58 protein-coding genes (2 of these 58 only partly in view) are annotated in these 56873 nt (G+C 65.5%); 54 read left to right on the forward strand and 4 right to left on the reverse strand.

All coding sequences use genetic code 11. The features are described from left to right. The 35 genes from E5198_RS00795 to E5198_RS00965 all read left to right on the forward strand — a co-directional run. Window positions 1-236: the 3' portion of a hypothetical protein gene (locus E5198_RS00795; protein WP_136488109.1), read on the forward strand. It extends 118 nt beyond the left edge of the window; only the last 236 of its 354 coding nucleotides appear in the window; its start codon lies off the left edge, out of view; it ends in the stop codon at window positions 234-236. A 19-nt stretch (window positions 237-255) separates the two neighbouring features. Next, window positions 256-453, forward strand: a complete 198-nt coding sequence (locus E5198_RS00800) for a hypothetical protein (RefSeq protein WP_136488110.1) — start codon at window positions 256-258, stop codon at window positions 451-453. Window positions 454-523: 70 nt separating this feature from the next. After that, the gene (locus tag E5198_RS00805; RefSeq protein WP_136488111.1) at window positions 524-1354 is read left to right on the forward strand and encodes a DnaT-like ssDNA-binding domain-containing protein; all 831 of its coding nucleotides are present in this window, start codon (window positions 524-526) and stop codon (window positions 1352-1354) included. Continuing rightward, complete coding sequence (locus E5198_RS00810) at window positions 1281-2006, forward strand: replication protein P (protein WP_168772452.1); 726 nt, start codon at window positions 1281-1283, stop codon at window positions 2004-2006. The genes E5198_RS00805 and E5198_RS00810 overlap by 74 nt, the downstream gene beginning before the upstream one ends. After that, complete coding sequence (locus E5198_RS00815; RefSeq protein WP_136488112.1) at window positions 1999-2439, forward strand: RusA family crossover junction endodeoxyribonuclease; 441 nt, start codon at window positions 1999-2001, stop codon at window positions 2437-2439. The genes E5198_RS00810 and E5198_RS00815 overlap by 8 nt, the downstream gene beginning before the upstream one ends. A gap of 102 nt (window positions 2440-2541) precedes the next feature. After that, window positions 2542-2844 (forward strand): hypothetical protein, encoded by a 303-nt coding sequence (locus E5198_RS00820; RefSeq protein WP_136488113.1) that lies wholly within the window; start codon window positions 2542-2544, stop codon window positions 2842-2844. A gap of 59 nt (window positions 2845-2903) precedes the next feature. Next, a complete protein-coding gene (locus tag E5198_RS00825; RefSeq protein WP_136488114.1) occupies window positions 2904-3161 on the forward strand; it encodes a holin in 258 nt (85 codons plus the stop codon). Then, complete coding sequence (locus E5198_RS00830) at window positions 3158-3679, forward strand: lysozyme (RefSeq protein WP_136488115.1); 522 nt, start codon at window positions 3158-3160, stop codon at window positions 3677-3679. Before E5198_RS00825 ends, E5198_RS00830 begins: the two co-directional genes overlap by 4 nt. Further along, the gene (locus E5198_RS00835) at window positions 3676-4185 is read left to right on the forward strand and encodes a lysis system i-spanin subunit Rz (RefSeq protein WP_136488116.1); all 510 of its coding nucleotides are present in this window, start codon (window positions 3676-3678) and stop codon (window positions 4183-4185) included. Before E5198_RS00830 ends, E5198_RS00835 begins: the two co-directional genes overlap by 4 nt. A 97-nt stretch (window positions 4186-4282) precedes the next feature. After that, window positions 4283-4540, forward strand: coding sequence for a hypothetical protein (locus E5198_RS00840; RefSeq protein WP_136488117.1), 258 nt, complete (start codon window positions 4283-4285; stop codon window positions 4538-4540). A 31-nt stretch (window positions 4541-4571) separates the two neighbouring features. Continuing rightward, entirely contained in the window at window positions 4572-5198 is a 627-nt protein-coding gene (locus tag E5198_RS00845; RefSeq protein WP_136488118.1) for a hypothetical protein, read from the forward strand. Between the two features lie 61 nt (window positions 5199-5259). Next, a complete protein-coding gene (locus E5198_RS00850; RefSeq protein WP_256658926.1) occupies window positions 5260-5844 on the forward strand; it encodes a Gp49 family protein in 585 nt (194 codons plus the stop codon). Then, window positions 5844-6269, forward strand: a complete 426-nt coding sequence (locus E5198_RS21750) for a hypothetical protein (RefSeq protein ID WP_178084029.1) — start codon at window positions 5844-5846, stop codon at window positions 6267-6269. The genes E5198_RS00850 and E5198_RS21750 overlap by 1 nt, the downstream gene beginning before the upstream one ends. A gap of 125 nt (window positions 6270-6394) precedes the next feature. Then, window positions 6395-7936 (forward strand): hypothetical protein, encoded by a 1542-nt coding sequence (locus E5198_RS00860; RefSeq protein WP_136488119.1) that lies wholly within the window; start codon window positions 6395-6397, stop codon window positions 7934-7936. 4 nt (window positions 7937-7940) lie between these two features. Beyond that, a complete protein-coding gene (locus E5198_RS00865; protein ID WP_136488120.1) occupies window positions 7941-10040 on the forward strand; it encodes a genomic island protein in 2100 nt (699 codons plus the stop codon). Window positions 10041-10056: 16 nt separating this feature from the next. Further along, on the forward strand, window positions 10057-10959 hold the full coding sequence (locus tag E5198_RS00870; RefSeq protein ID WP_136488121.1) for a hypothetical protein: 903 nt from the start codon (window positions 10057-10059) through the stop codon (window positions 10957-10959). A 230-nt stretch (window positions 10960-11189) separates the two neighbouring features. Beyond that, window positions 11190-12293 carry a N4-gp56 family major capsid protein gene (locus E5198_RS00875; protein WP_136488122.1) on the forward strand — a complete coding sequence of 368 codons (1104 nt, stop codon included), beginning with the start codon at window positions 11190-11192 and terminating at the stop codon, window positions 12291-12293. Between the two features lie 12 nt (window positions 12294-12305). Next, window positions 12306-12704 carry a hypothetical protein gene (locus E5198_RS00880; RefSeq protein WP_136488123.1) on the forward strand — a complete coding sequence of 133 codons (399 nt, stop codon included), beginning with the start codon at window positions 12306-12308 and terminating at the stop codon, window positions 12702-12704. A gap of 56 nt (window positions 12705-12760) precedes the next feature. Further along, window positions 12761-13153, forward strand: coding sequence for a hypothetical protein (locus tag E5198_RS00885; protein WP_136488124.1), 393 nt, complete (start codon window positions 12761-12763; stop codon window positions 13151-13153). Between the two features lie 2 nt (window positions 13154-13155). Next, window positions 13156-13812, forward strand: a complete 657-nt coding sequence (locus E5198_RS00890; RefSeq protein WP_136488125.1) for a DUF6682 family protein — start codon at window positions 13156-13158, stop codon at window positions 13810-13812. Between the two features lie 9 nt (window positions 13813-13821). Beyond that, entirely contained in the window at window positions 13822-14046 is a 225-nt protein-coding gene (locus tag E5198_RS00895; protein ID WP_136488126.1) for a hypothetical protein, read from the forward strand. Further along, entirely contained in the window at window positions 14003-14410 is a 408-nt protein-coding gene (locus E5198_RS00900; protein WP_136488127.1) for a hypothetical protein, read from the forward strand. The genes E5198_RS00895 and E5198_RS00900 overlap by 44 nt, the downstream gene beginning before the upstream one ends. Window positions 14411-14601: 191 nt before the next feature. Then, a complete protein-coding gene (locus tag E5198_RS21795) occupies window positions 14602-15144 on the forward strand; it encodes an HNH endonuclease (protein WP_218569023.1) in 543 nt (180 codons plus the stop codon). Further along, complete coding sequence (locus E5198_RS00910; RefSeq protein WP_136488128.1) at window positions 15141-15440, forward strand: hypothetical protein; 300 nt, start codon at window positions 15141-15143, stop codon at window positions 15438-15440. Before E5198_RS21795 ends, E5198_RS00910 begins: the two co-directional genes overlap by 4 nt. Then, on the forward strand, window positions 15433-16353 hold the full coding sequence (locus E5198_RS00915) for a hypothetical protein (RefSeq protein ID WP_136488129.1): 921 nt from the start codon (window positions 15433-15435) through the stop codon (window positions 16351-16353). The genes E5198_RS00910 and E5198_RS00915 overlap by 8 nt, the downstream gene beginning before the upstream one ends. Continuing rightward, window positions 16344-16700: a hypothetical protein gene (locus tag E5198_RS00920; protein ID WP_136488130.1), complete on the forward strand. Its 357-nt coding sequence runs from the start codon at window positions 16344-16346 to the stop codon at window positions 16698-16700. Before E5198_RS00915 ends, E5198_RS00920 begins: the two co-directional genes overlap by 10 nt. Then, on the forward strand, window positions 16697-19486 hold the full coding sequence (locus E5198_RS00925; RefSeq protein WP_136488131.1) for a hypothetical protein: 2790 nt from the start codon (window positions 16697-16699) through the stop codon (window positions 19484-19486). The genes E5198_RS00920 and E5198_RS00925 overlap by 4 nt, the downstream gene beginning before the upstream one ends. After that, window positions 19486-20673, forward strand: coding sequence for a hypothetical protein (locus E5198_RS00930; protein WP_136488132.1), 1188 nt, complete (start codon window positions 19486-19488; stop codon window positions 20671-20673). Before E5198_RS00925 ends, E5198_RS00930 begins: the two co-directional genes overlap by 1 nt. Before the next feature lie 66 nt (window positions 20674-20739). After that, window positions 20740-21324, forward strand: a complete 585-nt coding sequence (locus E5198_RS00935) for a hypothetical protein (protein WP_136488133.1) — start codon at window positions 20740-20742, stop codon at window positions 21322-21324. A 3-nt stretch (window positions 21325-21327) separates the two neighbouring features. Continuing rightward, complete coding sequence (locus tag E5198_RS00940; RefSeq protein ID WP_136488134.1) at window positions 21328-23979, forward strand: hypothetical protein; 2652 nt, start codon at window positions 21328-21330, stop codon at window positions 23977-23979. Further along, the gene (locus E5198_RS00945) at window positions 23972-25129 is read left to right on the forward strand and encodes a hypothetical protein (RefSeq protein WP_136488135.1); all 1158 of its coding nucleotides are present in this window, start codon (window positions 23972-23974) and stop codon (window positions 25127-25129) included. The genes E5198_RS00940 and E5198_RS00945 overlap by 8 nt, the downstream gene beginning before the upstream one ends. A gap of 2 nt (window positions 25130-25131) precedes the next feature. Continuing rightward, window positions 25132-27039, forward strand: coding sequence for a hypothetical protein (locus E5198_RS00950; RefSeq protein ID WP_136488136.1), 1908 nt, complete (start codon window positions 25132-25134; stop codon window positions 27037-27039). 49 nt (window positions 27040-27088) lie between these two features. Then, window positions 27089-27793, forward strand: coding sequence for a DUF4124 domain-containing protein (locus E5198_RS00955; protein WP_168772453.1), 705 nt, complete (start codon window positions 27089-27091; stop codon window positions 27791-27793). Window positions 27794-27864: 71 nt separating this feature from the next. Further along, on the forward strand, window positions 27865-29364 hold the full coding sequence (locus tag E5198_RS00960) for a hypothetical protein (RefSeq protein WP_136488138.1): 1500 nt from the start codon (window positions 27865-27867) through the stop codon (window positions 29362-29364). 3 nt (window positions 29365-29367) lie between these two features. Then, window positions 29368-38988 (forward strand): LPD38 domain-containing protein, encoded by a 9621-nt coding sequence (locus tag E5198_RS00965; protein WP_136488139.1) that lies wholly within the window; start codon window positions 29368-29370, stop codon window positions 38986-38988. On the opposite strand, the gene E5198_RS00970 is transcribed toward E5198_RS00965, so the two are convergent. The 4 genes from E5198_RS00970 to E5198_RS00985 all read right to left on the reverse strand — a co-directional run bounded on the left by E5198_RS00970 (window position 38985) and on the right by E5198_RS00985 (window position 41078). After that, window positions 38985-39203, reverse strand: a complete 219-nt coding sequence (locus E5198_RS00970; RefSeq protein WP_136488140.1) for a hypothetical protein — start codon at window positions 39201-39203, stop codon at window positions 38985-38987. The genes E5198_RS00965 and E5198_RS00970 overlap by 4 nt on opposite strands. 163 nt (window positions 39204-39366) lie before the next feature. Continuing rightward, a complete protein-coding gene (locus E5198_RS00975) occupies window positions 39367-39651 on the reverse strand; it encodes a type II toxin-antitoxin system RelE/ParE family toxin (RefSeq protein WP_092428144.1) in 285 nt (94 codons plus the stop codon). Window positions 39652-39662: 11 nt separating this feature from the next. Next, entirely contained in the window at window positions 39663-39896 is a 234-nt protein-coding gene (locus E5198_RS00980; RefSeq protein WP_136488166.1) for a type II toxin-antitoxin system Phd/YefM family antitoxin, read from the reverse strand. Window positions 39897-40217: 321 nt separating this feature from the next. Continuing rightward, complete coding sequence (locus E5198_RS00985) at window positions 40218-41078, reverse strand: Bro-N domain-containing protein (RefSeq protein ID WP_136488141.1); 861 nt, start codon at window positions 41076-41078, stop codon at window positions 40218-40220. A 492-nt stretch (window positions 41079-41570) separates the two neighbouring features. On the opposite strand from E5198_RS00985, the gene E5198_RS00990 reads away from it, so the two are divergent. From E5198_RS00990 to E5198_RS01075, 19 genes are all read left to right on the forward strand, one after another. Continuing rightward, window positions 41571-42470 (forward strand): hypothetical protein, encoded by a 900-nt coding sequence (locus tag E5198_RS00990; RefSeq protein WP_218569024.1) that lies wholly within the window; start codon window positions 41571-41573, stop codon window positions 42468-42470. Between the two features lie 85 nt (window positions 42471-42555). Next, window positions 42556-42951 (forward strand): hypothetical protein, encoded by a 396-nt coding sequence (locus E5198_RS00995; protein WP_136488142.1) that lies wholly within the window; start codon window positions 42556-42558, stop codon window positions 42949-42951. A gap of 334 nt (window positions 42952-43285) precedes the next feature. Beyond that, a complete protein-coding gene (locus tag E5198_RS01000; protein ID WP_136488143.1) occupies window positions 43286-43972 on the forward strand; it encodes an SLATT domain-containing protein in 687 nt (228 codons plus the stop codon). Between the two features lie 66 nt (window positions 43973-44038). Next, window positions 44039-44467 carry an alpha/beta fold hydrolase gene (locus tag E5198_RS21755; protein ID WP_256658927.1) on the forward strand — a complete coding sequence of 143 codons (429 nt, stop codon included), beginning with the start codon at window positions 44039-44041 and terminating at the stop codon, window positions 44465-44467. 539 nt (window positions 44468-45006) lie between these two features. Beyond that, a complete protein-coding gene (gene hsdR / locus E5198_RS01010; RefSeq protein WP_136488144.1) occupies window positions 45007-47382 on the forward strand; it encodes an EcoAI/FtnUII family type I restriction enzme subunit R in 2376 nt (791 codons plus the stop codon). After that, a complete protein-coding gene (locus E5198_RS01015) occupies window positions 47379-48800 on the forward strand; it encodes a radical SAM protein (protein ID WP_136488145.1) in 1422 nt (473 codons plus the stop codon). The genes hsdR and E5198_RS01015 overlap by 4 nt, the downstream gene beginning before the upstream one ends. Before the next feature lie 3 nt (window positions 48801-48803). Then, window positions 48804-50288: a class I SAM-dependent DNA methyltransferase gene (locus E5198_RS01020; protein WP_136488146.1), complete on the forward strand. Its 1485-nt coding sequence runs from the start codon at window positions 48804-48806 to the stop codon at window positions 50286-50288. Next, the gene (locus E5198_RS01025) at window positions 50285-52006 is read left to right on the forward strand and encodes a restriction endonuclease subunit S (RefSeq protein ID WP_136488147.1); all 1722 of its coding nucleotides are present in this window, start codon (window positions 50285-50287) and stop codon (window positions 52004-52006) included. The genes E5198_RS01020 and E5198_RS01025 overlap by 4 nt, the downstream gene beginning before the upstream one ends. 29 nt (window positions 52007-52035) lie before the next feature. Next, window positions 52036-52593 carry a hypothetical protein gene (locus tag E5198_RS01030; protein WP_136488148.1) on the forward strand — a complete coding sequence of 186 codons (558 nt, stop codon included), beginning with the start codon at window positions 52036-52038 and terminating at the stop codon, window positions 52591-52593. Continuing rightward, window positions 52590-52931 carry a hypothetical protein gene (locus tag E5198_RS01035; protein ID WP_218569025.1) on the forward strand — a complete coding sequence of 114 codons (342 nt, stop codon included), beginning with the start codon at window positions 52590-52592 and terminating at the stop codon, window positions 52929-52931. The genes E5198_RS01030 and E5198_RS01035 overlap by 4 nt, the downstream gene beginning before the upstream one ends. Further along, window positions 52921-53613, forward strand: coding sequence for a hypothetical protein (locus E5198_RS01040; protein WP_136488149.1), 693 nt, complete (start codon window positions 52921-52923; stop codon window positions 53611-53613). The genes E5198_RS01035 and E5198_RS01040 overlap by 11 nt, the downstream gene beginning before the upstream one ends. 61 nt (window positions 53614-53674) lie before the next feature. Next, on the forward strand, window positions 53675-53956 hold the full coding sequence (locus E5198_RS01045) for a hypothetical protein (RefSeq protein WP_136488150.1): 282 nt from the start codon (window positions 53675-53677) through the stop codon (window positions 53954-53956). Between the two features lie 27 nt (window positions 53957-53983). After that, window positions 53984-54490: a glycine-rich domain-containing protein-like gene (locus E5198_RS01050; RefSeq protein WP_136488151.1), complete on the forward strand. Its 507-nt coding sequence runs from the start codon at window positions 53984-53986 to the stop codon at window positions 54488-54490. A gap of 51 nt (window positions 54491-54541) precedes the next feature. Further along, window positions 54542-54673, forward strand: a complete 132-nt coding sequence (locus tag E5198_RS21870; RefSeq protein WP_256658928.1) for a hypothetical protein — start codon at window positions 54542-54544, stop codon at window positions 54671-54673. A gap of 86 nt (window positions 54674-54759) precedes the next feature. After that, a complete protein-coding gene (locus E5198_RS01055) occupies window positions 54760-55158 on the forward strand; it encodes a hypothetical protein (protein ID WP_136488152.1) in 399 nt (132 codons plus the stop codon). Between the two features lie 42 nt (window positions 55159-55200). Then, a complete protein-coding gene (locus E5198_RS01060; RefSeq protein WP_136488153.1) occupies window positions 55201-55509 on the forward strand; it encodes a PepSY domain-containing protein in 309 nt (102 codons plus the stop codon). Then, window positions 55509-55814 carry a PepSY domain-containing protein gene (locus tag E5198_RS01065; RefSeq protein ID WP_136488154.1) on the forward strand — a complete coding sequence of 102 codons (306 nt, stop codon included), beginning with the start codon at window positions 55509-55511 and terminating at the stop codon, window positions 55812-55814. The genes E5198_RS01060 and E5198_RS01065 overlap by 1 nt, the downstream gene beginning before the upstream one ends. After that, complete coding sequence (locus E5198_RS01070; RefSeq protein WP_136488155.1) at window positions 55814-56491, forward strand: response regulator transcription factor; 678 nt, start codon at window positions 55814-55816, stop codon at window positions 56489-56491. The genes E5198_RS01065 and E5198_RS01070 overlap by 1 nt, the downstream gene beginning before the upstream one ends. Then, window positions 56488-56873: the 5' end (the start) of a sensor histidine kinase gene (locus E5198_RS01075; RefSeq protein ID WP_136488156.1), read on the forward strand. Its footprint extends 943 nt past the window's final position; 386 of the gene's 1329 nt are visible here — the first part of the coding sequence; it begins with the start codon at window positions 56488-56490; its stop codon lies off the right edge, out of view. The genes E5198_RS01070 and E5198_RS01075 overlap by 4 nt, the downstream gene beginning before the upstream one ends.

A 56873-nucleotide genomic window follows, 5' to 3' on the forward strand; every position in this document is an offset into this window, starting at 1 on the left:
GCCATGCCGAGAACCTGACTGGCTACGCCCGGGACTGCCTGTTCATCGGTCACCGCCTGCAGCAGGGCAGCCAGCGCGAGCAGATCCTGGCGGCGCTGGTGATGCAGCAGAAGGCCCATACCCTGGCGGCGCTGTTCCGCGGCGAGCAGCTGGATCCGGAGCGCCTGAGCGAGCTGCTGGCGGAGCTGGTGAAGCAGGCCGGCGAGGCCAGTGTGCGGAAACGGAAAAGCGCCTGACAGGGCCTAGGAGGATTCGATGTTCGCAAAGGACGTATGTGATGCGGCACTGGCGCGGCTGAGCCACGCCGAGCGGCAAGAACTCGACCGGGAGGCGGCCCGCCGCGGTTGCAAACCCAGCGAGGCCCTGGTGGCCGTGGCGTTGGAAAACCTGCAGCAGCAGCTCTACGCGCTGACCGCCTCGCATGGCCAGCGCCTGGTGCTGGTCAAGGGATAGGCCGGGAGGCCTCGCGAGAGCGGGGCTTTCCGACATGGGAGGCCCTACCAGGGCGCAATGGGATTGCCGAATGCCAAGTTTCCAGATCAACGACGATGAGCGCGAGGCCCTGCGAGGGCTGCCGATGCTGGCGCGCGAGATCTACGTGTTCGGCCTGCGGCCGTTCATGGACTTCTCGACCGGCATCGTCGGCATCAAGCGCGGCGTCTCGTGGAAGTCCATCGCCGAGGAGCTGTACGTCGAGCCACACCAAGGCATCAAGGGCGGCGAGGCATCCGAGAAGGAGCTGCGCCGGGCCCTGGTCTGGCTGCAGAAGGCGGGTTTGCTCAGCCAGAACCAGGCCGAGAGGCGCCTTGTTTTCGAGCTGCTGCTGGCGACACGGGATCAGTCCGCCCGAAATAAAGTGGGCAGTAAGTGGGCAGATGAAGTGGGCAGTGATGTGGGAGGGCCGCAGCCCAGTAACGACGCGGCTTCCACGGAAGAAGAGGGCAGAGAAGTGGGAGGGGGTGAATTGCCGAAAGTGGGCACACCTCCGGTATCCGGTAAAAGCAATCCTACAGCACACAACGCGTGCGAGGCGTTCGACGCCCGTGACCGTTTCCCCATGCACGATGGCTGGGAGCCAGGCCGCAATACCTTCGCGGCGGTGCTCACGCGCAACGGCATGGCCAACGTGCGGTTCCACCCTGATCAACTCCTGGAGTTCCGCAGCTACTGGATCGCCAGGCCAGACAAGCACCAGACGCAAGCTCAGTGGGAGCACCAGCTCGCCCAGCAGCTCAAGCGCACCACCCGAATCCAACAATCCAGACCCGAGGACATGGCCCATGAAGCCCGTGGACGAACTCCTGCGCGGCGCACGCGCAGTGCTGTCGACATCCTGCACGACGACAACTGGTGATTCCGTGGAGAGCAATGTGCACGACCTAGAGGCCAGGGCGCGTACCGCCGTCAAGCGCGTGTTCGCCACGCTCAAGAGCAGCTACCCGGCCTGGTACGAGCGGCATTACGGCGACGTGCGGGCCGAGAGCCTTGCCAAGCGGATCTGGATGACGGGCATCAAATCCCTGACCGATGTGCAGGTCGATCGTGGTCTGCAGCGGATGGTGCTGGACGCCGATTACCCGCCCAGCCTCAAGGAGTTCGTGAAGCTGTGCCTGCGCATCGATGGGGTCCCTGATGCCGGTACCGCTTGGTATCAGGCCCTGCGCAAGCACTACGGCCACGAGGCCGTGAGGGTGGCCGCCAAGCTGACGGGAACCTACGACCTGCAGCGCTCCGGCTACGGCGACGTGGTGCTGCGTGCTGAGTTCGAGCGCAACTACGCCATCGTGGTGCGCCGCTTGGAGAACGGCGAGCCGCTCGATGGAGCGATCCTGAAGGGCATTTGCCACGACAGCCAGAAGTCGGTTCTTGAGCTGGCCGACGAGCACGCCGAGCAGCAGTTTCAGGAGCGCCTCAAGCAGCAGGGAGTCCCGCAGGCCGGCCAGGCGGCACGCTTGGCGCTGCTGGCCAAGCTGGGCATCCAGCGCGGAGAGCAGGCCCATGGCTGACTTCCGCCCCATCGTGTTCACAGTCCCAGGCGAGCCCCAGGGCAAGGGGCGTCCGCGGATCGGCCGGGTCGGCCAGCATGCCCGCATGTTCACGCCGGCGAAGACCGTGGCCTACGAGGGCCTGGTAGCGCTCGCCGCCCAGGAGGCGATGCAGGGCCGCGACATGATCACCGGGCCGGTGCTGATCGAGCTGCACATCCTGCATGGGGTTCCGCAATCCATGTCGAAAAAACGGAAGGCCATGGCGCTCGCCGGCGAGCTGCTGCCGATGAAGAAGCCCGACACGGACAACGTGCTCAAGGCCATCTGCGATGGCTGCAACGGCGTGGTCTGGAAAGACGACGTGCAGGCTACCGACGGAGTGTTCCGGCGCCGGTACAGCGAGACACCCGGCGTGAGGGTGCGGATCGTGCCGCTGATGGAGGGGGAGTAATGCGCGCTTCCGCAGCCGCCCGCGCATAAAAAAAGCGACCCACCCGAAAGTGCAGCCGCCCGTGACAAGGCCAATGGTAGCACCTTCGGGGGAGGGGATCGCATGCGGTGGAGATCGCGGCATTACGACTGCGAGCAGCAGCTCACGCTGGACCTGACGGTTGTCGAGGTCGCGCGAGTATCGACCACCTGCGCATCTGGAACGCCGATCACCATCAACGGCGTGACCAGGAGCGCTGGCGAGTGGGCCGAGCTGCGCGGGCTGAAGTGGCAGACGGTGAAGATGCGCAGGATGAGGGGCGACAACTGGCGGGACGCGCTGGATCCGGAGCGTCCACGAGGTCTGTGGATGCAGGGGTGGATCCTCAGCAGCAAGCCTGGGCAGGAGGTCAGGGCAGGGCGTTGACCGGCTGGGCCAGTCACATAGCGTCGCCGGCACCTCATCACTGGACAGGTGCACGAAGAATGGCGGCCCAGCACACGCACACGGAACTCGCGGCGGAAGTGGTCGGAGCCTCGCTTGGTCAGAAGGCGACGATGGCCGGCGCGGCCACCGGCCTGGTCGGCTGGCTGGCGCAGGTGAACTGGATCGGAATTGCTGGCGTGGTGATTGCCGCACTGGGCCTGGCGGCGAACATCTACTTCCAGATTCGGCGAGATCGCCGTGAATCCGCCGAGAGCACGGCGCGCATCGAGGCGCTCAAGGAGCGGTGCGAGCCATGAGCCGGACACGTCAGGCTGTTGCGGTGCTCACACTGAGCGCGGCTGGCTTCCTTGGCTGGGTGGCTGGCGAGGGCCTGGTGCTGACGCCGCACATACCGACCCAGGGCGACGTGCCGACCATCGGCGCCGGCAGCACCCGCTACGAGGACGGCACGCCGGTGCGGCTGACGGACCCGCCGATCACCCGCGAGCGCGCCCTGCAGCTGGCGCGCAATCTTCACAGCGAGGAGGAGGAGCGTTTCCGGGCCTCGCTGCCCGGGGTGTCGCTGCACCAGGAGGAATACGACCTCTACCTCGACTTCAGCGGCCAGTTCGGCATCGGCAACTGGCGCAGCTCGAGCATGCGCCGGTACCTGCTGGTCGGGGAGTACCGGCAGGCGTGCGAGGCGCTGTTGCGCTGGCGCCGCCAAGCCGGACGCGACTGCAGCCTGCCGCAGAACTGGGGGCCGAAGGGCTGCAGGGGCGTGTGGACCCGGCAGCAGGAACGGCACCGCAAGTGCCTGGAGGCACAGCGATGATCAGCACGCGCGCTGTCACCTTCGTCGGTGGCGCCTGCTTGGCCACTGGCCTGCTGCTGGGGATGACCCTGCAGGGCTGGCGGCTCGGTGCGGAGCTGGCCGAGCAGGGAGAGCAGCATTCCAGCCAGTTGCAGCGCATAGCCGAGGAACACGCGGCCGCCATCGCCGGCCAGCAGCAGGCCCGCCAGGCGCTGGAGGAGCGCCTGCACGTCCTGGACACGAACACCACCAAGGAGCTATCCGATGCCCTCGCTGAGAATGAACGCCTGCGCCGCCTCTATTCTGCTGCTGACGATGAGCGTCGCCGGTTGCGCATCGAGGTCCGAGTCGCCCAGGCCGACGCCGTTGTGTCAGCGGCCGCCGGCGCCGGCAGCATGGGCGATGCAGCCCGCCTCGAACTCAGTGAGCGAGCTGGACAGTCTGTTTGGGATATCCGGGCAGGAATGATCAGCGACCAGCAGAAGTTGGCCTACCTGCAGCAGTGGGCCAGGGAATTGATGAAGTAGAACAGACCCCGCCTCGGCGGGGTTTTTCATGCCCGTTGCCTGTCGGTGCCAGTCACATAGCGTCGATGGCTCAACTACCGCGACTGCAGGAGCAGCCATGAGTATCGACAAGATCAACGACGACACCTTCCTCTCCGTTACCGAGGCCATGGGGCTGGCAGGCGAGGCCCTGGAGAAAGGCGACGCCGACCTGCTGCTGGTCATCAGCCTGGCCGGTGAGCGCGAGAGCGCTGTACTCGGTGGCCGGGTGGACACTGCGCAGGTGGAGCGCGTGGAGCAGCTTCTGGTCGAGCTCAAGGCGCGTGCCCGGGCCGAGGGCGAGGGTGATCACGTCCTGCATGTGTGGCGGGGCTGAGGTAGGCCGGGTATGGCTGAAGAGGTGACGCATGGCAGGCGGTGAGCGCAAGCAGATCGACTGGGAGGCGGTTGAGCGGGATTACCGAGTTGGCCAGCTGTCTCTGCGCGCCTTGGCGGCCAAGCACGGCACCACCCCAGGCGCGATCAGCAAGAAAGCCAAGAAGGAGGGGTGGACTCAGGATGCCAGCCAGGAGGTGCGTGAGCGGACCCGTGCGGCGCTGATCAAGGCGCCGGCGGCCGAGCAGGAAACACGGGATGGAAACGCTGTTTCCTCGGCTGGAAACGCCCCCACGCGGGAAGACATCGAGGTGGCCGTCCAGACCAATCTGGCGGTCATCAGCCGGCACCGGAAGGACATCGGCCATGGGCACCGGCTGGTCGGCCTGCTGTTCTCGCAGCTGGAGGAGGCGGCGCGGCATCGCGAAGAGATCGAGGACGAGATCGAGCGGGAGTGCTCCGGTGACGAAACCACCGCGCGGCGCACCCGCATGCTCAAGGCCGTGAGCCTGCCGTCGCATGCGGGCGTGATCCGCGACCTGTCGACCGCACTGAAGAACCTGATCCCGCTGGAGCGCCAGGCCTACAACCTCGACGAGGTGTCGAGCGAGGAGAGCTTCGAGGAGCGGCTGGCGCGGCTGGTGGGTGACAGCCAGTAGATGGGGTTGCGGCCGCTCGCCAGTCACATAGCCTGCCGGGCTCCAACCACTGGAGATCCCCATGAACGAGAAGATCATCCACGCAATCAGCGCGCTCGGCTACACCGCCAAGGATCTGCTGAGCATTACCCGGCGCGACGACCAAGCCACCTCCACCGCGCACAAGGTGCTGAAGGTGATCGACTCCCTGCTGGACAGCCTCGGCGAAGCATCCCCTACGCAGTCAGCGCGACTGGCTGACGAGGCCATGAGCGTGGTGAACATCGCTGGCGGCTCGGCAGCTGCCCGCGAGGCCGAGCAGCGCGCCCTGGAGGCAAGCTTTGCCGCGCCGAGCGTCACCCAAGACCGCATCAACGAGCTGCTGGCGCGCGTGACCTACCGCTACGAGCACCCGGAGGGCGCCACCGCAACCTTCGCCCACGCCTTCCTTGATGACGAGTTCTACCTGGCCACCGGCTTCTCCGCGTGCGTCAGCCCGGAGAACTACAACCAGGCCATCGGCGAGAAATACGCCGGCCGCAATGCGTTGGAGAAGGCCACCGGAAAGCTGTGGGAGCTGGAGGGCTACGCCCTGTTCCAGCGCCTGCGTGATCCGCGTTGCAGCGGCAGTACCTGCGGCCCAGTTACCACCCTGGAGGCACGCTAATGCGCCAGTACATCGGGACCAAAATCGTCAGTGCGCAGCCCATGACGCGCGCCGAGTACAACGCCTACCGCGGCTGGGAGCTGCCGGCCAACGAGGACGGCGCCGACGCCGGCTATCTGGTCGAGTACCACGACGGCGGCAAGCCCAACGACGACCGCCACGCCGGCTATATCAGCTGGTCGCCGGCCGAGCAGTTCGAGCGTGCCAACGTGGCCTTCGATGCCGCCGACGGCCAGGCGCCGCACCAGATCCGAGTGGTAGCCGAGCGCGCCGATCTGGACGCGCGAGCCGAGCGCCTGCGCAGCTTCATCATGGGCGACACCTTCGCCAGCCTGCCGCTGGATGAACAGCGCCGCTTGTATCGGCAGAACATGCTGATGGGCGAGCTGTCCAGCGTCCTCGGCGAGCGCATCGCCGCGTTCTGATCCTGACCGCGCCTTGGTCGCCCATTAGCCCGCCCCGTGCGGGCTTTTTTTCGCCTGCGCGCAGGGCTTGCGCCGCCGCTCCAGTCACATAGCGTCCGCCACATCGCAACGATTGTGGCCGCCCCGTGACCAACGCCGACATCCTGCTGCAGAAGCTGATCGAGGACGACGAGCTCTACTGCTCGCGTAACCTCAAGATCCGCACGAAGGAAGGCAACATCGTCCCCTTCGAGTGGAACGACGCCCAGCGCCTGCTGCACGCCAAGCTCGAGGAGCAGCTGCAGCACTGTGGCTGGGTGCGGGCCCTGGTGCTCAAGGGCCGTCAGCAGGGCTGCTCGACCTACGTCGCGGCTCGTTTCTACAAGCGCACCAGCATGCGCTTCGGCAAGCGGACGATGATCCTGACGCACCTGGACGCCGCCACGCAGAACCTGTTCGGGATGGCGAAGACCTACTACGAGCTGAGCGATCCGGCGCTGCAGCCGGCGATCAAGGCCAACTCGGGTAACGAACTGTCGTTCGCCAAACTGCGCAGTGGCTACAAGGTGGCCACCGCGGGCTCGAAGAACGCCGGGCGCTCCGACACCGTGCAGTACCTGCATGGCTCCGAGGTGGCGTTCTGGCCCAATGCCCAGCAGATCATGGCGGGGCTGGGCCAGACCGTGCCGCTGCTGCCGGGCAGCGAGATGATCCTCGAGACGACCGCCAACGGTCTGGGCAATCTGTTCCACAAGATGTGGACGCTGGCTGTCGCCGGTAAGTCCGACTTCATGCCGGTGTTCATCCCCTGGTTCGTGCAGCGCGAGTACCGCCGCGAGGTGCCTCCCGGCTTCGAGATGAGCGCCGAGGAGCAGGAGTACATGGCCACCTTCGGGCTCGACCTCGAGCAGATGGCCTGGCGCCGCTCCAAGATCGACACCGACTTCACCGGCGACGAGGACTGGTTCAACCAGGAGTACCCGGCAACCCCCGACATGGCCTTCCTCAAGGTTGGCCACAAGCCGTTGATCAAGACCCTGCGGGTACAGCGCGCCCGCAAGCAGCGCATTGAGCACATGCAGCGTATCGGCGCCCATGTGGTCGGCCTTGACCCGGCCCGCGGCGGCGACACCTCGACTTTCATCCATCGCCAGGGCCGCGTGGCCTGGGGGCTGGAGCGCATCGACATCGCAGACACCATGGCCGTCACCGGCCGCGCCGCGCGCCTGCTGCAGGACGACCGGACCATCCGGATGCTGTTTGTCGATATCGGCGGCTTGGGCGCCGGCATCTACGACCGCCTGGTGGAGCTCGGCTTTGGTGAACGGGTGACCGCGGTCAACTTCGGCTCGAAGGCCACCGACGAGCGCAAGTACTTCAACAAGCGCGCCGAGATGTGGGGCGAGCTGGCCGAGTGGCTGCACGACGACATCACCCCCTGCATCCCCGACGACGACCAGCTGCACGGCGACCTGACCGCCGTCAGCGGCAACAAGTACAGCTCCAACGGCCAGCTGAAGCTCGAATCCAAGGAGAAGATCCGCGAGGAACTGGGGCGCTCACCGGACGACGGCGACGCCCTGGCGCTGACCTTCGCCGAGCCGGTGGCGGCCGACGACACCTTCACCGAGGACTGGCGCACCAAGCTGCTGCGCAACCGGTCCCGCAAATCCGCGATGAGTGCCTGACGAGATGAGTCCGACCGCCGAAACCAACCGCACGGCCTACGAGAACTGGCAGCGCTACGAGTACGGGCGTATGCGTGGGCACCTGGACTACGTGAAGACCGCTCGCATCAACGAGGGCATGTACTTGGGCGGCGGCCTGCAGTGGAGCGCGGAAGATCTGCAGGCCCTGGCCGAGGCCGGCCGCCCGGCCTTCGAGTTCAACCAGATCCTGCCGAAGATCAACGCCGCCCTCGGCTACCAGATCGCCAACCGCATGGACATCACCTTCCGCCCTCGCGGCGGGCAGGCCGATCAGGATCTGGCCAGCACCCTGTCCAAGCTGACCATGCAGATCGCCGACAACACCCAGCTGCACTGGAAGGAGTCGCAGGTCTTCGCCGACGGCCTGGTGCAGCAGCGCGGCTACTTCGACGTGCGGATCAGCTATGAGGACAGCCTGCTGGGCGAGGTGCACATCGACGCGCTCGACCCGCTGGACGTGATCCCCGACCCGGATGCCAAGAGCTACGACCCGGACAGCTGGGCCGACGTGATCGTGACCCGCTGGCTGACCCTCGACGAGATCGAGGCGCTGTACGGCACCGCCAAGCGCAACGAGGTGGACCAGACCAAGCCGGACGAGAGCGACTTCGGCGAGGACATGGGCGACGAGGCCCGCAACAAGTTCGGCGACAACAACAGCGGCTACAACGACCGCATGGGTGTGGCCACCCAGGCCGACGGCGAGCGGCGAGTGCGGGTGATCGATCGCCAGTTCTGGCGCATGGAGAAGGCCGAGGTGCTGATCACCCCGACCGGCGACATCCGGGTGGTCGACAGCCTGAGCCCGGCTCGGGTCGCCGCCATGGAGGCCGCCGGCGCGATCCGCCAGAAGCGCCGTGTCCGCCGGGTGCGCTGGGTGGTCAGCACGCAGTGCGTGGTGCTGCACGATGACTGGTCGCCGTTCCAGCACTTCACGGTTGTGCCGTACTTCCCGTTTTTCCGCCGCGGCGTCACTCGCGGCTTGGTCGACAACGCCATCGGCCCGCAGCAGATGCTCAACAAGTCGCTGAGCCAGATGCTGCACATCATCAACACCACCGCCAACTCGGGCTGGATCACCTGGGCGAACACCCTGGCCAACATGACCGAGGACGAACTGGAGGACCGTGGCGCCGAGACGGGGCTGCACATCAGCCTGAAGAAGGAGACTCCGACCGAGAAGATGCCGCGCAAGATCCAGCCGAACCAGGTACCGACCGGGCTGGACCGCATCATCGAGCGCTCCGCGGTGCTGCTGGAGCAGGCCACCGGCATCAACGATGCCATGGTGGGCAACACCGGGCGCGAGGTTTCGGGCATCGCCATCCAGAGCCGCCAGCACGCCGCCCAGCAGCAGTTGGCCGTGCCGCTGGACAACCTGGCGCGCACCCGCAACCTGCTGGCCCGACGGATCCTCGACCTGATCCAGGGTTTCTACGATCAGCCGCGCATCGTCCGCATCGTCGAGACCGACGCCCGCGGCCGGGAGATGACCGAAGAGCTGGCGCTGAACTACCCGGCGGCCAACGGCCAGATCCTCAACGACCTGACCATCGGCGAGTACGACGTGGTGATCGCCGAGGTGCCGCTGCAGGTGACCTTCGAGAACAGCCAGTTCCTGCAGGCCATCGAGCTGGTCGACAAGGGCGCGCCGATCCCATGGCCGTTCGTGCTGCGCTACTCGAACCTGGCCCACAAGCAGGAAATTATCGACGCGCTCGAGCAGCAGGCCCAGCAGCAGGCCGACCCGCTGGTCGAGGCCAAGGTGGCACTGACCCAGGCGCAGACGCAGAAGACCCTGGCCGAGAGCGTGAACAAGGCTGTCGAGTCGCAATACAGCGCGATGCAGGCGTCCGGGGTGATCGCCACCACTCCGGCGACCGCGCCGCTGGCCGATGCGCTGCTCCGCTCGGCCGGCTACGTCGACCGCGACGCGGCGCCCATCGTGCCGGAGTACCAGGCCAACGTGCCGACCGCACCAGTGGCACCGGACGCACCGACCAATACCAATCCGTTGACCCCGGCCAACCCGGCCGTGGGCGTGGCTGCGGGTATCGAAACCCAGGCCATCGAACCTGTTTAAACCCAAGGGGGCTCCCATGCGCGACAACGACGACAACCTGGACACCGAACTGGACACCGATCTGCTGGACCGCGGCGATGAGGTCGGCGACCTGCCGCCGGAGGAAGACGAGCTGCCGCTGGACGACGAGGAGCGTGAAGAGAACGAGGGGGATGCAGCTGCGGAGGAAGAGCCGGCGCCGGCCAAGGGCAGCCGCACCGTGCCGCATGCGCGCTTCAACGAGGTCAACGAGCAGCTGAAGCAGGAGCGTGCCGCCCGCCTGCAGCTGGAGGAGGAGCTGGCCCGCGCCCGCGGCGCCCAGCAGACCCAGCCGTCGGCTGCTGAGCAGAAGCCGCAGGAGAAACCGACCGAATTCGACTTCAAGGCTGCCCGCAAGCAGCTGCGCGAGGCGATCTACGAGGGCGATGATGCCAAGGCCGAGCAGCTCGAGGAGGAGATCGAGCGGCAGACCGAGCTGCGCCAGACCCGCATCGCCGAGCAGCGCGCCCAGGAGCTACTCGAGCAGCGCACCCGCGAGCAGCAGCAGAAGGCGATCAAGAACGAGGTGGAGACCGCCGTGGCGGCGGCCTATGCGAGCTACCCGTTCCTCGATGCCGCTGGCGAGCAGGCCAACCAGGACGCCATCGACGAGGTGATAGCGCTGCGGGATCTTTATATTTCCCGCGGCAAGTCGCCGGCTCAGGCCATCGCCGATGCCGTGGCCAAGGTCGGCCCGCGCTACGCTGAAGCCCCTGCTGCCAAGCCGGACGGCAAGGCGACCATCGAGCAGAACCTGGAACGCGAGCGGCGCATCCCGCCGACGATGCCCGGGGTCGGCGAGCGTGCCCGCAAGATCGACTACGCCAATCTCAGCGAGGACGAATTCGAGAGGCTGCCCGAGGCCGAGAAGCGCAAGGCTCGCGGCGATTTCGTGGGTTGACGGCCCATTCCAGTCACATAGCGTTCGCCCCGTAGCTTCCTCAGCTGCATGACCGCCGGCCTTCGGGCCGGTGCGTCACCGGGCTTCGGCCCTCGCTCACCGAGTCACGGTGTCCTCGCCTGCAGGGCGTAAAGCTGCGCCGGCCCCGAGAGCCTGAATCTCGTCTTCGCCTGGGTGGCGACACAACCCGAACACAACCGACAGCAATTCACGACGACAGGAGACGGATCATGTCCGTTACCAACTTTGCGCGGCTGACCCCGCAGCAGAAGATCGTCTGGTCGCGCGACGTTTGGCAGGCCGCCCGCGATCAGATGTTCATCAAGAAATTCCTCGGCACTGGCGACGGCGCGCTGATCCAGCGCATTACCGAGCTGACCAAGACCGAGAAGGGCGAGAAGGTGCTCATGCATCTGGTTGCTGACCTGGTTGAAGACGGCGTGACCGGCGACAACCAGCGCGAGGGCAACGAAGAAGAAATGATGTCCTACTCGCAGGAGATCACCATCGACCTGATCAGCCACCAAGTCCGCAACAAGGGCAAGCTGGCCGACCAGAAGACCGTGATCAACTTCCGCGAGATGGCCAAGTCGCGCCTGGCCTACTGGCTGTCCAACCGTACCGACCAGTTGGGCATGCTCACCCTGTCCGGCGTCTCCTACGAGTACCACCTGGACGGCTCCAAGCGCGTGAATTCGCCGTTCCCGTCTCTGGCGTTCGCCGCCGACGTGTCCGCCCCCACCGCCAAGCGTCACCTGGCCTGGAACGGCTCCGCGCTGGTGCCCGGTGATACCTCCGTCATCACTGCCAGCTTCGTGCCGAACTACAAGATGATCGTGGATCTCATCGCCTACGCGAAGACCCACTACGTCAAGCCCCTGATGGCGGGCGGCAAGGAGTACTACGTGCTGCTCGTTCAGCCGGGCACCCTGGCCCAGCTGAAGAAGGATCCGGACTACCAGCGCGCCGTTGTGGCCCTGGCGCAGAAGGATGGCGCCAACAGCCCGTGGTTCACCGGCGGGACCGTGACCATCGATGGCGCGGTGATTCATGAGCACCGTCTGGTGTTCGGCACCCAGGGCGCGCCGGCCGGCGAGAAGTGGGGCGCCGACGGCAACGTGAACGGCACCCGAACCCTGCTGTGCGGTGCGCAGGCGCTGGGCATGGCCGATCTGGGCACGCCGGAGTGGGTCGAGAAGAAGTTCGACTACGACTCCAAGCAGGGCATCAGCGTCGACAAGATGCTCGGCTTCCTCAAGCCCAAGTTCCACTCGATCTACGACAAGTCCGTCGAGGACTTCGGCGTGATCGCCTGCGACCACTACCAGCAGTAAGGGGGCTGAGCCATGACCATCTCCAAGAATGACGGCCGCCAGCCCCCCATCGTGGCCTGGGTGGACTTCAACCTGGCCGACGTGGCGGTAGGCACTGCGCAGGGCGCCATCGAGCTGCCGGGCGGCGCCATCGTGCTGCGCGGCGATCTGTACGTCACCGAGGCCTTCAATGGCGGCACCACTGCGACCCTCAAGGTTGGCGATGCCGGCGACGACGACCGCTACACCGGCACGCCGCTGGACGTGACCACCACCGGCAAGAAGCCCCTGGTGCCGACCGGCTACGCGATGCCCCAGCAGGGAGACCTGACCGTCAAGTTCGCGCAGTCCGGCACCGCGGCCACCACCGGCAAGGCCCGCCTGATCGTCGAGTACATCGACGTCGGTCGCGTCTGCTTCACCCAGGGCTGAGGCCTGAAGTCCGGGCCGGGTGACTCCGGCCCTGATCCAACCGCAAGGGGAACACCATGAGCGAAGTCCGTTTTCTCCCGAGTCCGCACGATACCGAGTACACCCACATTTCCCTGACCAGTGGCCACAGCGCGGTGGTCTATGCCGTAAGCCCGGTCGACCAGAAGCCCGGCACTGCGCTGCATCCGCGCTTTCACGAGGTGGCCATCGCCAAGGGCTGCAAGCTGCTCGGCTTGGGCGGCTATCAGGAAGCCGAGCCGACCGGCGCCGGCAAGCTCGATCTGGTCTGCAACGCCATCGAGGTCATCGTGGAGCGCAACGCCGAAGGTGATCTGGACGGCACCGGCCGCCCGACGCTGAAGGCCTTGAAGGCGCAGGCCGGCTTCAACGTGACCAAGGGCGAGGCCGATGCTGCCTGGGCTGAGTTCGTGGCCGGCTTGGAAGACTGAGCATGAACCGCGGCCAGTTGCGTGCTCGTTTGCGCTCCGCCTATCTGGATGACCAGGCCGAGCCTTACCTGTGGTCCGACGATCTGCTGGATGCGCTGATCGAGGAGGCCCAGCAGGAGGCGGCGATCCGCTCGCGCCTGCTGTCCGAGACGATCCAGCTGCCGCTGGTGGCGGGGCAGGGTAGCTACAGCCTGCCGGCGTCGGCCCTCGATGTGGTGCGCGTGCGCACCCCGGGCCTGACCCTGGCGCGTACCTCGCAGGCCGAGCTGGACGAGCAGGGCGCCTGGGAGCAGCGCTCCGGGCAGCCGCGCAGCTACGCCTTCACGGCGGCCCACTTCGGTGGAGACGGCGAGCTGATCGTCTACCCGGCGCCTGCCAGCGCTTACGCGGCGGCGGTCACCCTGCAGCGTCTCCCCGCGGCGCTGAGCGATGACGCAAGCCAGCCCGAGCTGCCGATACACCTGCATCTATTCCTGCTGGACTGGGCTGCCTTCCGCGCCTTTTCCCTGCGCGACAGCGACGCTGAGGACAGTGCCAGGGCCGCCAAGCATGAAGCTGCCTTCGAGGCGGTCTTCGGCGAGCGCCTGGATGCCGACACGCTGCGGCAGCGGGCCGAAAGACGCCCCCACCGTATCAAGACCAACTCCGACTGGAGATAGGCGATGGCCATGAGCAAACTGACTGTCGACCTCAAGATCGGCGAAACCGTCACCATCGGCGGCGCGACTGTTCGCCTCGAGAAGAAGTCCGGCCAACTGGCCCGGTTGGTGATCGTTGCCGACGGCAACACCCCGATTCACACCCCGAAATCGGCGCGCATGAGTGCGTCTCTGCAAGGAGACGCCATTCATGGCCAACACTCTGTACGACAAGGCTCGCCAGCGCTTTCTTGAGGCGCAGATCAACTGGATGAGCGACACCATCAAGTGCATCTTGGTGGATACGGGCGCCTATACCCCGCAGACCGCCATCCACGAATACCTGGCCGATATTCCCGTATCCGCACGCATCGCCGGGCCGGTGACGCTTACTGCCAAGTCCACCAGTGGTGGCGCCGCCGACGCGGCCGACTGCACGTTCACCAGCGTCTCGGGGCCGAGCATCGAGGCGATCATCATCTACGTCGACACTGGCGCCGAAAATACCAGCCCGCTGATCGCGTACATCGACACTGCCACCGGACTGCCGATCACCCCGAATGGCGGGGATATTATTGTGACTTGGGATAATGGTGCTAATAAGATTTTCAAAGTATAGAACTCCCGTGTCACATGGATATTGGCTATTGTTGTTTCTCGGAATCCAATCGGGAGCTGGTAATGGCCACAACAAGACAGCCAATCCAAGAGCGAGCATGTGCGCACTGCGGCAAGGTGTTTAAGCCAGCTTCGTCCGATGGCAAATACTGCTGCAGTGAATGCTGGTATGCGTCACGGAAGGCTGGGCGAATGGCGCCGTGCGAAGCGTGCGGCAAGCCGTTTGAGCGGAAGTACAAGGCGCAGCGCGCGTGCAGTTACGAGTGCGGCAACCGGCTGAAGGAGGCCAATCGGGCCTGCACCTGCAAGCAGTGCGGCGCAGCCTTCATCCGGCCGCACGGCAAGCAGCAGATGTACTGCTCGCGCCGATGTTCGATGTTGGCGCGTGGTGGCGGCAAGGCGAACGGGCCTTATCGGCACCCGGAAGGGCACGAACTGCGGCATTCCTCCGGCTACGTTCAGCAGAAGGTTGGTGGCAAATGGATCATGCAGCACCGCTTGGTCATGGAGCAGGTCTTGGGGCGCCCGCTGCTACCAACCGAGCGCGTCCATCACAAGAACGGCCAGCGCGACGACAACCGCCCGGAGAACCTGGAGCTGTGGACAGGCGTTGGCAGCAGCAAGAAAGACCCGCATGGGGTGCGCGTGGTGGACAAAGTGCTGGACATGATTGAATCCCTGACCGCGGATGAGCGTGCCAGGGTGTTGCAAAAGCTGAAGGAGATTAAACCATGAGCGAACCGACTCAACCCTGCGCTGATTGCGGTCCCCCCATGCCGGGCGTGAAGCCGCCGCCGATCGTGCTCGATGTGTCGGGCATTTTCGGCACGAAGTTCGCCGAGAAGGCGCGCAACATCAGCCCGCACAGGCTTTCCGGTCTTCCGCCGTTCCAGATGTTCTGTGCCGAGCGCGGCATCGACTCGAAGGTGATGATCCAGATTCCCGGCGCCGTCGACGAATACTGCAACTGGCATCAGCAGAAGGGGCTGTGGCCCAAGGAGACGCCGTTCGGGGAGCTGGTCGATGGCTAAGGCTCAGGGAAAGCTGACCCCGGCGATCAGCGACGCCGCGGTGATGCACGCGAGCATGAAGTCCATCCGCGACTACCTGGTGAGCGTAGGGCTGGCTCAGCTTGCGGTGTCCGGCGGCTACGACGTGAGTGGCAGCTCCTCGCAGGTGCCGACGGCTTCCGGCGGGGTGTCGGCGTGGATGGCGTTTGCCTTCACCGACGCCGACCAGGCCGCTTTCCCCATCGTCATCGTGATCCGCATCGGGCGCTGGACGCTCAACGGCTACAGTGTCTACGGCTACCAGTACGGGGTGGCGGATGGCATTCAGGACGGGACCACCCTGATCGGGCGATCGTCGTTGAGCTCTACCCCCGCCAGCGGCGGAACGGCCTACCACCAGTGGTATATCAACGTCGCCGGCAACCTGGGCGACTTCGTGCGCTACAGCGGCGACACACTGACCCTGCTGGTCTGCCACAAGTACCGCAACGTCAGCGGCCCCCTGTTTCACTCCGGCATCGTGATGCACGTGGAGCGCATGCGCCGCAAGGATGGCAGTGTGGAGAGCGGCTGGGCCTGCATCCTCGATCGCGATAACTACTCTGCGAACTCTGGTACCACCAACCTCACCGTCGAGTTCACCGAAGGCACCGGCGTCTACACCGATGCGGCCCTGTCGAACCGCATCGCCGGCCCTCGATCGGCTTACGACGGCGGTGTGCCAGTCGTGGCGCCGATCTGCTACGTCTCCGAGCTTGACCAGGCCGCCGTCCCGTTCCGCAAGGCGTTCAGTATCGCCGCCGCGGTCGTCACCAATGGCGGGTTCATCCGGCTGGACTTCTCCGGGGAGGAGAAACCCTACCTGGCCTTCGCCGGCATGAAGCAGCACATCGCCGGTAGCCCGACCTATGGAGTGATTTTCGAGTGGGAGTAGACCTGCAGTCGACCGCCCAGGCTGTCGTGCAGTGGCGCATCCCCGGGCGCATCAGCTTGCCGGCACAGCCGCGCTCGCTGTTCCTGCACGCCGGCACCGGCTACCTGGCCGGCGACTGGCCGGACGGCGCGGCGACGGTCGACGGCCAGCCGGTGCCGGCACAGGTGCGCGTGCTGCTGCGCAGCTCTGACCCGGCCATTGACGGCCTGCTGGTGGCCGAGGTGCAGGCGGCGCCGGACGGCACCTGGCGCGTCGAGGGCCTGCGCCCCGGCCTGCGCTACGACGTGGTGGGTCGCTTCGGCGGGCATAACGACACCATCATGGCCGACGTGACCCCCGCGCAATGACCGCGCCCTACAGCCCCCCCGAAGGCAACAAGGTCGCCCTGGGGTTCGAGGACAGCGCCTACGCGCCGCCGCCTGGCAACAAAGTCAGGCTGGAGTTCGTCAGGGCGGCGGGCGGGGGCGGCGAAAGCCAGTATGTGGTGATCCCCGGAATCGCCGCGGATGGCTACGGCCAGCTCCTGATCCGCCTGCAGTGGCGCCTGCTGGCGCCGGCAGGTTTCGCAGCTTCCGCCTGCGGTGCTCCGCTCGTCTTCAACTACACCCAGTACCTGCTGCCGCGCGGCCCGTTGACCAGCCTGCTGCCCGATGCGCGGGTCTACAACTTCGTCCAGTACATCGGGCAGGCCGGCAACCTGCCCAGCAAGACGCAGTGGGGAAAGCCGACCGCCTACAACCGCAACCGCATCGTATCGCTCAAGGACCAAGGATTTGCCGCCGACGCCTACGGCCCGCCGTACATGGCCGGTGGGCTGCTCAAGGTCACGGTAGGGGGCATTGCCGCGCCGGCCTGGGCAAGCGTCGACCACTGGACCAGCCACTCGCCGCGCCTGATCGAGCACGGCGGCTACTACGCCACGCGCATCGGCGTGCAGATGGTTGGCAGCAGCCGCAACATCTGGCCCAGCGGTTTCGAGGCGACCGCCTGGGGCACGCGCATCGTCCCGCCGTCGAGGACGCTGGCGCCCATCGGCTTCATGGTCGACCCCGGCACGCCCACGGTCATCAACCGCAACCGGCGCATTCTGGTGCCGAGCACCCTGACCAACGGCGACCTGGCCCTGCGCTGGGGGACGGCGCGGCTCGTCAACCTGCGCCAGTACATCAGCAATGCCCCCCTGCATGAGTCGGGCGACTCACTGGACGGCGAGAAGTGGTCGCGCTGGACCAAGGTGGAGAACCGGGACAGGTACATCGCCCACCACTCGGTCGCGCCGTCGACCGATCAGGTGATGCGTCCGACCATCCTGAACAAGGCGGTGCCGCTGTATCCGGCGGGCATCCCCAGCGCCGACCCGGCGCCGTGGCAGAAGTCCGGCCAGGTGGCGCCGGCCATCCGGGCGTTCTTCATGGATGGCATCGAGGCGCCCGGCATCGGTCGTTGGCATGCCGTGGGCATGTACCGCCCGGAGCCGATGGCGCCCACCGGAATCCCGGCCCCTTCGATACCGCGGCCGGCGCTGGAGAACACCCGGCGCAGCTTCCCGCTCGACAGCGGTTTCGATGGCGCGAGCCTGGGCGAGCCCTTCGTCGCCTACCTCATTCGGGAGATCCTCTGCGAGGACGAGCGCTACGGCATCGCACCGCCCTACATTCGCATGCCGGACGTGCAGCACTACACCCGCTACATCGCGCCCAAGCCGGCCGAGTCCGGCTGGATCGGCTGGCATGATCTGGTGATCTACCGTGCCACCTTCACGCCGCGCTGGTCCGCCGAGCCGCAGTGGGGGTGGCCGGCACTCAAGAACCTGACCCCGGAGGTGCCGATCTTCGGCCACGACAGCGCGGAGTTCGGTGCCCCCTTCGTGCGCCTGGAGTGGCGGCCCGTCACCGCGGCCGGCGGGAGTCCGATGCAGGCCATGGGCAGGCCACACATCGCCGACCGGCGCCGCTGGATCGCTCCGCCGGGCGTCAACTACCTGCGCCTGGGCGACAGGGTGAAGGTCGACCTGGTCGGCGGCTACACGCCGCCCGCCGTGAAGCGCGTGCTGCCAACCGGCCTGCAGGCGGGCACGTTCCCCTCGCCGGTGGTGGGCAGCAAGAGCGTCACCGGCGCCGGCGGCATTGCAGCGCCCTATGCCGACGCCCCGCAGGTGCGCCTGATGGGGGCCATCGTCCAGTCGATCCTCAAGGAGGACTCGTTCGGCTGGCCGTTGGTGTGGGAGCCGTTCAAGAAGCAGTTCATCGCGCCGGGCGGCATCGCGCTGTCGGACCAGCGCTATGGAAAGCCGCGGGTGACGCCGCACACGGTCTATGCGGTGCTGGAGGCGCCAGTGCAGGCGATGGCGAACCATCCGACGGGAACGCTGCACCCGGTCAGCGATGGCGCGAAGTACGGACGCCCTGACGTGCAGCACCGGCATCGGTGGCTTCGCCCCGCAACGGGTGGCGACCAGGCCGGCGCCGGCCGCCCGACCGTCTACAACATGAAGCAGCACGTCCGCTGCCAGGGCTTCCGGGCCTTCCGGGCCGGCTACCAGTGGCTGCTCGGCGGTATCAGCGTGCTGGAGCAGTACCTGTCCGACGAGTTCATGGTGATCGGCCATCCACGGGTGGGCGACCCGAACGCCGAGATCCCTGACAACACGATCAAGCCGCACGGGTTCAACGCGCACAATCCGCACCCGCCGGGGTTCGATCAGCTCAAGATGGAGGTCATGCACTTCCACCGCGAGCTGCCGCTGCAGGGCTGGGACAGCCTGGCGATGGGCAGTTCCCGTCCCGGCTCGCTGCTCTACCCGCAGAGCCTGGACGTGGGGCCGCGCCGGGCCAGCCGGCAGCGGGGCGACGATCTGGCGCTGTACGGCACGCCCTGGGTGTCCTTCGCGGTGCGCGACCTGTGGGTGCCGGGCACCGACTTCTTCATCAGCGAGTACGATCCGCAGCGCTTCGACTGGCGCATGCGGGTGCGTCTGCGGAGCATCCCGCCGGCCTTTGAAGCGCAGCCGCAGGTGATCGCCGCCATCGGCGTGGAGCCTGGCACGGGCTTCGGCGGCGCGGAGGCGTGGCTGTGGCACCAGTTCATCCGGCCGGATGGCAACGCCGATCAGTTCAGAAAGGGGGGCTTGTAATGGACATTCGCCTGATGCCGTTCGCCGGCATCGACAACGTGAGCGACGACACAGCGCTGAGGCGCGGCGGCGAGGTGCCCGCCGTGTTCGCCCGCGATGCCGTCAACCTGGATGCGACCAGCGACGGCGGGCTACGGCTGCGGCCCGGCCTGCGCAAGGTGTCGGCATCCCGGCTGCGCGACCTGTGGCACAGCCCGCTGCACGGTGACACCTTCGCCCGCGACGAGGGCGGCTACCTGGTGCGGGTGGACCGCGCCGACTGGTCGACCGAGCGGCTCGGCTACGTCGGCGATGGCGAGCTGGCCTATATGGAGCAGGGCATGCAGGTGCTGGTGTCGGGGGCCGAGGGACTTTTCCGCTTCGACGGCGCCAGTCTGGCGCCGTTGTCGCTGCCGGTGCCGCCGGCGCCGATGGTGTCGCTGGGCGACGACGGGTCGCTGCCGGCCGGGCGCTACTCGCTGGCCGTCAGCTGGTCGCGTGGCGGGCTCGAGTCGCCGCTGAGCGCGCTGGCAGCGGTGGAGGTACCGGCCGGGCGCGGCCTGACCGTCACCCTGCCGATGTGCTTCGATGCCAGCGTGGCACAGGTGACGCTGTACTGCAGCGAGCCCAACGGCGGACGCCTGCAGCGCCTGAACAGCTACCCGATCAGCACCAGCCTGGTGGCCGTTCCGGCGCTGGGCGCCCTGGGCGCGGAGCCGCGCTTTGCGCACATGGAGCCGATGCCAGGCGGGCGCTATCTGGCGCACTGGCAGGGGCGGCTGCTGACTGCACGCCGCAACGTGCTGCGCTTCTCCGAGCCGATGGCCTACCACGTCCACGATCCACGGCATGGCTTCGTCCAGCTGCCGCAGCGCATCACCTTCGTGGCGCCGGTCGACGGCGGGGTCTGGATCGGCCAGGTGGACCATGTGGCGTTCCTGCGCGGGGTCGACCTGCGCGAGCTGAACCTGGAACGGCGCCGGACGGCCGCCCCGGTGCCTGGCAGCGCCCTGCTGGTTGACTCCAACGTGCTCGGCGACCAGGCCGGCGGGCGCGCTGGCGCGGCGTGGCTGGCGGCCAATGGCCACGTCCTCGGCACTGCCGACGGCGCCGTGATCGAGCCCCGCGCGCGGCAGGTGGCCGGCATACATGGCGCGGCTGGGCAGACCGTCGCCATCGGGAGTAAGCTATTGAGCATCGTTCGATAGCGCTGCCATCGGCAGCAATCCGGCGCGCAAGAGTGCGCCTTTTGGCTCAATCCAAGAGGCACACCCATGACCGCGAATCTCCGGCGCGAACTCGCGCACGCCATCCACCGCGAACGCTATGACCTGACCGATGCAGGCATCTACTTCCCGCGCCAGGGCGTGTTGGCGTCCGGCGAATACTTCGGCCGCGTCAACGGCGGGGCCTGGGAGAAGGAAGGCGACAACCTGATCGTCACCGAGGGCCTGGCGCACATGCTTAACGTCGCCCTCGGCGCCAAGGCCAAGGTCGCCAGCTATCACCTCGCCCTGTTCTCCGGCGCGGCAGCACCGGCGAGCAACTGGACGGCCGCCAGCTTCGCCGCGGCGGCTGGCGAGATCGTCAGCCAGTCCGAGGGCTTCACCAGCGCTGTGCGTCCGACCTGGACCCCCGCCGAGACGGCCACCGGCTCCATCGACAACGTGGCCAGCGCGGCTACCGTTACCATCGCCACCGCCAGCGAGCTGAACGTCACTGGCTGTGCGCTGCTGACCAGCTCGGTGCGAGGCGGCACGACTGGCGTGCTGGTGTCGGCCTCGAAGTACGCCGCGGCGCGCAAGTTCCAGAACGGCGACACCTACGAAATCGGCTATCGCCTGTCGCTGACGGTGTAAGCCATGCACGAGCCGCTGCCGCACGGTCGCGCCGTGCAGGGGGCCGCATCGTTTGAGGACGAGGCGGCGGCGAACCTGCTGATGCGGCGCCTCGCCAACCTGCGTGCCGTCTACGGGGTGGACAGTCTCAAGCTGGTCCGCGACTTGCCGGGCGGCGGCAAGGTGGTGGCCGTCGACGCCGGCGGCATCCGGCGCACCCTGATCTTCAAGCCGGGCGCGCAGAGCGCCGAACTGCCCGAACCGCCGGATGGCAGCCTCGGCTTGCCGATGCTGTTCTCCGGGGGAGCGGTGAAGGGCGTCACGGAGGCTGGCGGCAAGATCGAGCTTGCGCTGACCCGCACCTGCCGGCGGCGGCTGGCCGGCTACCGGGTCGGGGCGTCGACCAGCCAGGCCGGTGGCCAGGGAACCGGGGCGATCCGCTTCGGCAGCGATGCGGTGCCGGAACGGGTCGAACTGGCCCGCTTCGTCGTGCCCTATGGGCCGGGTTCGGCGCACCTGGCGCCGATGCAGCCCACGCCGGGGAGCATCTACACGCAGTACCACCAGCAGTACCCGACGTGGTACTCCGGGGCCATGGCGGCGGTGGTGCAGACGGTGGCCGGCTACGGGCTGCAGGGGCTGATGCTGAGCGGAGCGCCGGCCAGCGTGCCGGAGTATCTGGAGGTCGCCGAGCTGCGGGTGCCAGAGCCCTATCGCTCGCGCATCACCGAGGAGCTGCGCGGTGACGGCGCGCTGCCGGGCTACAAGGGGCGCCCGCCGGCCGATGGCGAGATCAAGTACGGGTTCGGCTGGGCCACCACGCACGCCGTCGGCTTCGACAGCGAGAGCAAGCCGTGGCTGCTGCAGGTCGGCCCCCTCGGCGTTCACGCCATGCCGCTGCCGGTGATCCCCGAGACGACGACTCGCGCTTTCCGCGAGTACATGGAGGAGGTCGGCGACGACGAGATCCTGCATCTGCTGGACCGCTTCGGCGGCATGCCCAGCGGAGAGCCGTTCCCGACCGGAGGCGACCTGCAGTGCTGGCTGCGAGCCGGGGCCGTCATCAAGCTCTGCGACACCGCCGACTTCTACAGCCATGTCGGCATGACCACGGCCGCCGGCTGGGCGTTCGCCGATCACGGCCAGGAGGCACACAACACCTGCCTGGAGCGGCATGCGACCCTCAACCGGGTGGACTGCCACACCTACAAGATGAAGCTGCGCCTGCAGGCCATCCAGGCCGCGGATCGGCCACCGGCCGATTGGGGCGGCGACACGGCGCGGGTCATGGAGTACCTGAGCACCCTGAAGGCCGCCCTGCGCGGCGAGCCGGGCCTGGCGGTGCGCTTCAAGCTCCAGCGGGTCGAGGCCACGCTGATCCATGCCCGTGCCATGGCCTTCGCGCCCGAGCGCATGGTGGCCGAGGTCGACTATTGGGACCAGCTGGAGCTGCCGCCGCTTGCCGGCCATTCCGGCAGCGTGACCCGCACTGCCAGCGGCCCGGTCTGGCCGCACACGATCAAGTTTCCCGAGCCGATGCTGGATGCATGCATCAACCCGGACATCCGCAACATGCTCGATCCGGTACCGCCGGGCATCTACCACTACCCGGAGCGCTTCGACACGATCATCTGGACCTACTATGTCGGCAATCAGCTCAAGGTGGTGCGCCAGGCCCGCGACCGCCGCAGCTTCTACCAGCGCGGCGAGGACGACTACGAGGAGTGCATGATCGTCGGCTCCTGGGAGCGCACCACCTACGAGGGTTTGCAAAGCATCGCCGGCGAGTTCTACACGACCGACTTCGACTACCGGGAGGTGCTCGGCGGGAGGCGGACGCATGTGCGCACCGAGGGCCGCGACCTGGGCTACGACAGCAAGCCGCGCGCGCAGATACCGCAGTACAAGTATCTGTTCTACACCTACGGCGGCTCCCTCTGGCGGATTCGCTGGTATCTGCATGAGGTCACGACCCGGGTCGATACCGACCAGGCGCTGACGCTGGGTGGGTGCGTGCCTTTCCTGTCCCGCAACGGCCTGCTGTGGGCTCGCCACAAGACGTTCGGCCAGAAGCTCGAGAGCTACGGCAAGAGCGTCGGCGGGGTGATCGACCCCACGTCCTACCGCATCCACTCCTTCAAGAAGATGCTGGCGACCGGCGCGCAGGTGTCGAATCCGGCGGATCGGCGCAAGGACGACTACCACGACGTGGTGGAGGAACTCTACAACCCTGGCGCCTGTTCGGATTTCGCCGATAGCGGCGGCTGGGGCATGACCGGGCGGCAGACCGGGTACATCGACAGCCTGCTGAACAGCGCACCGGCCGACTGCGGCTGGGTGCCGCCGTTCGAGATCGGCGAGGTGTGGGGCGGTGGCTACTGCCCACGCCAGGATCTGCGCGGCTGGAGCACCAGCCAGTCCAACGGCTACGACTCGCGGCTCGAACTGTCGATGCTGGACGCCGCGCGACTGGTCAGCAGCAGCGGGATCTGGTCGCACTACGCCGACGCCTCGCCAGACGCGGGTGGCGGCCTGTTCCGCGTTGAGGCCACGCACAACTGCTGTGGCGATGCGGTTTTCCTGAAAGTCAGCGACGCCGGCGGCAAGTCCTGGGGCAACAGCCTTTTGTCTGGCGCGCGCCGCATGCCGTTCTTTATCGGGGTGATCAATGAGTGAGAACTATCGGGACGACACAGTAGAGGTTGCCGTCGCGGCCGACCAAGCCTACGGCGGTTTCTTCGGCCTGGTCGAGGAAGCCTGCCGGACCAGCGTGCTGGCGCTGGCCATCGGCATCGGCTCGCTGGCGTCTGCCAGCGCGCTGGCCCAGGACGAGGTGATCGGCCGTCACCTGCTGATCGCCGAGGAATCCGCGGCGGCTGCCGATCTGGCGACGGGCGCCATGCATACCCGCGGGCTGACGCTGGAGCAGGCGCGGGCTTCCGATGCCAGCGCGCACCGGCTGGGCGCCCTGCTGGAGGAGTCGGCGCAACTCGCCGATGCGCTGGTCTACCGGCAACCTGGCCTGCTGGTCGAGCAGGCCGTGGCCGGCGGCGATGCGCTGGGCACGCTGCGCGCGCAGATCCTGGTGGCCGAGCGCGCGGCGGCTGGCGATGCGCTGCCGCATGCCGTGCGTGAGCTGTTGGCCGAGTCCGCACAGGCCGACGATCTGCCGCTGGGACGGGCGCGGGCTGGCAGCCTCCTGCTGGAGCAGGCGCTGACCGCCGACGAGCTGCTGGGCAGCGCCGCAGCCAGCGCTGTTCCCGCGGAGCGCGCCCGTGCCACCGACGAGGCTTTCGGCGCGTTGCGCGCGGTCGGCCTGCTGGCCGAGGCGGCCGAGGTCGCCGACGAGGTGCTGGCGACGGTGATCGCCGGGCAGGCGTGGGTCAGCGAGGCGGACGGCTGGGCGCTGACCCGATACGCCCCCTTCGGATTCAGCAGCGCCACGGTGATCGACGGGGTGGTGTACCTGACGGCGCCGGATGGGGTGTATGCCCTGGACGGCAGCAATGAGCCGATCAGCGCCCGGCTGGAAACCGGGAAGATCGACTTCGGGCAGCAGTTGGCCAGGCCGCAGCATGCCTACCTGGCCTACGAGCTGGAGGGGCGTGCGAGCATCGAGGTGGCGCAGACGCAGGGCGGCCAGGCCACCGAGCGCTGGACCTACCACCTGCCGGACAAGCCGGCCAGCGTGCTGACCAGCGGCCGAGTCGACTTCGGCCGCGGCCTGCGTGGTCGGCATTTCGCCTTCACCCTGCGCCTGGAAGGCCAGCGCGCGCACATCAACGACCTGGCGCTGGTAGGGGTTTCCACCAGCCGGAGAGCATGACCATGAGCGAGAACGGACCTGCCAATGTCTACGCCCACGCGCAGCAGACCGTCGACGACCAGCGCGAGCGGATCAACCGGATCGGCGACGACTACCGGGACTATCTGACGGAAGCCCTGGATGAGCTGAAAGCCATCCGCCTGCCGGAGGTCGCGCAGGCGCCGACCATTGCCATGCCGGAGGCGCCCGAGCTGACCCTGCAGCTGGACCCGATCCCCAGCACCAGCCTGGAGGTCGGCGCGCTGCTGGACGTGCCGGCGTTTGCCGGTGTCGACGACCTGCTGCAGCACATCAGGGATCTGGATCTGTCGCTGGGCGACCTGCCGTCCGCCCCGCAGGCGCCGCTGCTGCATATCCCCGAGGCACCGGCAGAGGATGCCGTGGTGGCGCCGCCGCGGCCTGCGATCGACACGACGGTTGACCTGCCGGCGGCGCCGTCCACTGCGCTGCCGGAAATGGAGGCGCTGCTGGCCATCAACGTGCCGGCTTTCGAGTTCCCAGACCTGCCGACTTTCAACGGCACGTCGCCGGCGGTGGACTTCTCGGTGCCGGACAGCGTGCTGGTCAACTGGACGGAGCCCACCTACCGCTCGCAGGTGCTCGACGAGCTGCTGGCCGAGGTGCGCCGCATGATGGCCGGCGGCACCGGCCTGCCGCCCGCGGTGGAGCAGGCGCTGTTCGCCAGGGCGCGCGAGCGCGCGAGCGCCGATGTGGAGCGCGCCGTGCAGGATGCGTTCGCCGATTGGGCGGCGCGCGGCTTCGACATGCCGCCCGGCATGCTGGCCAAGCAGGTGTCGGTGGCGCGCGAGCAGGGGCAGCTGCGGGCTGCTGAGCTGAACCGCGAGATACTGATCGAGGCAACGAAGTGGGAGATCGACAACCTGCGGTTCGCCGTGCAGCAGGGCCTGGCTCTGGAAGGGCTGACCACCAACCTGTTCGAGAACTCGGTCAAGCGCCTGTACGAGGCGGCACGCTTCCACGCGGAAAGCCAGATCAGCCTGCTCAATGCCAGGGTGGCCGTGTTCAATGCCCGCAACGAGGCGTTTCGCTCGACGGTCGAGGTCTACCGGACCCAGCTGGAAGGCGTGCAGGCCAGGCTGCAAGCCTACCGAACAGCGGTGGACGCGCAGGCCGTGGTCGGGCAGATCAACGCGCAGAAGGTCGAGGTGTTCAAGGCTCGGCTGCAGGCGGTACAGGCGGACGTGGCCGTGTTTCAGGCCATGATGGATGGCGCCAAGCTCAAGAGTGAGGCGGCGCGGGTGCAGCTGGAAGCCTACCGCACCGATGTGCAGGCATACGCCGAGCGATTGCAGGCGCAGAAGGCCCGCTTCGACGCCTACGAGTCCAGGCTGCGAGGGGAGAGCGCCAAGGCCGACGTGTTCGAGGCGCAGACGCGCGCCTACGCGGAAACTGTGCGAGCCATCACCGCGAAGACCGACGCCCAGCGGGCTACCGCCCAGATCGCCACCGAGGCGGCGCGCGTGCAGCTGTCCGCCTACGAGGCCCAGCTGCGCGGCGTGGATCAGCGCAATCAGGTGACGTTCCGCCGTCTGGAAACCGATGCCGACGTTTTCCGCGCCCGGCTGTCGGCATGGGACTCGAAGGCGCGCGCCCAGCAGAGCGAGAGCGAGCTGCGCGCCCGGCATGTCGAGGCAACCCTGCGCACCAACCTGGCCTATGCCGAAACCAAGCTCAAGGAGTACCAGGTCAAGCTGGAGCGCTCGATGCAGGAAACGCAGATCGCGCTGGAGTCGGCCAAGGCGATGGGGCAGTACGGCGCGCAAATGGCGGCCGGCGCCCTGAGCGCTGTGAACATCGGTGCCAGCGTCAGCGCATCCGGCGGTGTTGATGAGAACTACAGCCGCACCACAACCACCACCTACAGCTACAAGTATGGCGACAGCGACTGATCTTGACCATGTGATAGCCTCCAGCCATGAACCAGCATGGAGGCTTCATATGGTCAGATTCGTTGTTCTCGGTTTTTGCCTGGCACCGCTGATGGTCAGTGCCCAGGTCTTCAAGTGCGTGGATGATGCTGGAGCCATAACTTTCTCCAACGTGCCATGCCCAGCAGAGGATGGTGCGGCCACCTTGATCAGGGTGGCGCCGGCCAACACTCTGTCCAGCGAGCCTTATCGCACGGCACCTGAAGATGCGCCGAGCAGAAGTGAAGATGCGCCGAGCAGAAGTAATGACTCAGGAGGGCGGGTCACTGTAGTCGGCGAGAGTAGCGATTACGAGGAGCGCATCCAGTTTCAGGTCAATAGCCTGCTTGGCCTGGCAGGCAGAGCGCAGCATCCGGGCGCAGCGAGCGCCTATCGTGCGGCGGCCAGGCTGGTCGGCTTCGCGCCGCGCACCCGGGCAGGGTTGATGGCTGCCCAGGATGCGGTTACCGCGGCCGATCGAGGTAATCCAGCAGGGGCCATGAATGCCGCCAAGATAGCGGCGGCCATGACGCCGGAAGGGCGGGCGTATCTGGATAGCAGACGCAACTCGTCGAGGGGCGATCAGGGCCAGCCCAGAGTTATCACCAGCTGCGACCCTGGAGGCTGTTGGGACAACCTGGGCGGACGCTACGCCGAGGGGGGCGGGGATACCTATGTTCCAACATCGGGTGGGCCAGCTTGCCAGAAGATCGGCGTCCAGATGATCTGCCCGTGACAGACTGACGGCGGCCTTGCCGCCACCGCCGAGTCACATAGCCTCGGGGCGACCCTCTACAGGAGCGCCCCATGGCTACCAGCGATCTTCCCGGCGAACTCGAACAGACCAAGCGGCGGCAGACCGGCGCCGCTCCCACCGCGCCCGCGCCGTCATCCGGTGGCCTGCCCTCGGCGCGCACGGCCGCTGCCCCGGTTGGCGTGATGCTTACCCCCGAGCAGATCAAGGCCAACTCCGACAAGGCCGCCTGGGATCGCTCACACCAGCGCACGGACGCATTCAAGCAGGACGTTGGCGGCCTGGCGGCTGGCATCCTCTCCGCGCCAATCAAGGGACTCGCCGCCGCTGGAGCTGCCGGCCTCAACTTCGCCCGCAACACCACCTTCGACAGCAATCTGCCCGACTACAGCACGCCCGCCAAGGAGGCGGCCAGGCCTGGCCCGACGCCACAGCAGCAGGCCGGTGGTATCGCGGCCTTCGACATGGCGCAGCGAGCCGTGGATGCGGGGCTGAAGCGTCCGATCAGCGGGGTCATGCGGCCAAGTGCCGGCCTGCACACCGTCGAGCCGTTGGCCAGCGTGGCGTCAGGCCAGGCCGGGCGCGCCAGTGGGACTGCCTCTGGTGGAGCGCCGGGCGGCCAGCCAACGCCTGTCAGCCCGGAACAGTCAGGCGGCCTGCCCGGCTGGAGCCGCACCGGCATCGGCGCCGGCCGCGCTGGCGGCGAGATCGTCGGACGCATGGGCGCCGATGGCGTCCCCGAGTTCAGCAACCGCGAGGCCGACATGAAGGGAGCGGGCCCGCAGCGCGCCATAGGCAGTGTCGGAGACGGGATCGGCGGCGGGCTGACCACGATTCGAGCGCAAGACCCGAGAATTGGCATGCGAATCGTGCATGGCAGCCAGAGCAGCCAGAGCAGCCAGAGCAGCCCAGGCGGCGTGCGCGTGACCGTGGTCGGCGGCGGCGACACCCGCATGGAGGAGGCCGCGGATCGGCGCCGGATGAGCATCGCCGGGCTGAGCCCGACGCAGCAGCAGGCGGCCTTACTGGCGAAGGCTGGCCAGCGGCTCAAGGCCGATGAGCTGGGCCTGCGCGGCGCGGAGCTCCGGCAGCGTGGCATCGACGCCGGCCTGGATCGCGGGCTGCGCGAGCGCGAGATGGCCGGTGCCGAGCAGCGCACTCGCTTGGAGCTCGAGGCCGGCGAACTGTCCCTGGCCCAGCAGCGCCAGGTGGCGGACCTCTATGCGCGTTACGAGCAGGCCGCCCCGGAGGAGCGCGGCGCGCTGGCCGAGCAGATTCGCACCCTCACCGGGAAGGAGGCACCGAACCGATTCACCGTAGTACCCGGCGGCCAGGAGTACGACGCAGCTGCCAATACCGTGGTCAACCGCCCGGCGCGCGTGCTCAACAACCAGACCGGACAGTTCATCGAGCAGAGCCCCGCAGGTGGCAGCACTCCTCAACTGCAGGCAGATCAGGCCCAAGCTCGCCGCATCATCGCCGCTGATCCAAGCAAGCGCGCCGAAGTCGAGCGCAGATTTCAAGAAGCATACGGCCGCGGGCTGGAGGGTTAAGGCATGGGGCTGTTCGACGATATGGAGCCGCAGGGCTCGCAGGCCTCCAGCGGCCTGTTCGATGATCTGGAAGCACCCAGGCGCAACACCGGCCTGGCCGGCGACCTCGGCACCGACCTGAAGCGCGGCGTACAACAGCTGCCCGGCATCGTCACCGGGCTGCTGGACATTCCCGTGGCAGCCGTCACCGGGCGGCGCATGGTGTCCGAGGGTTACGACGAGATCGGCAAGCTGACCGGCTTCCAGCCCTCGAAGTGGGCCGAGGAAGCTCGCCAGGAATACAGCCCGCAGCGGCAGACGGCGCAGGCGGAAATCGACCAGGTGTGGGAGGACGGCACGGCGACCGAGATTGCCGGCGCCTACATGAGCAACCCCGGCTATGTTGCTGGCAAGGTGGTTGAGTCGCTGCCGCAGATGGCGGCGGGCGGCCTCGCTGGCCGTGCCGTGCTCGGTGCGGCGCGGGGCGCTGGCCTTCTGGCGGCTCCGGCCACTGCGGGGCAGGCAGCACGGCAGGCAGCGCTCGGCGCCGGTATCGGCGAGGGCGCGGTGATCGCCGGCGGCACCATGGAGCAAATCGACGACAGCGTGAACGCGCGCCGCGCGGCGGCTGCCTCACTTGGCGCTGGTGTGATCGGCGGCGCATTGGGCGGCATTGGCTCGCGGGTGGCGCAGCGTGCTGGCCTGATCGACGCCGAGGGTGCTCTGGCCGGCGGCATCCAGCGTTCGGCCAGCGAGGCGCCAGGGCTGGCCCGCCGCATGACTGGCGGGGCCATCACCGAGGGCCTGCTGGAGGAGCTGCCGCAGTCCGTGCAGGAGCAGATGTGGCAGAACTGGGCCGAGCAGAATCCGCTGATGGAAGGGGCGGCGCGCGCGGGTGTCGAGGGGGCGCTGGCTGGTTCGGCGCTGGGCGCCGGGATCAACGTGATCCCGCGTGGGCAGTCCACTGCGCAGACCGATCAGTCCGCAGAAGGGACCGCCCCCGAAGAGCAGCCGGGCACCGCCGGCCCCGACCTGATCCAGCCAACCCCGAGTGCCGAGAACCCCGCGCCGGCTCCGGTCGAACGTCCCGACCCGGCCAACGGCCCGCTGTCGGCCGCGGCGAGCATGTTGCCGTCGGCTGCCCCGGTGCTTGACGCTGCACGCATCGACCAGCAGCAGGCACCGCAGGAGTCGCCGGTCAGCCCTGAGGAAGCGCGCATCCGCGAGGCCATTGTCGACGTCGAGCGCCGTGCACGTCTGGGCGGCATGACGCCGGTGCTGGCGGCCGAGCGCGCGCGGTTGGGCGGCGAGCTGCTGGCCCTGCAGCAGCCGGCAGCCGAGCAGCAGGAGCGCCCGGCCATCGGCGACCAGCGAAGCGACTTCTACACCGCCGGCAACGGCTTCACCAGTCGCGAGCGCGACCCGTGGGTCAACCCGGCGAACAACCGCAGCAGCGACCCCTACGACCGCTTTCCGGGCATCGACCAGGTGCCGCCGCAGCCGCTGGAGGGCGAGCTGCTGAGTGATGTCCAGGGCGATCCGGCCGAACAGCCGGCGGGCCAGCGCGGCATCGGCGCCGACGTCCGGCCGCAGCTGATGCGCGAGGGCGAGCTGCTGGGCGGTGAGGTGGTGCCGCAGGGGCTGCGCGCCGGGCTTGGCCGCGGCGAGACCTTCGACGGCCAGAACCGTGCGATGCCGATACAGCCGGACACCCGCGGTGTGGCTGGCGCCGACGGCTCCAGTGTTCTCGAAGGCGAGTTGCTCGCCGGCGATATGCAGCCAGGCGCAACCCGGCAGGCCATCGGCGGCCGGGTCATCGAGGGAGAGCTGTCGCCCCGCGAGCAGCGCGCGCTGGGCACCACCTTCAAGAAGCGCGGCGCCGCCGAACTGGCCCGCAAGAGCCTGCCGGCGCCTGAGCGGTTCACCGTCGAGGAGCAGGGCGAGACCTTCGCCATCCGCCAATTGCCGCCGCCCGCGCCCAGCATTGCCGGACGGGAGATCGACAGCGAGTGGTCCGAGTTCGCACCGGAGTCCGGCACCCTGGCCATCCCGCGCGCCGAGATGCCGCAGATCAAGGCTGAGCACCGAGGGGCGATGGTGAATTTCCTCAACGCTCGGGGCATCCAGCATGAGGAGCAGAGCGTGCCGGCAGCCGAGCTGAAGCCCACGCAGGCCGAGTTTTCCCGTCAGAAGGTGGAACAGGCCAAGGGCTTCACCGGCGGAGACCGGGCCATCCTGGTCTCCAGCGATGGTCACGTGGTCGATGGCCACCACCAGTGGCTCGCCAAGCGCGAGGCGGGTGGCGAGGTGCGGGTGATCCGCCTCAAGGCGCCGATTCGCGACCTGCTGCCGATGGTGGCCGAGTTCCCCAGTTCTACCCAAGAGGCCGGCGCCCAGCCCATGACCATTGGCCGCCAGCCCAAGACGCCCCAGCGCGGCCAGCGTCGCAGTGTGGACCGCGACCGGGACAGCGTGGTGCAGGCGGCCATTCGCCTCGGCGGCATCACCAGCCAGTGGCGGCAGGACACTACCGGCGACACCAAGGGAAACAAGAACATCCCGGGCGTCGGCGCGCTGTGGAGCGACAAGACCGGCACCAGCCTCGACGACATGGCGTCGCTGCTGGACCAGCACGGCTACGTGCCGGCCGGCGAGATGGACAAGGATGGCGGCGTCTCCTGGCTGCAGGCCGCGATTCGCGACGAGCTGGGCGGGCGGGCGCACTACGCGCCGGATTCGGCCCGGCAGATCGAGCAGGCTGAACAGGAACTGCTGAACCGCTATGCTGAGGCCGTCGCCCGGGCCATCGACGAGCGCGAGGCCGAGTACGCCCGCATCGAGGCCGAGTACGGCCCGGATGCCGCGGCCGACGCGCGATCCTTTGACGAGGCGATGACCGCCCGCAGCGAACACCTTGATGGAGCCATTGAAGATGTCCGAGAGCAGCAAGAAACCGTCGTCGATGGAGAGCTTGCCACCGAAGCCGACGCCGCCCGCCGTGATGACGAGCTACGGCAGGCTGATGGCCGAGAAGGTCGCCCTGCAGGAGAAGATGTTGGAGAGACTTTCCAGCTCCAGCAGCAAACCGAAGCAGGACTAGCTGAGCAGGCTCGCCAGCAGCAGGCCCGTGAGCAGGCCGAGGCGGAGGCCCGGCGCAAGGTCGAGCAGAAGGCCCAGGCTGATGCTGAACTCAACGACTTCGCCCTGACCGGCAGCGACCGGCCGGCAGATGTGGGGGCGGCGCGCGGGCAGAGTGATCTGTTTGGCGCCCAGCCAGCGCGAAATGAGGCAGAGGCCCCTGCTGTCCAGCAGGTTCCTGCCGGCGAGGCGCGGCATCCCGATCAGGGGGCGCTGGTGGACGAGGCCGAGCCCGACAAGCCGAAGCGCCAGGCCAAGCCCGCCGTCGAGAAGATCGACGACACCGGCGACAGCCTGTACTGGAACCGCAAGAACCCCTGGCGCGGCGGCGGCCTGAAGTGGGAGCAGATCGCCGGAGAGAACGAGGCGCTGCGCGCGAAGCTGGTGACCAAGGCCCGCGTCTGGGCCAAGCCGGACTGGCAGGCCTACCTGGACGAGCTGCTGCCGAAGCTGCCCGAGCAGCAGCGCGATGCGGCCGTGCTGGTCGCGCGTCTCACCAAGCAGGTCTACGACGCCCTGCCGGCCGCGCCCAAGGATCGATCCGAGAAGGGGCTGCAGGCCTATATCGAGGTCATCGAGCGCGTGCGCAGCGCAGCCGAGGCGCTGCTGCAGGATGGCGAGCGCCACGTCGTGCTGCTGAACGGCCTGACCCGGCGCAGCGGCGACATCCTGTCGTTCGTCCGCCAGGCCGGCACGATGCCGATCTTCGATGCGGTATTCCCCGAGATCGCCGCTGGTGGCCGATTCCAGCGTGGCACGCCGGCCAATGACCGCGGGCAGGTGATCGGCAACAGGGCCATCAAGGCGATGCAGTGGAGCGTGGCCGATGCCGGCAAGGCGCTGAAGGACATCAAGGCCGGCTGGCCGGCATCGCAGGAGGCCTGGCAGAAGCAAGGCATGCGTGTGCTGGCGCGCGACACCCTGCGCGCAGCGGGCGTCGAGCAGCTGCGTGGCGTGCACGCGGCGATGATCTACGACGGCCGCAACCATCTGACCACCGTGCGTGACAGCGAAGGCGCTCGCCGGGAATTCGCCACTCAGGCCGAGGCCGAATCCGCCGCACAGGCCGAGCTGCAGAGCTGGGCGCCGTTCCTGCTGCTGGACAAGCGCAACCGGCTGGTCGGCGGCTTCGACAGCGAGGAGTTGGCCATCGAGGCTGCCCGGGCGAGCGTGAAGCGGGAGGTGAAGCCTACCGTTCGGGAAACGCCGCTGGCCGATGCCGAGATCCAGCGCGCCGGCAGCGAGCGCCGGCTGGCCGGACAGAACGTGACTGCCGACCAACTGCGCGACACCTTCGGCTTCCGCGGTGTGAACTTCGGCAAGTACGTGCCGCAGGGCGAGCGGCAGAGCCACCTGAACCGAGCCTTCGACGCGATGCACGACCTGGCCGAGGTGCTGGGCGTGCCACCACGCGCGATGAGTCTGAACGGCATGCTGGGCCTGGCATTTGGTGCCCAGGGCAACGGTGGCAAGGCGGCGGCCCACTTCGTCCCCGGGGTGAACGAGATCAACCTGACCCGCAACGCTGGCGCCGGCAGCCTGGCCCACGAGTGGGCGCACGCCCTGGATCACTACTTCGGTGTGCAGGGCGGCATGGCCAGCAAGGAGAAGCCCTACGCCAGCCACCTCGGGCCGCGTGGTGCCGCCGGCGAGCTGCGCAGCGAGATCCGCACGGCCATCGTCAACATCGGCGCCGCGACGCGCTCGATGGAAGAGACCGAGGAGCAGGTCCGCCAGCGGGCTGCCGAGCGCGTGGAGCATGCCCGCCAGCGGCAGGCAGCCTACCTCGAGCGCAACCGGGTGGCCGAGAAGGTCGCCGGCAATGCCGAGGCCGAGGCGGCCCTGGCGCGCATCATGGCTGGCGAGCAGAGCGAGTATGTCGAGTTGCCGAGCCGCAAGCGCAACAAGGATTACGTCCCGGCTGACGTGAAGACCGTGGCGGATGCCATCGGCTTCGATGCGGCGCAGACCATCGACATGCACGACACCGTGTCCAGCCTCAGCTTTGCGCTCGAAGACCAGCGCAAGCACTTCCAGAAGCGTCTGGTGCACACCAGTTTCTACAAGAGCAGCCAGGCACTGGACGGCAAGGGCAAGCCCTACTGGAGTACTCCCCACGAGATGTTCGCGCGGTCCTTCGAGGCCTTCGTGCTGGACCGACTGATGGAGCGGGGCGCCCAGAACGACTACCTGGTATCTCCGGTCAAGCGCGATCAGGGGGCGACCGACCCAGGCTATCCGTATCCCGCCGGGCTGGAGCGGGCGGCGATCAACCGCGCTTTCGACACCCTGATCGGTGCGATCGAGACTCGCGAGACCGAGGCCGGGGTTGGGCTGTACCGCTTGGGCGATGGCGCCGGTGTGAGTGCCGCCGAGGTTGCTGCTGCGCTGGCTGCTTCCCCCGAGCTGTCCGGCATTCAGGTGGTGCAGTCTTTCGAGGAACTGCCCCTGGCGGCCAGGATCCGTGCCAAGAGCGACGGTTTGTCGCCGGACGACATGCGGGGCGTGTTCCGCCCGGATGGCCAGTACCTGGTCGCCGACAACCTCGATAGCCTTGAGGATGCTGTGCATACCGCCGTGCACGAGATGGTCGGTCACCTGGGCGTCCGCGGCGTGCTGGGGAGCGAGCTGAATGGCACCCTCGAGCGCATCTACGCGAGCGAGGCAGCGACCGAAAAGGGCCGCCAGCGCATCGCCCAGATCCGCGAGGCCTATGCGGCGCCGCTGAGTCGCCGAAGCGAGGCCGAGCAGCGCCTGCTGATCGCCGAGGAGATCGTTGCCCATCTGGCCGAATCGGGCGACCGGCCGGGCGTGCTGCAGCGCTTCGTGTCGAAGGTCCGTGCCGTGCTGCGCCGGCTGTTTCCGCAGGTCCGCTGGACCTACAACGACATCCTGGGGCTGATCGAGCAGTCGCGGCAGTGGCTGCAGCGGGAAGCAGGGAAGGGGGAGAAGATCGATGGTTCACAGCGGTATTCCCGTCGCGGCTGGGATGAGGCGTTTCCTGATGTCGAACTCGCCCACCCGCTGAGCTTCCTGAACAACCACCCGGACTATGCCGCGGCGAAGGCCGGCGATGATGCCGCTGCGCTGCGCGTGGCCCGCGATGCGGTGACGCCGGAGTTCGTGGAGAGGGTGCGGGCGATGATCCCTGCAGGCAGCCGGCCGCGCATCGTGCCCGTACTTGCCCGGGAGGGGGCGGGCGACAACCGAATCCCGCTCGCCGCGGCGAAGGTGCTGGCCAAGCAACTGGGCCTGCAGGTGGACACTGCCCCGATTCAGGCGGAGAAGGTCGGGCGCACTCAGTCCAACGCTCTGGAGCGCATCGCCAATCAGCCGACCTTCGATGGCGAGGTCGCGGCTGGCGACTATCTGATCCTCGACGACACCCTGACCCAGGGCGGCACCCTGGCGCAACTGAAAACCCACATCGAAGACGATGGCGGCCGGGTGCTCGGCGCCGTTGCCTTGACCGGCAAGAACTACTCGCGGAAACTTTCTCTTGATCCCAGCACCCTGGCGGAAGTCCGTGGAAAATACGGCGACATTGAACCTTGGTGGCGTGAAGCCTTCGGCTACGGCTTCGAAGGCCTCACCCAGTCCGAAGCTCGAACCCTCCTCACGTTCGACAAAGGACGCCTATCGCCTGACGAAATCCGAGATCGACTCGCTTCGGCAAAGTTTCGAGGCCTCGGCCAGGTGGATGGACGAGCAACTGGCGATCGACCCGGAACTGAAGCACCTCTAGACACCGACGATACCCGCTACCGCCTGGCCACCGAGCCCGACACCCGCGATGCACTGCGCAAGCTGGGGCTGGCCGGCGAGGGGGCGGCGAGCCTGCTCGATCGCATCCGCAACCTGACCCAGGCTGACCTCAAGGGCATGCTCGGCGCCTGGGCCGCCCGCTCCCGGGAAGGGCTCTTCGATGGCCTCGATGGTATCCGACAGGCCGAGGAGGCGGTTGGCGTCACCGATGCCGACCAGCAGGGCTATGTCTCCGCGCGCCTGGCCAGCGGCATCGCTGACGTGATGCACGGCGTGCTGCACTACGGCGCGCCGGAGTGGCGCGAGGGCGTGGTGTCCTACAAGGCCGGCACCCGCGGCGTGCTGGAGATCCTCGGCGACCTCGGCCCGGGCAATCTCACCGCCTGGCTGGGATGGCTGGGCGGCAAGCGCGGGCAACTGCTCAAGGCACAGGGCCGGGAGAACAACCTGAGCGACGAGGACATCGCCCAGCTGCTGGCCATGGCCGACGGCAAGGAAGCGCTGTTCGAACGGGTGTACCGCGAGTATGCCCAGGTCAACGAGACGGTCCTGGACCTGGCCGAGCAGGCCGGGCTGATCGACCAGGACGCCCGTGCGAAGTGGCTGACCGACTACTACGTGCCGTTCTACCGCCAGCAGGAGGGCGACGAGGGGCTGTTCAGCGCGCCGCGCACCAAGCGCGGCCTGTCCCACCAGACGGCTGCCATCAAGGCACTCAAGGGCGGCAAGCTGCCGACCAACGACCTGCTGGCCAACATGCTGGCCGGCTGGACGAAGCGCATCGACGCGGCGATGAAGAACAAGGCGCTGCTGGAGGTGGTCGACAACCTCAAGGGCAGCGACTACCTGACCGACGAGAGCCCGCGCTACCAGCAGGTGCTGATCTCCCGCAGCCAGATCGCCGCGCAGATCCGCCAGGATCGCAAGGCCCTGCGCCTGGCCGCCCAACTGCTGGGGCTGGAGGACGGGGCCAACACCCTGAAGGTGCTCAACGAGCTGATGAAGCCGCAGAACGAGGGCTTCGAGAAGCTGTGGACGCGGGTGGCGCCGACCGACCCTGACATCATCCGCGTGCAGCGCGCCGGCAAGAACGAGTATTACCGGGTCAATGACGAGTCGCTGCTGCGCGGCCTGAAGTTCATGGCCGGCTCGAGCTTCAACGACCCGATCACCAAGATCGGCCGGACGTTCAAGCGCATCCTGACCACGGGCGTGACCGCCTCGCCGGACTTCATCCTGCGCAACTTCATCCGCGATGCGGCGCATGCCTGGATGATCAACAAGGACGGGTTCGTGCTCGGCAAGGACTCGATCAAGGGCATGCGCGATGCCCTGCGCGAGGACCAGGACTACCGCGACCTGATGTTCGCCGGCGGCAGCTTCCAGGGCGGCTACGTCCACGGCGCCGACCCGGAGGCCTCGGCGCAGATCATCCGTCGGGCGCTGGAGAAGAAGGGCTTCAGCCGCGAGCAGCAGGAAGCCTATCTGGGCAGCCTGGTGGACACGCCGGCGAAGGCCGCCGCAATGCTCAAGAAGGGATGGCAGAAGTACCGGGAGCTGGGCGACAAGGTCGAGAACGCCAACCGGCTGAGCACCTACAAGGCGGCACTCGCCGCCGGCAAGTCGAAGCGCCAGGCCTCGTTCGAGGCCAAGGACCTGATGGACTACAGCCTGCGCGGCAACTTCGCCGCGGCGCAGTGGTTCACCGACGTGGTGCCGTTCCTCAATGCGCGTCTGCAGGGGCTCTACAAGCTGGGCCGGGCGGTGAAGGGGGACAAGAGGCTGATCGCCCGCGAGGTGGCGATGAAGGGCGCCTACATCGCGCTGTTCTCCCTGCTGCTGGCCGGCCTCAACGATGACGACGAGCGCTACCAGGCCCTGCAGGACTGGGACAAGGACATGCACTGGCACATCTTCCTGGGCGAAGAGCACTTCCGCATCCCGAAGCCGTTCGAGCTGGGCCTGATCTTCGGCACGGTGCCGGAGCGCCTGCTGCATGCCCTGACCGGCAGCCAGGACGGCGAGGATCTGGCCAAGGCCGTCTCCCATGGCGTGTTCCAGACCCTGGCCTTCAACCCCGTGCCGCAGTTCTACCAGCCGATCCGCGAGCTGCAGGCGAACCGCAACTTCTTCCGCGACATGCCGATCGAGGACATGGCGGACGAGGGCAAGCTGCCCGAGGCGCGCTACGACGAGCGCACCAGCGCGCTGAGTCGCGCCCTGGGCCAGCTGACCGGGCCGGCCCTCGGCCTGTCGCCGAAGCAGCTCGACCACCTGGTGATGGGCTACACCGGCACGCTGGGCGGCTACGTGCTGGCGATGTCGAACCAGATCGCCGGCGCCTTCAGCGATGCGGCCCGGCCAGCCCTGAGCGCCGGCGACATTCCGGTGTTGAAGGTGCTGTACCAGGGCGATGCGGTGCGCTCGACCCAGTACCAGACCGAGTTCTACGACATGCTGCAGGAGGCCGAGCAGCTCCACCGCACCATCCGCAGCTACCGGGAGGAGGGGAAGCTGGAGCAGGCCGCTGTGCTGCTCGAGGCGAACCGGGACAAGCTGCGCCACCGGCCGGCGCTGGGGCTGGCGCGCAAGCAACTGGGCAACATCCGGCAGAAGATGGATCGGGTGTACCGCGACACCGGGATGGATGCCGCCGCCAAGCGCGCTCAGCTGGATGACCTGCAGCAGCAGGCGAACGGGGTCGCCGAGCGAATCACTCGACTGGCTGGGGCCGATTTCTAGAGAAAGACGTCGGCGATAGCGATCAGGGTGGTGATGGCCATGCCAAGGAGGGCGAGGCCGAAGAAGAGGCTGGATGCCTCATGGCGCTGGCCCGGCGTGGTGCTCAGGAAGAGCCAGATGCCGATGCCCAGCATCGCCATGCCTGCGAGCGGTTGGGGAACGACGGCAACCATGCCGAGCACCATGAGGATGGCGCTGCTGTAGACCCTGAGCATGGGGGATTCTCCTGCTGGCGATGCGATGGCTGGAGGAGGGTAGCCATGCAAGCAGCCGAGATGCCAGGCCCTGGCTTTTCTGATTGCCAAGGTGCTGGAGAGGGGGCTGCCGTGCTGCTCGCGGTGGACTGGAAAGGAAAACCCCGCCGGAGCGGGGTTTCGGTCAGACGCGGTTGGTGGCCGATTCGTAGACCTCGTCATCACGACGAGCGCCCACGCACAGGACCAACACGATCTCGGTGCCGTTGATGCGGTAGACGATGCGTACATCGCCCGTCCGAATCCGGCGATGACCGGCGAGGGCCCCACGAAGCGGCTTGCCGATCTTGTCTGGTTCTCCCTCAGCGATACGCTCGCGTATCACTTTCAGGACTCGCCTCGCTTCAGCACTTCCGAGCTGTTTGAGGTCTTGCTCAACTTCTGGGTGAAACCGAACGCTCCATTTCATTGGCTATGGGCCTAACTGAAGCGAGCCTCCATGTCCTCAAGGCTCACGGTATTTTTTTCGTCCAGGCTGGACAGGCGCTCAATGGCCAGTCGCTCGGCGCGAAGGTCTTCGAGTTCATCCTGCAGCGCCTGGTAGGCGTCAACGCCCACCAGAACTGCTGCTGGCTCGTTGTCCTTAAAAATCACCAGGTGGGTTACCTCTCCGCTGGTGACTTCCTTCAGCTTCGCTCCGAAGCTTCGGACCATGGCAGTGGCGGACACTGCCTGATCAGCCCGGTTCAGAAGTGCACTCATTCGCGCTATGCCTCGGGATTCGGGATTTGAGATTTGAGATTTGAGATTTGAGATTCGGGATTCAGTCATCAGCGCTGCCTAGTCAGTATACGCAATATCATGCGTAAAACAATGCGCAAGGTGGTGCGCGGGAGACCTGCCGTCGCCACGCGCTGGCGTAGCCCCACGGCACCTGGCCACCTCCATCTGCTTTCGGCGTCCAGCGTAGCCCTGCATGTCCAGAAACGAAAAAGCCCCCGCACACTGGCAGGGGCCTTTCTTCGTGCCTGCGCCTCAGCGCCTGCGATCACTCAGCTGCTGCTGGCGCATGCCTTGGGAGGCAGAGCGGACCTTGAGGTTCGCCAGGGCGGCCATGGAGAACTCGAACACCTCTTCCGTCGACACGTCCAGCGCGCCGGGCGTCACCATCGCCTTGATCAGCTCCCGGTGCGTCATCACGCAGGCGTCGACAGGAACAGGGGTGTAGCGCTCCCGCCCCTGCGGGTCGAGGCTGACCATCCAGCGCTCGATGGGGCTCAGCGGGCGACCGATGACGCCGGCGAACCCGGTGAGCTGGCCCAGAAACTCGCCCTCGATCGCATAGCCCGCGACGAAGTTGCGCGCCGCGTCGAGTTGCTCGGCTGGAATGTCCTCAGCGCGCCCAACGCTGAATGCCGCGTGGACCTGCGCCCACAGCTTGGCCTTGGCGCGGCGGCGCACTGGCGCCGGCAGAGCACGCACCTTCCCATCCACCACTGCGGCCAGGCAGCGGAAGCCGTCGGTGCCGATGGTGGCGCCCAGCAGGGTCTGCATGCGGCCGGCGGCGTCTTCGTAACGACCATGCTTGCGGATCGCCGGCAGCACCTCGGCGGTGACCCACTTCTTGAAGCGCTTGGCTTCCGGCTTGCGGCTGCGCAGGATCGCGGAGTACAGGCCGGATTCGTTGATGACCAGCAGCTCTTGGTCACCGCCAAGGGTCGGCACAATCTGCCGACCCTTTTCGTCTTCGTCGAGATTGCGGGCCATGTCCTTCGCTTCGCGATACTGGAGCGCGGCCGCAACGTCGGCAGCAACGAACCACGGCTGATCGTCGATCAGCAGGGTACGGACTTCACGGGCTTCGAACTGGAAGGGGATGATCTGGGCGGTTTGCATGGTCGTACACCTTGGATAGCTTGAGCTGATCCGCTGCCCGAGGCCAATCGGGTGAGCGGAGCCGTGCGGGTTGGCCTACCGGGACCAAGGTGAACCCGGCCACCCTTGCGGGTGCCACACACGACCCCGCCCATAACGCAGGCGCTGCCATGCTGTGGGCACAAAAAAACCGCCGAAGCGGTGGTGTGCCCACCTTGGATTTTCCGGGAGGCCAATCCCAGGTCGCTGGATTGACAGCGACGACGCAACCTTAGCCGGGCGAGCGAGGGGAGTCAATTGGTGGCGGCACGAGGAAGGCTCTCCGCTTGCCAGGGCTTGGTGGTCATGGTGTATAACGTCAAAAAGCGGTAATGATGATCGCGAGACCTGCGATGTAGACATGGAGAGCAAGCATGGCAAGGGATTTTATACGCCACGCCCGTCCGTGGCGTTATACGCCATTTGGCGTCTAATAGTAGTTATGTGCATCCCAGTCTTAGCCAAGGAGGCCTAATGGACAACAGAATAAAGTTTGCACTATATCTCAAGGGTTGGATTTTTCAAGGTGGAGATAAAGCTCAGCTCAAGAAAAACTCTGAAAAGGTATTGATTGATGAATATATCCCGCAAATGAAGGGGTCTATATTCTGTCCTGAGTGTTTCGCAAATCTTTTTCGTTCGCCAGAAGAAAAAGAGTTTTCCTCTAACGGAAGGGTAGCGTATTTTGCTCATAGCAGAGTAATAAAAACAGACTGCGGTCTTCGCACCAAAAGGGCAGAAGGTAAAAAATATCTAACAGAAGAAGATGCGAAGCGCGCAATTCTGAATGAGGAGCTCGTAATTGTAGAGGGCTTTATAAAAGAAAGGCCAATTTCGCCAAATAAGACCCCTGCCGAGTATGATGCTTCGCAAGTAGAAGAGATTGATGGCCCGGTCGCCAATGTGCCAATAGGTCGGCACAAAGGGGAGGCCTTCAAGCTGCCTAGCAAATTCAAGACTATTCGAGGGATATGTAATAAATTTGATGAAAATATCACTAGATATTTTTACATGCCAAACGGGCAGCATGCAATTCAGCTGCAAGATCTTCTCAAAAACATTGAATCCGTAACTGAAGAAGATGAAGTTCCTAGAATTTATTATGGCAAGATCATTCGGTCAGCTAACGCGGGAAAAACACCGCAAAACATCCGCATGACCAAGCTTCAGTATACAAGCCAAGATTATGCGGACTTCTATTTTAAGTTGGCAGATGAGAAGCAGCGGGAAAAAGGGATTGATGACAATTCTGCCGGAAGAGTTGTTGTGATGTATGGGAAGATAACAAAAAGCGGTGCAGGTCTTTGTATAGAAAAAGTTGAATGGGGTGAGTTTGCTCTTCTTCCGCGGAAGTATGAGTGCCTGCTTTATTAAGCACATTGCAAATGGTTAAAGTCGTTCGCTTTGCTCGCTGGGGCGGGTTAAAGTCCGCCCCTTAATCAAGCGTTAGGTGCTTATTGTGATTGCATTAGTAACTCCTCGCATTGCTGTTGGTACTGAGGACAACGAGGTCATTGCCGTCTTGCGGCTTTTTGGTAGTCCCGCGCGCGAAGAATCCGAACGGGAATATTGCTATCGGGTTGAAGCACCACTGTTTGAGCTGGCTGTCTATCCGCAAGACGCAGTCGTCCGGTCAGTCTGGTACGACGACCCCGCCGGACGAGAAACCGAACAAGGGCGAATCAACAAAGTGTACGCATATCTCACTCGCTATGGCCAGCTCACTGACTGGGAGCTTCGCCTTGATAACGGCTGGATGCACTACTGGTTCAACCCTGTCGCTCACGCCAAGATGGTCTACGGGGTACATAAGGATGTCATTCGTTTCAATCGGTATGACGAGGGTCACGCCTAATAAACGCTTCGAGCCGACCGCCCAAAAGGCTGTGTTTTTGGGTCTCCTCCGCGCTGCGCGCACCGGTGCTGGCTCAAGCTGCACGTTAGAGCGCCCGTGCATGCGGCGGGCAGTCGCGATCGGATTGTTCGCCTGCTGCGCCAATTATTGCTACAGCCTCTCAGGCGGGCCGCATCCCAGATGGCTCCGAGCCTGGTGACGCATTTTTGAATGAGAGGTTTGGCTTGTTTGCTCTGGTTTGGGTAAGTGTGTTGGTGATGGTTGGGCTTTTGAGTGCATTGTTGCTCGAGGCTAGTCGGATGGGGCTTGAACTTCAGTTGTAAGGGGTAAGTAAATGGCAGGTGGTGAAGGTTCTGTGTCGGACAAAGGTCTAAAGTCGATAAAAGATCCTCGTGAAAAACTGTTGTTGAGTATGAGGGTTACCTCAAATTGCAGATACAGAGCTGCAATTCGTCTTAATATGAAGAGTGAGGCTTCATTTTTTGCTACGACATTTCTCTCTCTTGGGTTGATTTTGATTCCGCTGGTTCAAAGTTCAGGTGTTACGGTTTGCTTTGATGAAAAAGTTGCAGGCGCCATGCAGGTTTTTATGGCGGTCTGTGTGCTGGTTTACTCTGTGGTTATCTCTAAAGCTGGGTATGAGGTTAGGTCTGAGAAGCTTAATAGATGTGGTGATGATTTGAAGGAGTTGGCTAGGGAGCTCGAGCGGTCGGGTGATGCTGATGGGAAAGGTCTTGAATATTACAGTAGGCAATACTCGATAATTTCTTCTACGTGCGAGAATCATGAGGATTTAGATTACCTTATATCTAGGTTGCACATGTCTAGGGATTACCATATTGATGGGGTTAAGAGAGTTTGGCTTATTGTGAAGTCCTGGCTTATGTTGCGGTTTATGTATTTTCTTCCCGCGCTATATGTGGGGATTGGTTTTTTCTTTTTTACTGATTTTATTGGGGTAACAAAGTTCTATCCTGAGGTGTTTAAGGTCAATATCTGCATGTGCTCAACAGGAAGTTAGATTGATGGCGGAAGGTAGGGGTATGGCATAGTGCATAGGGCAGACCATGGCGCAGCCTTGTTAACCTTGCCCAACGCACTCTATTTCGCCACCATCAAGGACGATCCATTGATCGCCCCCTCCAAGCTCATCTTCCTCCCCGGCGCCTCCGGCAACACCGAGTTCTGGCTCCCTGCCGCCCAGCGCCTTGCCCATCCGGCGCAGCAGGTCCATATCGGCAGGCCCGGCTTCGGCAGCACGCCACCCGACCCGAGCGTGACCGGCATGGCCGAGCTACACATGCCCGTGCTGCTGCTCTGGGGTGACGCCGACCCGATCAGCCCCGTCCGCGTCGGCCAGCGCCTCGCCGAGCTGCTGCCCCGTGCCGAGCTGCACGTCATCCCAGGCGGTGGTCACGACCTGGGCTTCACCCATGCCGGCGAGGTGGCGAGGTTGATCGACAGGCACCTGGCCGTCGAGGGTGGGCTTCGGTCGCAATGCGCCGGAAGGGGATGAGCCAGAGCGACAGCATGCGAGGCGATCAGCTCTGATGAGTGGGGGATAGCTGGATGCAGGGAGGGGGAGGAGAGCTGCCCAGAACGGGCGAGGAGGGCGGAAAAATCGTTTCCGCAACTGAAAGGGAAGCCCGCGTAGAATGCGGCTTCCAGCGGTGCGAAATCGCTCCGGTTGCGGAAGCGATTTCGCCTGTAGGCCGCGCCAATGCTCAATTTCTCAGCAGACTTGAAAACCGCCGACGGGCAACCGTCCCAGAGTTCGAATCTCTGCGCTTCCGCCATCCATACAGCACAAAGCCCCGGATTCCGGGGCTTTGTTGTTTCTGGAGTATTCTGTTCCCCCACTTGTTCCCCCATTCTGGCATTGCGTGAGTGCTTGCTGGTCCTACCCAGTCGCCCGCAATCGACTCCCAGGTCCCGCCCGCATCGCTTGGCAACGTGGCAGAATGCCCCCAGTCGACAGAAAAACGGTACATTTGCCGCAATTGAACGGCTCCGTCGCCATGTGGACGGCAGCCGGCAGGCAAGGATTCAGGGCTTATGGACAAGAAATCGCTCACCGAACGGGACATCTGCACCAAGTTCATCACGCCGGCCATCGAGCAGGCCGGCTGGGACATCCACAAGCAGGTGCGTGAGGAAGTCAGCTTCACCAAGGGCCGCATCATCGTCCGTGGCAAGCTGCACAGCCGCGGTGAGGCCAAGCGCGCCGACTATGTGCTCTACCACCAGCCCAACGTCCCCATCGCTGTCATCGAGGCCAAGGACAACAAGCACTCGCTCGGCGCCGGCATGCAGCAGGCGTTGGGCTATGCCGATACCCTGGACGTGCCCTTCGTGTTCTCCAGCAACGGCGACGGCTTCCTGTTCCACGACCGCACCGGCACCGGCGAGCTGACCGAAACCGAGCTGAGCCTGGCGCAGTTCCCCAGCCCGGACGAACTGTGGCAGCGCTATTGCCAGTGGAAGGGCCTGGACGACACGCTGCGCCAGAAGGTCGAGGCGCCGTACTACGACGACGGCTTCGGCCGCGCGCCGCGCTACTACCAGATCAACGCCATCAACCGCACCGTCGAGGCGGTGGCGCGCGGCCAGGATCGTATCCTGCTGGTGATGGCCACCGGCACCGGCAAGACCTATACCGCCTTCCAGATCATCTGGCGGCTGTGGAAGTCCAAGCAGAAGAAACGCATCCTGTTCCTCGCCGACCGCAACATCCTGGTCGACCAGACCCGCAGCAACGACTTCAAGCCGTTCGGCCAGGCGATGACCAAGATTGCCAAGCGGCAGATCGACACCTCCTACGAGATCTACCTGTCGCTGTACCAGGCTGTCACCGGCAGCGAGGAAGAGAAGAACATCTACAAGCAGTTCTCCCCGGACTTCTTCGACCTGGTGGTGATCGACGAATGCCACCGCGGCAGCGCCGCCGAAGACTCTGCCTGGCGCGAGATCCTCGACTACTTCTCCAGCGCCACCCACGTCGGTCTGACCGCCACGCCCAAGGAAACCCGCGAGGTTTCCAGCATCCACTACTTCGGCGAGCCGGTGTACAGCTACACCCTCAAGCAGGGCATCGACGACGGCTTCCTCGCCCCCTACAAGGTGGTGCGCATCGACTTCGACAAGGACCTGCTTGGCTGGCGCCCGCCCAAGGGCATGCGCGACAAGAACGGCGAGCTGATCGAGGACCGCATCTACAACCTCAAGGACATGGACCGCCAGCTGGTCATCGAGGCGCGTACCCAGAAGGTCGCCGAAAAGGTCACAGAGTTCCTCAAGGCCACCGATCCGTTCCAGAAGACCATCATCTTCTGCGACGACATCAACCATGCCGAGCGCATGCGCCAGGCGCTGGTCAACCTCAATCCCGAGCGGGTGGCCGAGAACCGCAAGTACGTCATGCGCATCACCGGCGACGACCAGGAAGGCAAGGCCGAGCTCGACAACTTCATCAACCCGGAAGAGCGCTACCCGGTCATCGCCACCACCAGCAAGCTGATGACCACCGGCGTCGATGCGCAGACCTGCAAGCTGATCGTCCTCGACCAGCACATCAAGTCGATGACCGAATTCAAGCAGATCATCGGCCGTGGCACGCGGATCAACGAGGACTACGGTAAGTACTGGTTCACCATCATGGACTTCAAGAAGGCCACCGAGCTGTTCGCCGATCCGGCCTTCGACGGCGAGCCGGTACAGATCTACGCCCCACAGGGCGACGACTCCCCGGTGCCGCCCGACGATGGTGTGGAAGGCGATGGCATCGTCGCTGGCGACCTGGGGCAGGGTGATGGCGACGAGTTCGGCGAGCTGGGCGAAGGCGACGGCAAGAAACGCATCAAGTACGTGATCGACAACGTGCCGATCTCGGTGATCGCCGAGCGCGTGCAGTACTACGGCCCGGACGGCAAGCTGATCACCGAATCCCTGCGCGACTACACCCGCGCCTGCGTGCAGAAGCAGTTCGCCTCGCTGGACGACTTCCTGCGCCGCTGGAGCGATGCCGAGCAGAAGAAGGCGATCATTGACGAGCTGGCCGCTCAGGGCGTGCTCTGGGAAGCGCTGAGCGAGGAGGTTGAAGCCAAGCTGGCCAAGCCGCTCGATCCCTTCGACCTCATATGCCATGTCGCCTTCGACCAGCCACCGTTGTCGCGCCGCGAACGCGCCGAGCAGGTGAAGAAGCGCAACTACTTCGGCAAGTACCAAGGCACCGCCCGCCAGGTGCTGGAGGCGCTGCTCGACAAGTACGCTGACACTGGAGTTGAGCACATCGAGGACATCAAGATCCTGCAGCTGGCGCCCTTCAGCCAGATCGGCGCTCCGATAGAGCTGGTCAAGGCGTTCGGTGGAAGGCCCTCATTCAGCGCAGCGGTACGCGACCTTGAGCACGCCATTTACGAGAATGCTCAATGAGTCGAGTGATCTGCATCAGCGCGGGTCAGCTACAGGTCAAGAAAGCCGACACCCCAATCAATCGCCGGCACCAGTACTTGAACTACGGCCTCCTCTCGTTGGCCACCGTCTTGAGTCGGAACGGCTTCGACTCCGTGGTTCTGCACGGCCATTTTGATCAACCTGAAGTGCTGCTCCAGCAGGCTGAAAACCAGGGGCTGACAGGCCGCAATGCCCTGCCCGTGCTCATATCGCTGCCCAGCTTCTATGCGGTCGAATGGGCCAGCCGGTTCATGCAACAGGCTAAAGCGAGGCATCCCGAAATTCGCTTTATCGTGGGTGGGCGCTGGGTCGTGGGCGATCACCCCGAACGGCTCAAGTCACTGCTGCCCCTGGCAGACCGCGTGATCGTAGGGCTTGCCGAACGTGAGATCGTCGACCTGCTGGGCGGCCCACGCGCTCGAGCAAGCCTCTTGATAGGCCCGCAGGCAATAGAAAGCTCGATACTCGACTATCGCCTGCTACATCGGCGCGAGCTGTACCAACCCAGTATCGAAGTCTCGCGTGGCTGTGGCATGGGTTGCAGCTTTTGCCAGGAACGTAGCGAGCGCCTACAGCCTCTCAAGCCTGCAGAACAGGTGGTCAACGAGCTCTCGGCCACGCTGCTGCGCGACGGGCTGATCGAAATGACGCCGTACTTCGAAGCATCCATGTTCGTCCCGAGCCAGCGCTGGGCCCACGAGTTTGCCGAAGCTCTCACCCAGGCCGATTTGGACCTGCGCTGGCGCAGCGAGGGGCGCGTCGACAACATCCGCCCGGAGCTGATCCCCCACCTGGCGGCCACCGGCCTCACCGTGCTGGACCTCGGCCTTGAAAGTGCCAGCCTCCAGCAATTGCAGAGGATGAAAAAGAGCAAACAGCCGCAGCGCTATCTGGAGAAGGCCGCCCGCTTGCTGGAGGCCTGCGCTGACAACGGCATTAAGGTCAAAGTGAACCTGCTGCTGTTCGCGGGCGAAACGGACGACACCGTGGTAGAGACCCTGAGCTGGCTAGATGCCCGCAGGGACCAGTTCTATGGCGTGTCGGTGGGCCCAGTCATCGCGTATGTCTGGCCGGGTGAAAGCGAAAGCTACCTGGCCGAGCTGGCCCCGTTTGGCGCTTCGTTCAACTGCTCGCCCTGTATTGGCGTCACCCATCTGAACCTTAGCCCGCAGATGAGCCATGAGCGCGCACTGGCGGTTTCACGTGAAATCAGCCGACGCTACATGAGCGCTGAACGTTATTACCTGCTCAAATCCTTTTCCTACTTCGCACGCGACTACCGCTACAAGGACTTTCTCGAAGACGTCGCCAGCACCTCGCTGCCGATGAGCTTCGATACCACTAATCTGCCGGCGTCGGTCAGTCACGCCCGGCACCCTACTGAATCGATTGCCTAAGCCATGACTATTTCCAGCACCATCAAATCCATCCAGGACATCATGCGCAAGGACGTCGGCGTCGACGGCGATGCGCAGCGCATCGGCCAGCTGGTGTGGATGCTGTTCCTGAAGATCTTCGACGACCGCGAGATGGAGTGGGAGCTGCTCGACGACGACTACCGCTCGCCGATCCCGGAGAGCTACCGCTGGCGCAACTGGGCGGCCGATCCGGAGGGCATCACCGGCGATGCGCTGAAGGAGTTCATCGACAGCCGCCTGTTCCCGACCCTGCAGACCCTCGACCAGTACAGCCAGACGCCGGCCGCCTTCGTGGTGCGCGGGGTGTTCGAGGATGCCTACAACTACATGAAGTCCGGCCAGTTGATCCGCCAGGTGATCAACAAGATCCAGGAGGGCGTCGACTTCAACAAGGCCCAGGAACGCCACGCCTTCGGCGACATGTACGAGCAGCTGCTGCGCGACCTGCAGAACGCCGGCAATGCCGGCGAGTTCTACACCCCGCGCCCGGTCACCGAGTTCATGGTGCGCATGGTCGATCCCAAGCTGGATGAGAAAGTGATGGACCCGGCCTGCGGTACCGGCGGCTTCCTCACCTGCACCATCGAGCACAAGCGCCAGCACTACGTGAAGACCGCCGAGGACGAGCGCGCCTTGCAGGCCAGCATCTTCGGCGTGGAGAAGAAGCCGCTGCCGCACCTGCTGGCCACCACCAACATGATCCTCCACGGCATCGAGGTGCCCAGCCAGATCCGCCACGACAATACCCTGGCCCGCCCGCTGATCAGTTGGGGTCCGAAGGAGCGGGTCGACTGCATCGTCGCCAACCCGCCGTTCGGCGGCATGGAGGAGGACGGCATCGAGGCCAACTTCCCGGCCGCCTTCCGCACCCGCGAAACCGCCGACCTGTTCCTGGTGCTGATCATGCACCTGCTCAAGGACGGCGGCCGCGCCGCCGTGGTGCTGCCAGACGGCTTCCTGTTCGGCGAGGGCATCAAGTCGCGGATCAAGGAAAAGCTGCTCACCGAGTGCAACCTGCACACCATCGTTCGCCTGCCCAACGGCGTGTTCAACCCCTACACCGGCATCAAGACCAACCTGCTGTTCTTCACCAAGGGCACGCCGACCAAACACGTCTGGTTCTACGAGCACCCGTACCCGCCCGGCTACAAGAACTACAGCAAGACCCGCCCGATGCGCGTCGAGGAATTCGCCGCCGAGCAGGCCTGGTGGGGCAGCGAGGCCGACGGCTTCGCCAGCCGCGTGGAGAACGAATTCGCCTGGATGGTCAGCGTCGAGGAGCTGCAGGCGCGCAACTGGAACCTCGACTGCAAGAACCCCCACGTCGGCGAGCAGGAAAGCCACGACCCGGACGAGCTGCTGTGCGACTATGCCAAGTTGCAGGACGAGATCGCCGGCCTGCGCGACCAGCTCAAGGCGGTGCTGGCCGAAGCGCTGGCCCCTCATAAAGAGGAGGGTGAGGCATGACCGCGCTGCTCACCGACAACCTGCCGCTACTGGCTGGTGCGCCCAATGGCATCAAGAAACTGCGCGAGCTGATTCTGGAGCTGGCGGTGCGCGGCAAGCTGGTGCCGCAGGACCCCAGTGACGAGCCGGCCAGCGAACTGCTCAAGCGCATTACCGAGGAAAAGGCGCGGCTGGTGGCTGAGGGCAGGATCAGGAAGCAGAAGCCGCTGGCGGAGATTGGCGAGGAGGAAAAATCATTCGAGCTGCCAGCAGGGTGGGGATGGACCCGACTGGGTAGCCAGGTTGTCGAAAGTGGCGCGGGTTGGAGTCCCAGTTGCGAGCCAAGGCCAAGAGAAGGCAGCGAGTGGGGAGTCCTCAAGGTCAGCGCTGTTTCGTGGGGCGTTTACCAACCCGAGGAGAACAAGGCGCTTCCTGCAAGTTTGGAGGCCCGCCCCGAGCATGAAGTTGCTGAAGGCGACTTTTTGGTTTCACGCGCAAACACTGCGGAGCTTGTCGCTCGAAGCGTCGTAGTCGAGACGACGCCGAGCCATCTGATGCTGAGCGACAAGATCGTTCGGCTTAAGCTGACCTCGCTCTGTGAGCGACGCTATGTGAACTTGGCAAATAGCGCGCCTTTGGCTCGTTACTACTACAGCCAGGTAGCTGGCGGCACCAGCAGCTCCATGAAAAATGTTTCGCGCGAGCAGATTTTGAGTCTTCCGATTGCGCTGCCACCCCTCGCCGAACAACAGCGCATCGTCGCCAAGGTCGACGAGCTGATGGCCCTGTGCGACCGCCTGGAAGCCCGCCAGGCTGACGCCGCAAGCGCCCACGCCCGGCTGGTGCAGGCGCTGCTCGACAGCCTGACCCAGGCCAGCGCCGCCGACGACTTCGCCGCCAGCTGGCAGCGCCTGGTTGAGCATTTCCACAGCCTGTTCACCAGCGAATCCAGCATCGACGCCCTCAAGCAGACCCTGCTGCAACTGGCGGTGATGGGCAAACTCGTCCCGCAAGATCCCAACGATGAGCCGGCTGGCGAGTCTGGAGTGAAATTTTCAACCGTAAACGAGCGGTTGGTTGAAGATGGAAAGATTAAGGTAAAAAAACCACTAGATGCTGTGGAAGAGGTCGATAAGCCATTTGAGCTGCCCCTGGGGTGGGTGTGGCAGTGGCTGCCTGATATTTCTTTTTTTCAGGAAGGCCCAGGGATCATGGCTAAGGACTTCAGGTCTTCCGGGGTGCCGTTGATTCGGATTTCGGGAATGCATGGCCCCCTTGTTTCGTTGAATGGATGCAATTTCCTTGAGGAGGATATGGTTGAAAGTAAATGGAGTCACTTCAGGCTGGAGCTTGGTGATATCGTTCTTTCTTCTAGTGCATCCCTAGGGAAGGTTGCCAAGGTTGGCGGTGCTGCGGTTGGGAGTGTTGCGTACACAGGGTTAATTAGATTTAAGGTTTTTGACTTTATCTTTGATGAATATTTGATTAGGTTTCTTGGGTCTGGTGAGTTTGCGCGGCAGATTGAAAATAATAAGAGGGGGGCTGCAATTTCGCACTTTGGTCCAACACATTTACGAAAAATGATAGTTCCAGTTCCTCCTTTTATGGAACAAAAACGCATCGTCGCCAAGCTCGACGAACTGTTTGCCCTCTGCGACCAGCTCAAGGCCCGGCTGACCGCCGCCCGCCAGCTCCACGAGCGGCTGGTCGGGGCGCTGGTCGAGCAGGCGGTGGCCTGATCTTCATCTCCTTACACGGACGTAAACCCATGATGGAAAACCCGAAGCTCTCCCTGCTTGGCCAGGCCGATACCGGCCTGGCACGCGGGGTCTGCGGTCTGCTCGGTGGGTTGAAGCACCTCACACTCTGGCTGCTGGGCCTGACCGGCCTCGCTGGTTGCTTCGGCCTGATCTTCGAGTATGGCGAGGGTCTGGCCGACATCTCCCTGCACGAGTGGGGCTTCATGCTTCTGCTGGTGGCGCTGACCTGGCGGCATGTCCATTACTCGCGGCGCTTCGGTTACGGGTTCTGGCGGGGGCTGGCGCGCTGGCTAGGCGCGCAGGGCATCGTGTTCGGTATAGGGCTGATTGCCCTGGGGCTGATCGTCTGGCTGAGCCTGGAGTTTCTGGGACACGCCAAGTTTCTCAACGAGCTGGATCTGGTCGGCAAGGAGGGCGACGTCCAGGGGCTTGCCCTCGCGCTGCTGGCCATGTACCTGGGCGCGCCGACGCGCCCGCGCAAAGCCGCGCATGCCAGCCCCGAGGCGACAAGCATTCGCCGGGAGCCCACCCTTTCTTCGAGTCCGGACAAGGAGGTCAGTCTGTGAAGCCCTTCATCCCCCTGTTGACGCTGGCGCTGGCCAGCCTGCCCATGCATGCCAGCCAGGCCGGCACCGATCCGGCCCGCCTGGTCGAGAGTTGCGCCGAGCTGGTGGATATCTACGAAAAGCGCGACCAGTTGCGTTTTGCCGCCGCCCAGACCACTGCGCTCTCCGAGGCCATGCGAGCAGGTTATTGCCGTGGGGTACTCGACGAGTATCGGCGCCATTACCAATGCAGAAGAACCGACTGGCGCGACCAGGCCGAGATCATCGCCCGCCACTCACCTGCACAGCTCGAGGAGCTGGATGTCGACGGCCTGCTGGAGAAAGCCTGTGGCTACTGAGCAGGGCCTGACCCTGCCTCAGGCGGTGGAGCGCCTGTTCGGCATTCCGCTGGCCAGGCACCCGGCCCTGCGCAATGCGGTTAACACGCTGGTCAAGGCACTGAGCCAGGGCAGCGTACTCCAACTGGTGCAGGAGGAGATCAGTTTCACCGAGGGGGGCCGCAAGCGCTGGACACTGCCGCGCAGCGAGTTGATCGGCCTTAACAACGCCATCCTGCTGCATGGGGTGTTCGGTGAGCCCAAGGTGGTGATCAGGATCTTCAGCCAACCGGCAGAGCGCCGCCAGCATGCCGAGTGGGCCAGGAGCCTGCTGCTGGAGAGGCAGTCCGTTGCGAGCCTGGGGCTGATCAGTCGGGAGCTGCTGCGCTTCCTCGATCTGCTCGACTCGGCGGCCGATCTCAAGCAGGAGCGCTTGCCCAACCCTTTCGAAAACGCGCTGCCGCAGATGGGCCTCGGCGACTACGGCGGCAACCTGCTCAAGGTTCTGGCCACCCAGACCGCTGTGTTGTCGATGGGCGACAGCATGATGGTGCATTACTTCAATGGCGAGCTGGAGCAGGCCCATGCCTCGGCAGTTGGCCTGCAAACGGATAACCCGCTGTTGCGGCAGTATCGGCAGTTGATCCTGGACGCCTACCAGGAGGCGAAGGCCTTCGACGACCTGCTCGACGCCTGGCGATGAACGGTCTTGGTTGTGGAATCCACAGATAAACACTGGCTCCGTCATCACCCAGGAGCCAGTCATGACCACCATCCAGTACATCCTCGCGGCCTGCCCGCATCAGGTCAGTCCTTGTCATCAGGGCAAGGCCATCGAGATCGATCAGGCCCTCCAGTCCGGCATTCCCTTCACCGCTCTCGGTGGCAAGCGCGTGCGCTGTCGCAGCGGGCTGGTGCGCTTCAAGCTGGGCTGCGACTGGCGTCTGCTCTACATGCTCGGCGACCACGGCTACGTTCCGCATAGTCTGGTCAGTCGCCAGTGTTTCGAGCGTGAGCTGAGGCGAAGACGGGCCCTCAAGCCTTGATTCCTTCACTTCACTGGAGAAGCATCCATGACCACAATCGTTGCCCTGAAACAACCGCTGCTGAGCCCCGACGGCCTGGAAATGCAGGTCAGCCAGCTGGACTTCCAGCGTCTCAAGCACAAATACACGGCTTCCTCCGAGGCGCAGATGAGTGCCGAGGCGTGGGAGCGTGCCGAGCTGGAGTACCGCCGCTTCCTGACCCTCAAGTGCCTGTATCCGGCGGTGGCGCTGGTGCCGAGCAAGCAGATCGACGAGATCTGGCACGCACACATCCTCGACACCCGCGCCTACCGCGAGGACTGCCACCAGGTGTTCGGCCGCTTCATCGACCACTACCCATACTTCGGCATCTACGGCGAGGACGACTACCAGAACCTGAAGGCCAGCTTTGCCCACACTGTTTCTCTGTACGAGAAGCACTTCGGCGCCTATCCGGGCGGCGGCACCGAGGAGCAGGCAATGCGCTGCGGCGATGACCACGCCTGCCATGTGCCGACCAGCTGCGCCTGCCGTGTTTCGGGGGCATGCAAGTAATCCCTTGCGCCTGCCTTCCACCTACATCAATGACTCAGGAGAGCGACCAGCATGAGCAAGAACAGCCAGAACCCGCCCAAGACACCGCAGCCCACCCCGCGCCCGAAGGTGCCGAACCTGCCGAGCACGACCGGAAACCCCTCGGGCGGTGGCCGTGGTAACTACCCGCCGAAGAAGTCGTAACCACTGACCGGCAGGCCCTTCGGGAGGAGGGCCTGCCGCTGTTGAGGTGGGTGTAATGAGGGGACATTTGCTCGGGGTGCCGTCTGGTGCTGGCGACCTACCGCAGTCTGCAATTACAGACGTATGACGCAGTGCTCAGCGGTTACTGCAGTCAGTGGGCAAGCCTGCGCGAAGACTACCTGCGCCTGCGCGAGGAAGCCAAGCTGATGACCCGCAAAAGGCTGATCAGCGCGTTCGAGGCCCAGTCAGGATTCAATCTGCTGATCATGTCGCCGCTGTGGGTGGAGCTGTTGAGCTTGAGGGCATCGGACAGGCTGGCGCTGCTCGGGTGCCCGTGCAATCGTCCCAGGCGCCGATACCGTCACAAGCCGGAACTCCTGCCCGGCGCGGGTTTGCTGTTCCAGGCCGTCACCGCCAGCGAGGAGGAGAAGAGCGTCTACAAGCCGCCATGGCCGATTCAGGCTCAATTAAGCAGCGCTGGTTAGAGTGAACCCATCGAAAGCCACTCACTCCCCAGGAGATCGAAGATGAAAAAACTCACTGCCCTGCTTGCCACCGCCCTGATCGCCGCCACCGCCGGTGTAGCCCAGGCCCGCGACCTCGGCCCGGACGAGGCGCTGAAACTGCGCGATGCGGGTACCATCATGTCCTTCGAGAAGCTCAACGAAGCCGCCATCGCCAAGCACCCGGGTTCCGCCGTCGAGGAAACCGAGCTGGAAGAGGAGTACGGCCGCTACGTCTACCAGGTCGAACTGCGTGACGCCCAGGGCGTGCAGTGGGACCTGGAGCTGGATGCCACCAACGGCCAGATCCTCAAGGACCACCAGGACGACTGATGATCAAGACCACGCCCTTCATCGCCGGATTGACCCTGTGCCTGATCGCCTCGGCGCAGGCCCGCGATCTCGACCAGGACGAGGCCCTGCGCCTGCGCCAGGAGGGCGTGATCCAGCCGCTGCAGCAGTTGCTGCAGCAGGCCATGCAGCGCTACCCCGGCGCGCGCCTGCTGGAGGCCGAGCTGGAGGAGGAGGACGACCAGTACGTCTACGAGGTCGAGCTGCTCACCGACGGCGGTCAGGTGCGCGAACTGGATCTGGATGCGGTCACGGGCCGCATCCTCAAGGACGAGGAGGACGACTGATGCGCCTGCTGCTGGTGGAAGACAACGTCGCCCTCGCCGACGAACTGCTGGCCGACCTCGGCCGCCAGGGCTATGCCGTGGACTGGCTGGCCGACGGCCGCGATGCCCTGGTGCAGGGCGCTACCGAACCCTACGACCTGGTGGTCCTCGACCTCGGCCTGCCCGGCATGCCGGGGCTCGAGGTATTGCGTCGCTGGCGCGCCGACGGCCTGGCCATCCCGGTGCTGATCCTCACCGCGCGCGGCAGCTGGGCCGAACGCATCGACGGCCTCAAGGCCGGCGCCGACGACTACCTGAGCAAGCCGTTCCACCCCGAGGAGCTGGCCCTGCGCATCCAGGCGCTGCTGCGCCGCGCCCACGGCGTGGCCAACCAGAGCGAGCTGAAGGCCGCCGGCCTGGTTCTCGACGAGGCGCGCCAGTGCGTGCGCCGCGGCGACGAGGAGATTTCCCTGAGCGGCGCCGAATTCCGCCTGCTGCGCTACTTCATGCTGCATCCCGGGCAGATCCTCTCCAAGACCCAGCTCACCGAGCACCTCTACGATGGCGAGAATGAGCGCGAGTCCAACGTCATCGAAGTGCACGTCAACCACCTGCGCCGCAAGCTCGGCCGCGGCGTGATCGAGACCCGTCGCGGCCAGGGCTACCGTTACGCCGGCGACGCGGAGCAGGACGGGTGAGGTCGCTCCAGAGCCGCCTCGGCCTCGGCCTGACGGCGACCCTGACGGTCGTCATGCTCGCCCTGCTGCAGGGCAGCCTGTGGCTGCTCGACAGCGGCCTGCGCCGCTACCACGAGAGCAACCTGCAGGACGAGGCGGAGACCCTGCTGATCGCCCTAGTGCGCGGGGAGGAGGGCGTGCAGCTGGACGAGCGGCGCCTGCACCCAGCCTACCAGCGGACCTTTTCCGGGCGCTATTTCCGCATCGACTTCGCCGAGGATGTCTGGCGTTCGCGTTCCCTGTGGGACAGCGAGCTGCCGCGCCCGCCACGCAAGGGGCTGGCGCCGGGGCTGGAGGACGGCATCGAGGGCCAGCGCCTGCTGGTCTATCGCGGCGACTTCCG

Origin of the sequence: Pseudomonas sp. A-1 (genome assembly GCF_004801855.1) — a bacterium.
Lineage (GTDB): Bacteria > Pseudomonadota > Gammaproteobacteria > Pseudomonadales > Pseudomonadaceae > Geopseudomonas.

Excerpts from the sequence above, each read along its gene's own strand:
- E5198_RS00800 (WP_136488110.1), top strand. The coding sequence starts at position 256 with ATGTTCGCAAAGGACGTATGTGATGCGGCACTGGCGCGGCTGAGCCAC.
- E5198_RS00805 (WP_136488111.1), top strand. The coding sequence starts at position 524 with ATGCCAAGTTTCCAGATCAACGACGATGAGCGCGAGGCCCTGCGAGGG.
- E5198_RS00810 (WP_168772452.1), top strand. The coding sequence starts at position 1,281 with ATGAAGCCCGTGGACGAACTCCTGCGCGGCGCACGCGCAGTGCTGTCG.
- E5198_RS00815 (WP_136488112.1), top strand. The coding sequence starts at position 1,999 with ATGGCTGACTTCCGCCCCATCGTGTTCACAGTCCCAGGCGAGCCCCAG.
- E5198_RS00820 (WP_136488113.1), top strand. The coding sequence starts at position 2,542 with ATGCGGTGGAGATCGCGGCATTACGACTGCGAGCAGCAGCTCACGCTG.
- E5198_RS00825 (WP_136488114.1), top strand. The coding sequence starts at position 2,904 with ATGGCGGCCCAGCACACGCACACGGAACTCGCGGCGGAAGTGGTCGGA.
- E5198_RS00830 (WP_136488115.1), top strand. The coding sequence starts at position 3,158 with ATGAGCCGGACACGTCAGGCTGTTGCGGTGCTCACACTGAGCGCGGCT.
- E5198_RS00835 (WP_136488116.1), top strand. The coding sequence starts at position 3,676 with ATGATCAGCACGCGCGCTGTCACCTTCGTCGGTGGCGCCTGCTTGGCC.
- E5198_RS00840 (WP_136488117.1), top strand. The coding sequence starts at position 4,283 with ATGAGTATCGACAAGATCAACGACGACACCTTCCTCTCCGTTACCGAG.
- E5198_RS00845 (WP_136488118.1), top strand. The coding sequence starts at position 4,572 with ATGGCAGGCGGTGAGCGCAAGCAGATCGACTGGGAGGCGGTTGAGCGG.
- E5198_RS00850 (WP_256658926.1), top strand. The coding sequence starts at position 5,260 with ATGAACGAGAAGATCATCCACGCAATCAGCGCGCTCGGCTACACCGCC.
- E5198_RS21750 (WP_178084029.1), top strand. The coding sequence starts at position 5,844 with ATGCGCCAGTACATCGGGACCAAAATCGTCAGTGCGCAGCCCATGACG.
- E5198_RS00865 (WP_136488120.1), top strand. The coding sequence starts at position 7,941 with ATGAGTCCGACCGCCGAAACCAACCGCACGGCCTACGAGAACTGGCAG.
- E5198_RS00870 (WP_136488121.1), top strand. The coding sequence starts at position 10,057 with ATGCGCGACAACGACGACAACCTGGACACCGAACTGGACACCGATCTG.
- E5198_RS00875 (WP_136488122.1), top strand. The coding sequence starts at position 11,190 with ATGTCCGTTACCAACTTTGCGCGGCTGACCCCGCAGCAGAAGATCGTC.
- E5198_RS00880 (WP_136488123.1), top strand. The coding sequence starts at position 12,306 with ATGACCATCTCCAAGAATGACGGCCGCCAGCCCCCCATCGTGGCCTGG.
- E5198_RS00885 (WP_136488124.1), top strand. The coding sequence starts at position 12,761 with ATGAGCGAAGTCCGTTTTCTCCCGAGTCCGCACGATACCGAGTACACC.
- E5198_RS00890 (WP_136488125.1), top strand. The coding sequence starts at position 13,156 with ATGAACCGCGGCCAGTTGCGTGCTCGTTTGCGCTCCGCCTATCTGGAT.
- E5198_RS00895 (WP_136488126.1), top strand. The coding sequence starts at position 13,822 with ATGAGCAAACTGACTGTCGACCTCAAGATCGGCGAAACCGTCACCATC.
- E5198_RS00900 (WP_136488127.1), top strand. The coding sequence starts at position 14,003 with ATGGCCAACACTCTGTACGACAAGGCTCGCCAGCGCTTTCTTGAGGCG.
- E5198_RS21795 (WP_218569023.1), top strand. The coding sequence starts at position 14,602 with ATGGCGCCGTGCGAAGCGTGCGGCAAGCCGTTTGAGCGGAAGTACAAG.
- E5198_RS00910 (WP_136488128.1), top strand. The coding sequence starts at position 15,141 with ATGAGCGAACCGACTCAACCCTGCGCTGATTGCGGTCCCCCCATGCCG.
- E5198_RS00915 (WP_136488129.1), top strand. The coding sequence starts at position 15,433 with ATGGCTAAGGCTCAGGGAAAGCTGACCCCGGCGATCAGCGACGCCGCG.
- E5198_RS00925 (WP_136488131.1), top strand. The coding sequence starts at position 16,697 with ATGACCGCGCCCTACAGCCCCCCCGAAGGCAACAAGGTCGCCCTGGGG.
- E5198_RS00930 (WP_136488132.1), top strand. The coding sequence starts at position 19,486 with ATGGACATTCGCCTGATGCCGTTCGCCGGCATCGACAACGTGAGCGAC.
- E5198_RS00935 (WP_136488133.1), top strand. The coding sequence starts at position 20,740 with ATGACCGCGAATCTCCGGCGCGAACTCGCGCACGCCATCCACCGCGAA.
- E5198_RS00940 (WP_136488134.1), top strand. The coding sequence starts at position 21,328 with ATGCACGAGCCGCTGCCGCACGGTCGCGCCGTGCAGGGGGCCGCATCG.
- E5198_RS00945 (WP_136488135.1), top strand. The coding sequence starts at position 23,972 with ATGAGTGAGAACTATCGGGACGACACAGTAGAGGTTGCCGTCGCGGCC.
- E5198_RS00950 (WP_136488136.1), top strand. The coding sequence starts at position 25,132 with ATGAGCGAGAACGGACCTGCCAATGTCTACGCCCACGCGCAGCAGACC.
- E5198_RS00955 (WP_168772453.1), top strand. The coding sequence starts at position 27,089 with ATGGTCAGATTCGTTGTTCTCGGTTTTTGCCTGGCACCGCTGATGGTC.
- E5198_RS00960 (WP_136488138.1), top strand. The coding sequence starts at position 27,865 with ATGGCTACCAGCGATCTTCCCGGCGAACTCGAACAGACCAAGCGGCGG.
- E5198_RS00965 (WP_136488139.1), top strand. The coding sequence starts at position 29,368 with ATGGGGCTGTTCGACGATATGGAGCCGCAGGGCTCGCAGGCCTCCAGC.
- E5198_RS00970 (WP_136488140.1), bottom strand. The coding sequence starts at position 39,203 with ATGCTCAGGGTCTACAGCAGCGCCATCCTCATGGTGCTCGGCATGGTT.
- E5198_RS00975 (WP_092428144.1), bottom strand. The coding sequence starts at position 39,651 with ATGAAATGGAGCGTTCGGTTTCACCCAGAAGTTGAGCAAGACCTCAAA.
- E5198_RS00980 (WP_136488166.1), bottom strand. The coding sequence starts at position 39,896 with ATGGTCCGAAGCTTCGGAGCGAAGCTGAAGGAAGTCACCAGCGGAGAG.
- E5198_RS00985 (WP_136488141.1), bottom strand. The coding sequence starts at position 41,078 with ATGCAAACCGCCCAGATCATCCCCTTCCAGTTCGAAGCCCGTGAAGTC.
- E5198_RS00990 (WP_218569024.1), top strand. The coding sequence starts at position 41,571 with ATGGACAACAGAATAAAGTTTGCACTATATCTCAAGGGTTGGATTTTT.
- E5198_RS01000 (WP_136488143.1), top strand. The coding sequence starts at position 43,286 with ATGGCAGGTGGTGAAGGTTCTGTGTCGGACAAAGGTCTAAAGTCGATA.
- hsdR (WP_136488144.1), top strand. The coding sequence starts at position 45,007 with ATGGACAAGAAATCGCTCACCGAACGGGACATCTGCACCAAGTTCATC.
- E5198_RS01015 (WP_136488145.1), top strand. The coding sequence starts at position 47,379 with ATGAGTCGAGTGATCTGCATCAGCGCGGGTCAGCTACAGGTCAAGAAA.
- E5198_RS01020 (WP_136488146.1), top strand. The coding sequence starts at position 48,804 with ATGACTATTTCCAGCACCATCAAATCCATCCAGGACATCATGCGCAAG.
- E5198_RS01025 (WP_136488147.1), top strand. The coding sequence starts at position 50,285 with ATGACCGCGCTGCTCACCGACAACCTGCCGCTACTGGCTGGTGCGCCC.
- E5198_RS01030 (WP_136488148.1), top strand. The coding sequence starts at position 52,036 with ATGATGGAAAACCCGAAGCTCTCCCTGCTTGGCCAGGCCGATACCGGC.
- E5198_RS01045 (WP_136488150.1), top strand. The coding sequence starts at position 53,675 with ATGACCACCATCCAGTACATCCTCGCGGCCTGCCCGCATCAGGTCAGT.
- E5198_RS01050 (WP_136488151.1), top strand. The coding sequence starts at position 53,984 with ATGACCACAATCGTTGCCCTGAAACAACCGCTGCTGAGCCCCGACGGC.
- E5198_RS21870 (WP_256658928.1), top strand. The coding sequence starts at position 54,542 with ATGAGCAAGAACAGCCAGAACCCGCCCAAGACACCGCAGCCCACCCCG.
- E5198_RS01060 (WP_136488153.1), top strand. The coding sequence starts at position 55,201 with ATGAAAAAACTCACTGCCCTGCTTGCCACCGCCCTGATCGCCGCCACC.
- E5198_RS01065 (WP_136488154.1), top strand. The coding sequence starts at position 55,509 with ATGATCAAGACCACGCCCTTCATCGCCGGATTGACCCTGTGCCTGATC.
- E5198_RS01070 (WP_136488155.1), top strand. The coding sequence starts at position 55,814 with ATGCGCCTGCTGCTGGTGGAAGACAACGTCGCCCTCGCCGACGAACTG.